At 67.7% G+C, this 40,906-nt stretch carries 47 protein-coding genes and 5 pseudogenes; 11 read left to right on the top strand and 41 right to left on the bottom strand.

What is annotated here, in order from left to right:
- The 3 genes and pseudogenes from ACFWDI_RS10945 to ACFWDI_RS10955 form a co-directional block, all read left to right on the top strand.
- Nucleotides 1-261: pseudogene (locus tag ACFWDI_RS10945) on the top strand (ATP-dependent helicase); the annotation flags it as partial.
- A 59-nt stretch (nt 262-320) separates the two neighbouring features.
- Entirely contained in the window at nt 321-719 is a 399-nt protein-coding gene (locus ACFWDI_RS10950; protein WP_327327777.1) for a CBS domain-containing protein, read from the top strand.
- A 54-nt stretch (nt 720-773) separates the two neighbouring features.
- The gene (locus tag ACFWDI_RS10955) at nt 774-1,082 is read left to right on the top strand and encodes an SCO5918 family protein (RefSeq protein ID WP_385302914.1); all 309 of its coding nucleotides are present in this window, start codon (nt 774-776) and stop codon (nt 1,080-1,082) included.
- 92 nt (nt 1,083-1,174) lie between these two features.
- Here ACFWDI_RS10955 and ACFWDI_RS10960 read toward each other — a convergent pair whose 3' ends face one another.
- Both ACFWDI_RS10960 and ACFWDI_RS10965 read right to left on the bottom strand, forming a co-directional pair.
- Complete coding sequence (locus ACFWDI_RS10960) at nt 1,175-1,732, bottom strand: hypothetical protein (protein WP_385302915.1); 558 nt, start codon at nt 1,730-1,732, stop codon at nt 1,175-1,177.
- A gap of 206 nt (nt 1,733-1,938) precedes the next feature.
- Nucleotides 1,939-3,417: a glutamate--cysteine ligase gene (locus ACFWDI_RS10965; protein WP_385302917.1), complete on the bottom strand. Its 1,479-nt coding sequence runs from the start codon at nt 3,415-3,417 to the stop codon at nt 1,939-1,941.
- 242 nt (nt 3,418-3,659) lie between these two features.
- Here ACFWDI_RS10965 and ACFWDI_RS10970 point away from each other — a divergent pair, with 242 nt between their 5' ends.
- On the top strand, nt 3,660-4,604 hold the full coding sequence (locus ACFWDI_RS10970) for a DUF5996 family protein (protein ID WP_385302920.1): 945 nt from the start codon (nt 3,660-3,662) through the stop codon (nt 4,602-4,604).
- A gap of 66 nt (nt 4,605-4,670) precedes the next feature.
- Here the strand turns inward: ACFWDI_RS10970 and ACFWDI_RS10975 are convergent, their stop codons facing one another.
- Nucleotides 4,671-5,030 carry a UBP-type zinc finger domain-containing protein gene (locus tag ACFWDI_RS10975; protein ID WP_385302922.1) on the bottom strand — a complete coding sequence of 120 codons (360 nt, stop codon included), beginning with the start codon at nt 5,028-5,030 and terminating at the stop codon, nt 4,671-4,673.
- A 244-nt stretch (nt 5,031-5,274) separates the two neighbouring features.
- Nucleotides 5,275-6,666 (bottom strand): DUF1996 domain-containing protein, encoded by a 1,392-nt coding sequence (locus ACFWDI_RS10980; RefSeq protein WP_385302924.1) that lies wholly within the window; start codon nt 6,664-6,666, stop codon nt 5,275-5,277.
- Nucleotides 6,667-7,009: 343 nt separating this feature from the next.
- Between ACFWDI_RS10980 and ACFWDI_RS10985 the strand changes: the two genes are divergently transcribed.
- Nucleotides 7,010-7,468 carry a hypothetical protein gene (locus ACFWDI_RS10985; RefSeq protein WP_385302926.1) on the top strand — a complete coding sequence of 153 codons (459 nt, stop codon included), beginning with the start codon at nt 7,010-7,012 and terminating at the stop codon, nt 7,466-7,468.
- 110 nt (nt 7,469-7,578) lie between these two features.
- Here the strand turns inward: ACFWDI_RS10985 and ACFWDI_RS10990 are convergent, their stop codons facing one another.
- Together ACFWDI_RS10990 and ACFWDI_RS10995 are read right to left on the bottom strand one after the other, a co-directional pair.
- Entirely contained in the window at nt 7,579-8,085 is a 507-nt protein-coding gene (locus ACFWDI_RS10990; RefSeq protein ID WP_385302927.1) for a GNAT family N-acetyltransferase, read from the bottom strand.
- A 417-nt stretch (nt 8,086-8,502) separates the two neighbouring features.
- A complete protein-coding gene (locus ACFWDI_RS10995) occupies nt 8,503-8,868 on the bottom strand; it encodes a MerR family transcriptional regulator (RefSeq protein WP_385302928.1) in 366 nt (121 codons plus the stop codon).
- 91 nt (nt 8,869-8,959) lie between these two features.
- Here ACFWDI_RS10995 and ACFWDI_RS11000 point away from each other — a divergent pair, with 91 nt between their 5' ends.
- A complete protein-coding gene (locus ACFWDI_RS11000; protein ID WP_385302929.1) occupies nt 8,960-9,451 on the top strand; it encodes a hypothetical protein in 492 nt (163 codons plus the stop codon).
- 196 nt (nt 9,452-9,647) lie between these two features.
- Here the strand turns inward: ACFWDI_RS11000 and ACFWDI_RS11005 are convergent.
- The 7 genes and pseudogenes from ACFWDI_RS11005 to ACFWDI_RS11035 all read right to left on the bottom strand — a co-directional run.
- Nucleotides 9,648-10,218 (bottom strand): annotated as a pseudogene (locus ACFWDI_RS11005) (transcriptional regulator).
- Between the two features lie 3 nt (nt 10,219-10,221).
- Nucleotides 10,222-11,504 (bottom strand): annotated as a pseudogene (locus tag ACFWDI_RS11010) (helix-turn-helix domain-containing protein).
- Nucleotides 11,501-11,854 (bottom strand): helix-turn-helix domain-containing protein, encoded by a 354-nt coding sequence (locus ACFWDI_RS11015; RefSeq protein ID WP_385302931.1) that lies wholly within the window; start codon nt 11,852-11,854, stop codon nt 11,501-11,503. The pseudogene ACFWDI_RS11010 and the gene ACFWDI_RS11015 overlap by 4 nt, the downstream one beginning before the upstream one ends.
- Nucleotides 11,855-11,913: 59 nt before the next feature.
- Nucleotides 11,914-12,240, bottom strand: coding sequence for a hypothetical protein (locus ACFWDI_RS11020; protein ID WP_385303260.1), 327 nt, complete (start codon nt 12,238-12,240; stop codon nt 11,914-11,916).
- Between the two features lie 41 nt (nt 12,241-12,281).
- Nucleotides 12,282-12,476 (bottom strand): annotated as a pseudogene (locus ACFWDI_RS11025) (hypothetical protein); the annotation flags it as partial.
- A gap of 66 nt (nt 12,477-12,542) precedes the next feature.
- Complete coding sequence (locus tag ACFWDI_RS11030) at nt 12,543-13,466, bottom strand: glutamate ABC transporter substrate-binding protein (RefSeq protein WP_385302933.1); 924 nt, start codon at nt 13,464-13,466, stop codon at nt 12,543-12,545.
- Between the two features lie 108 nt (nt 13,467-13,574).
- A pseudogene (locus tag ACFWDI_RS11035) lies at nt 13,575-13,691 on the bottom strand (amino acid ABC transporter ATP-binding protein); the annotation flags it as partial.
- Nucleotides 13,692-13,988: 297 nt separating this feature from the next.
- Here ACFWDI_RS11035 and ACFWDI_RS11040 point away from each other — a divergent pair.
- Nucleotides 13,989-15,212, top strand: a complete 1,224-nt coding sequence (locus ACFWDI_RS11040; protein ID WP_385302934.1) for a 4-hydroxybenzoate 3-monooxygenase — start codon at nt 13,989-13,991, stop codon at nt 15,210-15,212.
- A gap of 55 nt (nt 15,213-15,267) precedes the next feature.
- Here ACFWDI_RS11040 and ACFWDI_RS11045 read toward each other — a convergent pair whose 3' ends face one another.
- On the bottom strand, nt 15,268-17,112 hold the full coding sequence (locus ACFWDI_RS11045; protein WP_385302935.1) for a transketolase: 1,845 nt from the start codon (nt 17,110-17,112) through the stop codon (nt 15,268-15,270).
- A 473-nt stretch (nt 17,113-17,585) separates the two neighbouring features.
- Between ACFWDI_RS11045 and ACFWDI_RS11050 the strand changes: the two genes are divergently transcribed.
- Nucleotides 17,586-18,404, top strand: a complete 819-nt coding sequence (locus ACFWDI_RS11050) for a VOC family protein (RefSeq protein ID WP_385302937.1) — start codon at nt 17,586-17,588, stop codon at nt 18,402-18,404.
- Nucleotides 18,405-18,545: 141 nt separating this feature from the next.
- On the opposite strand, the gene ACFWDI_RS11055 is transcribed toward ACFWDI_RS11050, so the two are convergent.
- From ACFWDI_RS11055 to ACFWDI_RS11120, 14 genes are all read right to left on the bottom strand, one after another.
- The gene (locus tag ACFWDI_RS11055; protein ID WP_385302939.1) at nt 18,546-18,923 is read right to left on the bottom strand and encodes a DUF2795 domain-containing protein; all 378 of its coding nucleotides are present in this window, start codon (nt 18,921-18,923) and stop codon (nt 18,546-18,548) included.
- 274 nt (nt 18,924-19,197) lie between these two features.
- Complete coding sequence (locus tag ACFWDI_RS11060; protein WP_385302941.1) at nt 19,198-20,433, bottom strand: aromatic acid exporter family protein; 1,236 nt, start codon at nt 20,431-20,433, stop codon at nt 19,198-19,200.
- A 64-nt stretch (nt 20,434-20,497) separates the two neighbouring features.
- Nucleotides 20,498-20,746, bottom strand: coding sequence for a DUF5133 domain-containing protein (locus ACFWDI_RS11065; RefSeq protein WP_327327762.1), 249 nt, complete (start codon nt 20,744-20,746; stop codon nt 20,498-20,500).
- Nucleotides 20,747-20,898: 152 nt separating this feature from the next.
- On the bottom strand, nt 20,899-21,564 hold the full coding sequence (locus ACFWDI_RS11070; protein WP_385302943.1) for an HAD family hydrolase: 666 nt from the start codon (nt 21,562-21,564) through the stop codon (nt 20,899-20,901).
- A 210-nt stretch (nt 21,565-21,774) separates the two neighbouring features.
- Nucleotides 21,775-22,053, bottom strand: a complete 279-nt coding sequence (locus ACFWDI_RS11075) for a gas vesicle protein K (RefSeq protein ID WP_385302946.1) — start codon at nt 22,051-22,053, stop codon at nt 21,775-21,777.
- Nucleotides 22,050-22,247, bottom strand: a complete 198-nt coding sequence (locus tag ACFWDI_RS11080) for a gas vesicle protein (RefSeq protein WP_327327759.1) — start codon at nt 22,245-22,247, stop codon at nt 22,050-22,052. Before ACFWDI_RS11080 ends, ACFWDI_RS11075 begins: the two co-directional genes overlap by 4 nt.
- Nucleotides 22,244-23,011 carry a GvpL/GvpF family gas vesicle protein gene (locus tag ACFWDI_RS11085; protein WP_385302947.1) on the bottom strand — a complete coding sequence of 256 codons (768 nt, stop codon included), beginning with the start codon at nt 23,009-23,011 and terminating at the stop codon, nt 22,244-22,246. The genes ACFWDI_RS11080 and ACFWDI_RS11085 overlap by 4 nt, the downstream gene beginning before the upstream one ends.
- Nucleotides 23,008-23,346 (bottom strand): gas vesicle protein, encoded by a 339-nt coding sequence (locus tag ACFWDI_RS11090; RefSeq protein WP_385302949.1) that lies wholly within the window; start codon nt 23,344-23,346, stop codon nt 23,008-23,010. Before ACFWDI_RS11090 ends, ACFWDI_RS11085 begins: the two co-directional genes overlap by 4 nt.
- Entirely contained in the window at nt 23,343-24,341 is a 999-nt protein-coding gene (locus tag ACFWDI_RS11095) for an SRPBCC family protein (protein WP_385302950.1), read from the bottom strand. The genes ACFWDI_RS11090 and ACFWDI_RS11095 overlap by 4 nt, the downstream gene beginning before the upstream one ends.
- Nucleotides 24,334-24,909, bottom strand: coding sequence for a DNA primase (locus ACFWDI_RS11100; protein ID WP_385302952.1), 576 nt, complete (start codon nt 24,907-24,909; stop codon nt 24,334-24,336). Before ACFWDI_RS11100 ends, ACFWDI_RS11095 begins: the two co-directional genes overlap by 8 nt.
- The gene (locus ACFWDI_RS11105) at nt 24,906-25,151 is read right to left on the bottom strand and encodes a gas vesicle protein GvpG (protein WP_385302953.1); all 246 of its coding nucleotides are present in this window, start codon (nt 25,149-25,151) and stop codon (nt 24,906-24,908) included. The genes ACFWDI_RS11100 and ACFWDI_RS11105 overlap by 4 nt, the downstream gene beginning before the upstream one ends.
- Nucleotides 25,152-25,154: 3 nt before the next feature.
- A complete protein-coding gene (locus tag ACFWDI_RS11110) occupies nt 25,155-25,871 on the bottom strand; it encodes a GvpL/GvpF family gas vesicle protein (protein WP_385302955.1) in 717 nt (238 codons plus the stop codon).
- Complete coding sequence (locus tag ACFWDI_RS11115; RefSeq protein ID WP_362691364.1) at nt 25,868-26,296, bottom strand: gas vesicle structural protein GvpA; 429 nt, start codon at nt 26,294-26,296, stop codon at nt 25,868-25,870. The genes ACFWDI_RS11110 and ACFWDI_RS11115 overlap by 4 nt, the downstream gene beginning before the upstream one ends.
- A 50-nt stretch (nt 26,297-26,346) precedes the next feature.
- Complete coding sequence (locus tag ACFWDI_RS11120; RefSeq protein WP_385302956.1) at nt 26,347-26,655, bottom strand: gas vesicle protein; 309 nt, start codon at nt 26,653-26,655, stop codon at nt 26,347-26,349.
- Between the two features lie 150 nt (nt 26,656-26,805).
- Between ACFWDI_RS11120 and ACFWDI_RS11125 the strand changes: the two genes are divergently transcribed.
- From ACFWDI_RS11125 to ACFWDI_RS11135, 3 genes are all read left to right on the top strand, one after another.
- A complete protein-coding gene (locus ACFWDI_RS11125) occupies nt 26,806-27,012 on the top strand; it encodes a hypothetical protein (protein ID WP_385302958.1) in 207 nt (68 codons plus the stop codon).
- Between the two features lie 49 nt (nt 27,013-27,061).
- Nucleotides 27,062-28,087, top strand: coding sequence for a PHP domain-containing protein (locus ACFWDI_RS11130; protein WP_385302959.1), 1,026 nt, complete (start codon nt 27,062-27,064; stop codon nt 28,085-28,087).
- 461 nt (nt 28,088-28,548) lie between these two features.
- Nucleotides 28,549-29,361: a VOC family protein gene (locus ACFWDI_RS11135; protein ID WP_385302960.1), complete on the top strand. Its 813-nt coding sequence runs from the start codon at nt 28,549-28,551 to the stop codon at nt 29,359-29,361.
- A 151-nt stretch (nt 29,362-29,512) separates the two neighbouring features.
- Here ACFWDI_RS11135 and ACFWDI_RS11140 read toward each other — a convergent pair whose 3' ends face one another.
- The 13 genes from ACFWDI_RS11140 to ACFWDI_RS11200 all read right to left on the bottom strand — a co-directional run.
- Complete coding sequence (locus tag ACFWDI_RS11140) at nt 29,513-30,934, bottom strand: cytochrome P450 (RefSeq protein ID WP_385302962.1); 1,422 nt, start codon at nt 30,932-30,934, stop codon at nt 29,513-29,515.
- A 3-nt stretch (nt 30,935-30,937) separates the two neighbouring features.
- Entirely contained in the window at nt 30,938-32,299 is a 1,362-nt protein-coding gene (locus tag ACFWDI_RS11145; RefSeq protein WP_385302964.1) for a terpene synthase family protein, read from the bottom strand.
- Nucleotides 32,256-35,018, bottom strand: coding sequence for an ATP-binding protein (locus ACFWDI_RS11150; protein ID WP_385302965.1), 2,763 nt, complete (start codon nt 35,016-35,018; stop codon nt 32,256-32,258). The genes ACFWDI_RS11145 and ACFWDI_RS11150 overlap by 44 nt, the downstream gene beginning before the upstream one ends.
- Nucleotides 35,019-35,232: 214 nt before the next feature.
- Entirely contained in the window at nt 35,233-35,499 is a 267-nt protein-coding gene (locus ACFWDI_RS11155) for a DUF4235 domain-containing protein (protein WP_385302966.1), read from the bottom strand.
- Entirely contained in the window at nt 35,499-35,927 is a 429-nt protein-coding gene (locus tag ACFWDI_RS11160) for a DUF3618 domain-containing protein (protein WP_385302967.1), read from the bottom strand. The genes ACFWDI_RS11155 and ACFWDI_RS11160 overlap by 1 nt, the downstream gene beginning before the upstream one ends.
- Nucleotides 35,924-36,343 (bottom strand): phage holin family protein, encoded by a 420-nt coding sequence (locus tag ACFWDI_RS11165; RefSeq protein ID WP_385302968.1) that lies wholly within the window; start codon nt 36,341-36,343, stop codon nt 35,924-35,926. The genes ACFWDI_RS11160 and ACFWDI_RS11165 overlap by 4 nt, the downstream gene beginning before the upstream one ends.
- A gap of 150 nt (nt 36,344-36,493) precedes the next feature.
- Nucleotides 36,494-37,576 carry a YihY/virulence factor BrkB family protein gene (locus tag ACFWDI_RS11170; protein WP_385303262.1) on the bottom strand — a complete coding sequence of 361 codons (1,083 nt, stop codon included), beginning with the start codon at nt 37,574-37,576 and terminating at the stop codon, nt 36,494-36,496.
- Between the two features lie 322 nt (nt 37,577-37,898).
- Nucleotides 37,899-38,177 (bottom strand): gas vesicle protein K, encoded by a 279-nt coding sequence (locus tag ACFWDI_RS11175; RefSeq protein ID WP_385302969.1) that lies wholly within the window; start codon nt 38,175-38,177, stop codon nt 37,899-37,901.
- Entirely contained in the window at nt 38,174-38,401 is a 228-nt protein-coding gene (locus ACFWDI_RS11180) for a gas vesicle protein (RefSeq protein WP_327327740.1), read from the bottom strand. The genes ACFWDI_RS11175 and ACFWDI_RS11180 overlap by 4 nt, the downstream gene beginning before the upstream one ends.
- A gap of 3 nt (nt 38,402-38,404) precedes the next feature.
- Entirely contained in the window at nt 38,405-39,202 is a 798-nt protein-coding gene (locus ACFWDI_RS11185) for a GvpL/GvpF family gas vesicle protein (protein ID WP_385302971.1), read from the bottom strand.
- On the bottom strand, nt 39,199-39,561 hold the full coding sequence (locus ACFWDI_RS11190) for a gas vesicle protein (RefSeq protein ID WP_385302973.1): 363 nt from the start codon (nt 39,559-39,561) through the stop codon (nt 39,199-39,201). Before ACFWDI_RS11190 ends, ACFWDI_RS11185 begins: the two co-directional genes overlap by 4 nt.
- A complete protein-coding gene (locus tag ACFWDI_RS11195) occupies nt 39,548-40,582 on the bottom strand; it encodes an SRPBCC family protein (protein WP_385302975.1) in 1,035 nt (344 codons plus the stop codon). The genes ACFWDI_RS11190 and ACFWDI_RS11195 overlap by 14 nt, the downstream gene beginning before the upstream one ends.
- Nucleotides 40,583-40,588: 6 nt before the next feature.
- Nucleotides 40,589-40,906: hypothetical protein (locus ACFWDI_RS11200; RefSeq protein WP_385302977.1), on the bottom strand; the 318-nt coding region annotated here is incomplete at its 5' end.

Below are 40,906 nucleotides of genomic sequence, written 5' to 3' on the forward strand. Positions count from 1 at the left end.
CTCATGGCAGACGCCGGCATCACCCCGCACACCACCCACGTCCGCTCCGGCGAAGCCGAACTCAGCCGCATCACCGGCGCCCAGCCCCCCTCCGGTGTACCTGTCACCATCACCGCACCCGTGGCGGAGCGAGCGAAGCGCGGCGCCTCGTCGTCCCGCAGCCGGCGCAGCCGCCCCGCCCAGACCCGCCGCTCCCCCGCTGCATCCCAGGGGCGGACGGGCACCTCACAACGCCAGTCCTCGTTCAGAAGCGCCGCATGAAATCACAGCCCTGGCAGTCGCACTCGGCCCATTGATCCACCGAACACGAAAGGTGTCCCTTGACGCTGATTCTCACGCAGCCACGGCAGACGGCCCGCATCGAGCTGACTGCCGCCGACGCCATGACCACACCTGGACCGCAGGTCGGCGATGACATGATCGTCGACGTCGCCCTGTCCGTCCTCATCGGCGCCGGCGTGGGGCACCTGATCGTCCGCGGTGAGGACGATCGCTGTGCCGGTCTGGTCTCACGGGCCCAGCTCACGGCGTACCGCAGTGGCTCCTGGTACGCGGAGGACACGCGGTTGCGGGACATCGTCCACGACCGGGGACCGTTCACTCTGTCCGAAACGTCGCTGACCGAAGCGGAATACGCCATGCGGGCCCGAGAACTCGGCGCCTCGCCCGTGGTCGACGAGGACGGGTACATCCTCGGCGTCCTCGCCCTCGCACACTGATCTCCCCGGCCGGCCGGCCGTGTCCGCTCTTCCCTCCAACCCTGTTGAGGCACTATGCGCTGCGTCATCGCCCGCTTCCCCTTCGACCTGGTCAAGAGTGACGTGCAGCAATCGATGAAGGGCATCAAGCCCGAACCCGTCACGGGTGAGTCCGTGACCATCGGCCGCCGCACGTTCCCCGTCAAGCAGGTGGGCGAAGTGATCACGGGACAGGATCGCCGCGATTTCACCGCCGGTGAAGTAACCAGGGCTCTCACCCGCCTCGGCTTCACCTGCCACACGGCCCCCGCGCTCGTCCATCCACCCGTCCTCACCCCGCTGCAAACGGCCTCCGCACAGCTCGGGGCAACGGCGCACATATGACTGAGACCGGATAGCGCTGAGGGCTCCGACCGGACACCGCTCGGAGCCCTCTTCTCGCCGGCCTCAACGACGGCTTCGTCCGGACAGCACGCTCAGTGGCCCGCGAGGAGCTTCACGCCCACGACCCCTACGCCGATCGCAGTGTCCAAGAGGCCTGAAGTGAGCGCGCTCAGCGGCCCGTTGCCCATCCGCAGGCCGGTCCGCCAGCCCCACAGGAACATGGACGCCACTTCCACCCCGGCGCTGGTCAACAGCGCGGTGCCCAGATCCATCGCGCCCAGCGCCGACATGCCGATCAGCGCCAGTGGCCCCACGGCGCTCAGCAGCAACGGACTGGAGACATGCAACCCCGTCCGGATTTCTGCCCGGCTCGCGCCGCGCCCGGTCACGGCACGGTGCGCCTGCTCGTCGGCGACCAGCGTGGCCAGCCATACCCCGAGCGCTGTCACCGCCACGGTGAGCGCCGCCTCGGTGTGATCGGACTCCTCTGCCTCGGCAAGGGTCACCACGACGGCGGCCAGGGTGATGGTCGCGTAGATCCGCTCCTTCAGCCGTGCGGCCGCGGTGTCGCCGGCGCGGGCGGCGGTGGCGGGGGTGGCGGCGTTCTGCTGGGGGGCGACCGGTCGCGGTTTCGGGTCCGGTGTCGTCATGCCGACCCGGATTCGGGCACGCTGACAGCAGCGTCGGCCAGGATCAGGGTCATGCGCGCGCCCTTCCGCCGTGAAGCCACGTGCCCGAAGTACCGATTCAGTGACAAACGGTAGCCGATCGGACACGACACAGACGTGTCCACGAGCGTGCCGGTGTCGGGCACGGGTGCGTGTGCGGTGCCGTCGGCCCGCGAGGCCTCAGCGGATCACTCGACCGGCCAGGTATGTGCAGGTGCGTTGAGGTGCATGTAGTCGATGTACTGCTGTGTCATCCGCCGCAACGCTTCATGGCGCCCCACGTGGGTGGAGTCGTCGATGTGGTGGAACATCTCCTGCTGCCACACCGCGCCGTTGCGGCCGGTGACGCACCGCTGTTCGATGATCCCCAGCAGCGGTTCCCGCCACGCCGCATCCATGCCCCAGCGCTCCAGCCCCTGGTGCGCCAGCGGAAGAAGACGCCGCAGCACCAGTTCGGACACCGGCACCTCGCCCATCCCGGGCCAGTACAGACGCGCGTCCATCCCCCGCCGCGCCGCGGCGTGCAAGTTGTCCTCGGCTGCCGAGAAAGACATCCGCGACCAGACCGGCCGTTCCTCGTCGACCAGGCCGCGCGTCAGCCCGTAGTAGAAGGCGCCATTCGCGAGGACATCGGCAACCGTGGGGCCGGCGGGGAGCACCCTGTTCTCCACCCGCAAATGCGGTCTGTCGTGGGCGACGGCGTAGACCGGGCGGTTCCAGCGGTAGATCGTGCCGTTCTGCAGAGTCAGCTCGGCCAGTTCAGGCGTGTCTCCGCCGTCCAGTGTCTCCTTCGGGTCCTCGTCGTCGCACAAGGGCAGCAGGGCGGGGAAGTAGCGCAGGTTCTCTTCGAAAAGATCGAAGACGCTGTTGATCCACCGCTCTCCGAACCACACCCGGGGTCTCACCCCCTGCACCTTGATCTCTTCCGACCGAGTGTCGGTGGCCTGCTCGAAGAGCGGGATACGCGTCTCGTGCCAGAGCTCCTTGCCGAAGAGGAACGGCGAGTTCGCAGCCAGGGCTACCTGCACCCCCGCGATCGCCTGCGCCGCGTTCCAGTAGTCCGCGAAATCGTCCGGCGAGACCTGTAGATGGAACTGGGTACTCGTGCATGCCGCCTCGGGCGTGATGGTGTCCGCGTACGTCCGCAACCGGTCCACCCCGTCCACCTCGATCCGCAGATCCTCACCCCGAGCCGCGAACACCTGCTCGTTCAGCAGCTGGTACCGCGGGTCCTCCGACAGTCCCTCCTCGCTCACATCCGACTGCCGAAGCGTCGGCAGGATTCCCACCATGATCAGATGCGCGCCGACGTCCGCAGCCCGCTCCTCTGCGTGGTTGAGGGCGTCCCGGATCTCCTTCTCCCACGCATCGGGACCACCGGCCGTCAGGGTCCGCGGCGGGATGTTGATCTCCAGATTGAACCGTCCCAGCTCAGTCGCCCAGGCCGCATCCGCGATCGCCTCGAGCACCTCGGTGTTACGCATGGCCGGCTCGCCGCTCGCGTCCACCAGATTCAGCTCGATCTCCAGACCCACCTGCGGCCGCTCGAACTCGAATCGTGCCTCACGCAGCATCTGCGCGAACGCGTCGAGGCACTCCTGCATCTTGATCCGGTAACGGCGGCGGTCCTCACGGGTGAACACCATCGCCGGAACATCTCGACCCATCGGCCCTCCCGAGTCCCCTCGGCAGACACCCCCGCTCCGCTCCAAGCGTCCCACTCCCCCGCCGCCCGGACCAGCCAAGACGGGCCCGTGGGCCACCCGTATGCCCCGTGACGTGCACCGTGACCGCACGCAGGGCTGCGGACACCAGCAGTCCCCCTACGCGACGAGGTGCCGTACCTGTCGAGCCATGGTCATCATGGAATTGCCCGGCCGCAGGAGCGCGGGGCAGGAAGGGGAACGCGATGGAGCTGTTCCCGCCAATGCCGCTCGCGGAGTGGCAGGAAACCAAAGAAACGCTGCACCGATTCGCGCAAGTCGTCGGCAAGATCCGTCTCGCCGCGAGCGCCCGGCGCAACCACTGGTGGAACGTTCCGTTCCATCTCACCGGACGCGGCGTCACCACACGTCCGATGCGAGAGGTCGACGGCCATACGGTTTTCACGATCGACTTCGACTTCGTCGACCATCAACTGGTCCTCGCGACCTTGGACGGCAGAGCAACGTCCGTCCCGCTCCTCGGCCAGTCGGTGGCGTCCTTCCACAACAGCACCCTTGAGGCTCTGGCCGCGCTGGGCATCCGGGTGAGCATCAACATTCCCCGGCCGTTCGACCTGCCCGATGCCGATCGGCCGTTCGCCGAGGACACTGAGCATGCGGCCTACGATCCCGTGCTCGCCAACCGCTACTGGCAGGTACTCAGCCAGGTGGCATTGGTGCTGGAGGAATTCGCAGCCGGCTTTTCGGGAAAGGTCAGCCCCGTACACCATTTCTGGCACACCTTCGACATCGCCCACAGCCGGTTCTCCGGGGGTCACATGGACCAGCCGCCGCAGGTCGATCCCGTATCACGGGAGGCGTACTCCCGGGAGCTGATCAGCTTCGGATTCTGGTTCGGTGACGATGCCTTCGCCGCGCCCGCCTTCTACTCCTACACCGCCCCCGAGCCTGCGGAACTGACCGGGGAGCCGCTCACGCCCGCTACGGCACATTGGGTTGCTCGCAATGCCGGCCACCTGGCCGTGCTGCCGTACGACTCGGCCCGCGCCGAGAGCGATCCTCGCGCCGTTGTGCTCGCCTTCTACGAAAGCGCGTACCAGGCCGGAGCCCGACGCGCCGGCTGGGACATCGCCGGCTTCGCCGCACCGGGCGGTATTACGGACCCTCAACTGCCGGTCCCACGTCCGTGAAGGCCTGGGCGGGACTGCTCGGGGGTCCTCGAAGCACCGCAGTGTCCGGCGCCCTCAACAGCAACGTCAGCGCAGGTGTTGCTGCCAGTCCGCGGGGACCTTGCCCTGCGGGCCCGGGGTCGGCTGGGAGGCCGGGTGCGAGGTGGGCGGGAGCAGCTGCGGACCGTCGTAGTACTGATCGGTCTCAGTGTTCCAGAACCAGTTCTCTCCCGGCTCGAAGCTGGTCAGGAAGGGGTGCCCCGCCTGGCGTGCATGCTTCGTACCGTGTTGCGAGGGGGATGAATCGCAGCATCCAATGTGCCCGCACGCGGCGCAGCGCCGCAGGTGGAACCACCATCCCGGTCCGTCGCCTGCCTGGCAGTCCGCGCAGCCGTCGCCGCTCGGAGCCGCTGTTGGATCGATGCCTGGAATCCGGTCGTGTGCCATGTGACATGCCTCTCTGGTGAGGCTGAGCAGGCGTCCTTGGGGACCTGTTCCGCGTGCTGAGGTCAGCAACCTGCCTTGTTGCATCGTAACCGGCCAGGCAGCTGTGAGCGCTTCCATCGCCGCTGCCACGCACGACGCCCGGCCATTCAACGGTCCCGCACAGGTTCTCAGCAGCGCTGTGCCGGACTCCCGCACCACGGTGGACCCGGCACGGCGTGACATCCGCCGTGCCGGGTCCCGGGCGTCAGCCGCACCTACGGCCGCTGTTGATGCAGCCCACTGCCTTCCTCATCAGTGATGCGGACATCACGTTGATGAAGTCACCGTGGTCCGTCACCGGCTTGTGCAACTGCTCGGGGAAGCTGTCGACGGCGAACAACGAGCCGGGCGCAATCTTGTACGTGATCCGCTGGACCAGCTGAGGGATGGCCCGGAATCCCTGGGGGCAGGCGCCGTTGGCGCCGGCGAAGGCCACATGCGTGCGGTGATTCGCGCTGTCGGTGTTACTGCCGTCCCAGCAGCTCTGGAATTTGAACGTACGCACCACGTTGCTGCCCCGCGGGCACAGCGGGTACTTGTCCTTCAGCTGCCGGTTCTCGAAGCCGGTGCAGCTCCAGGAGGCGTTCGCGTTGGTTGTTCCGTTGGTGAACGCCTTGGCATCGCCGGTGATGATGCGCAGGAACGTGGGCATCGCGGTGACCTTGCTGACAGGGCTCCCGCGGAAGGTGAGTTGCACCGAAGCCGGCTGGAGAATGCGTCCGACGTTGCCGTCCTTCCCCCCACCGGGGAGGTTGGCGTCGCCCTCGTTCTTTCCGTTGCGCAGTCGCAGGACCGGCCAGTAGTGGGTGGAGCGGTCACCGTTGGTGCACGTCGTGCCGGCGGCGGCGAGGTCGTCATTGGTGGCGAAGGCGTCGGTCTCAAGATTCCCGACATAGTCGTGCATGTGGTGGGCACCGTTGCTCACACCCGGAGCGACGATGACGTTGTCGGGGTTGAAGTGCTTGTTCTCGTTGCGCCCGCAGCGCGACTGGAACGTACCGCGGGAGGCGTTCGACTGCAGACGGGGATTGGCGGCATTGGGTCGTACCTTGCGAATGTCCACGAAGTCCGACCTTTGGGGACCGGTCTGCGCCGGGCTGCCGACGGCCGGAGCGGAGGCACCCGCAGCAGGGGGGTTCGCAGCTGCATCGACGGAGGGCGACGCGGAGGCGGAAGCGGGGGCCACCTCGTCCCGCTTGACCGTGCAGGACGCCAGCGAGTCCAGTTGCTCCGGCCGGTTCGACACCCGGTCGATCTCGGCGGCGATACGGTCCAGTGTGAGGCGGCGCTGGGTCGACAGCGGGTCCAGCACTCGCGTGCGCACCCACCCCTGGTCAGCCTTCCCGCCGGCCGCGGCGAGCTGCCCATAGGCATCCGCGACCTGACTGTCCAGCTGCGCCAGCTCGTTGTCCACGGTGGGCCGCGCCTGCTGCGGCACCTGCGACAAACGGACGGCGACGTCCGGACAATTGATGGTCATCGCAGCCGCCGCGGCCCACTGCGGGCGCGCGGATCCCCGCGCGGCCTCGGCGTTGTTGTCGGTCATCAGGAGAGCTCCGCCCCCCACCGCCATTGCTGCCACCGCGGCGACCGTCATGCCGATCCATCTGGACCGCTTGTGTCTCTGCCCGTACCTCACAGGCCCGCCCCTCTTTGGTTGCCATGTCACACCGGGGACTTCATGCCCCTCGGCCGAGTCGGACCGTGCCGTGCCCTCACCCGCTCGGGCGCAAGACACAGCACAGCGCAGTGAGATACGGAAACCAGGGCTGTTCTACTCAGTACGAGAAAAAGAAGTCACCGCCCGCGGCTCTCGCGGATTGACGCCCCCTGCCACTGAGCTGGGCCCCGCGTGGATCCCTGTCATCCCATCGTGCCGCCGCAGGTCAGGCCCTTCGCCCGACGGCCTCGCGCGGATACTACGCGGCTACAGGGCCTGGATGCATGCCTTGGCGACGAGCACATCCTGTTCGGCCGTACCACCGGAGACACCCATTGCTCCATTCGATGCCATAAGCCGGCCCGCCCGGTTGCGAGACCTCGCCCAGGGCAGCGCTGGGCATGCGGAACAGCTCCGCGACCTGTACACGGACTGGGATGCCGTAGCTGCCGAGGCAGTGGAGCGGCTGCGCATGGATGCCGTCCACACGCCCGGCGACCGTCGCCTGGCCGACCTGGTCGGCGAACTCTCCTTCCAGGACGACGACTTCTGCCGCTTGTGGGGCAGTCACGGCGTCCGCTCCGCGAGCACTGGACGCAAGTGTTTCCGTCACCCGCGCGTCGGACCTCTCGAACTGGACTGGCAGGCCATGGCGCACCGCACCCCGTGGCACCCCGTCTCACGACGCGCTCCGCTTCCTCGCCGGATGGACCGACAGTCTCCGGGCATCGGCCACTGACGAGCCCGAGCCCGAGCACGCGCACGGCCTGTGACTCCCGGTGGGGATCCGGAACGGCCGCCGCACGTGGAACTGCGGTACCGCACCGGCCCTCGAAGACCTTGACTCGGTTACAGGGCGGCACCTTCACGGACTTCACTCAGGTTCCGTGCGTAGGAAAGTCCTGCGCGTCCGCCCAGCAGGACCTCTCCAGTGGGTTCGAATCCTGTACGGGCCAGCACGGCTCGCGAACCCGCGTTGTCGAGTGTCGTCGAGGCCCGCAGCGAGGTCAGACCGTACTCCGCAGCGGCAAGGGCGCATATCTGACGGACGGCGGTCGTAGCCAGGCCTTGACGGGCGGCCTTCTCGGCGATCCGGTACCCGAGCTCGGCAGAACCGTCCGCCACATCGATCAGGTTGACCCGCCCCAGTATCTCGCCACCGCTGCCCACCAGTACGTGGAAGAAGTGCAGCCCAGCGGCCTGCTCGGCGAGCAAGTCGCTGTGCCGTGCGTCGAAATGGGTGAAGTAGTCGTCGCCACGATCCGGAATCGAGGCAGCGAAGTAGGCCCGATTCTCCTGCTCGAACGCGAGCAGGGCTGGGGCGTGATCGAGGCGAAGAAGTTGAAGTTCGGTCATGGGAGAACATTACGCATCCCGGCACCTGGGGACGGATCTGTCCAGCTGAGAGGTGCTTCAAGTGGGCTCGTGAGCAATGCGGTTGATGTCGCCGGAAGTGTGGGGGCGGCGGTGGGCCGGTCAGCCCGCCCCTGCCTGCGGCTTTGTGTACAGCTCCTCAACGCCCCGCTGGGTTTCACGGAGCCGGCCCGGGAAGGTGTCCCGAGTGGCAACCGTCAGCGTCAGGGGCGTAGATGAGCCAGTAGCCCGCCCCCGGCCGGGAGGTAGGGACGAGTCTTCTGAGCGAGCGGTATGGCAATGGCCGCAGGTGCTGATCACGCTCGGGATCCCACTGAACCTGCTCAGACAGGTCACCAGTGGTGATGGCGCTTCTTGAATCGCTACCCCTGCCGGGCCGCGACGCTCTCAACCTCGTAGTCAGCCGGGTTGGCCGACCGCCCGCAATGGGCATCCAGTGCCGACACGCGTGGCGAGTTCGGCCCGCAGGATGGTGAGTTCGGCCATGCGTGCGTCGATGACCTGGATCTTCTCCTCGAGCAGCGCGGACAACGCCTCCGCGGCGTCCGGCGCCTCGCTCAGTTCCTCGCCGTGCCGCGCGATCTCCGCCAGAGAGAATCCGAGGGTCTGCGCAGTCCGGACATACTCCAGCCAGGCCACTGCCTCGGGCGGGAAGTCACGGTAGCCATTGGCCAGGCGCCGGCCTGTGACGAGGCCGACCTTCTCGTAGAACCGGATGGTGTCCCTGGTCATGCCCGCCTGCGCGGCCAACTCTCCGATACGCATGACCCTCCGTCGGATGATGGGCTTGACCTTGGAGCGTACTCCACTGTTTACCGTGAGGCGTCGCTGTCGTGAGACCACCAGGAGCCTCATTGTGATCCGCCTCTTCGCCCCCGCACGCCCCACCTATCTTCGCGTCGTACGCGCGAGCGCCTGGTACGACCTCGTCGTCACGGCGGGATTCGCGACGCCGTGGACGTACGCGCTGGTGCACGACGCGCTGTCATCGTTGGGCAACACACTCGGGCTGGGCGTCATGCCCGAACTCGACCCGATGCAGACCCTGTACGCGAATCTGATGGGTTCGGTCGTGGTCGTCTGGGCCGTCCTGCGTATCGTCAGGCCGCTGCCGGTGCACGGACTGCTCGACGGCATCGCGCGCACACTGTTCGCGGCATGGCAGGCGTACGCGCTCGCCCACGGCGCCCCGCAGCTGCTGTGGCTGTTCTTCAGCGTGGAGGTGGCGTTCGGCCTCGTCCAGCTTGTGCCGTGGTGGCGGAACCGGCACACGAACCTGTTGGACCACGAAGCCGGCTCGACCGATGGGCACCCGCTCAGCACTGCGAGTCAGCGAGGCCCGGCTTGAGGCACATGCATCGGCGGCCCTCACACGTGCTCCTGCTCGATGACTGCGCCGATGGACTACCGGTGAACCGGCTCGTCACTGGGACCCGACCAGGAGACCCATGTCATTCGATCACCCTGCCAGGCAGGGGGAAATCGGTTGTGGCGAGCCGCGGTCGGGCCGATGCCAGGCCCACCACTCATCTGAGGCGGCGCTGTCAGGCAGCGAACCCGATGTTGGTGACGTACTCGTACTGGCCCCATTGCGAGCCGAGGTCGACGATCTGGTCGATCCAGGCGTCGTCCAGAGCTTGGTCGTCGTTCGCGGCCCAGGCCTCGACGATGCGGTCCCAGTGCCGGACATTGAGGGTGCGGCACTCCACCACGCGCTGGTGCGGGCGGGGGACTTGCGACTGGTTGAGCGGGTGCAGTTCGACCCGGGTGCCGCCGCGGGGCGTTCAAGCGGCCGAGGAGGTAGCGGGCCACGTTCTGCCGTCGCACCGTGTGGTAGGCGGTGTCGATGCGCTCGAGGTTCTTGCGGGACGGGCTGCGTTTGCCGTCCAGCCAGGCCTTGAGGGTGCGGTCGGTGACAGCGAGGCCCGCGTCGCGGGCGGCCTGGCGGGCGTGGTCGGAGCGGGTGAGGTAGTGCAGGCGGGCCATCAGGCCCCGCTTGGCGGTGACGGGGGTGGCGATGTACCCGGCCAGGGCGTCGAGCCGGCGGGCCACGGCCTCGTGGCCCTTGATGCCGCGAGCACCGAACTTGCCGAACTCGATGTTGCGCTCGGGCATCCGCTAATCCTCCCCCACGTCAGTGCCGCTGTCGTCGGCTGCCACCGAATCGAACGCGGTGCCGGCGGTGTAGTGGTCCTTGACCTTGACCTCGGTAACGCCGCGGCCCTCGGCAAAGACACTCTGCCAGTCGCCGATGACATGGAGCTCATCGGTGCCCATGGCCCGTACGACGGTGAGGCCCTCCTCGTGAGCCTTCAGAGCTTTCATCCACAGGTTGGCGAAGGCCTGGGAGCGGATCAGGTGCATCCAGTCCGGGCGGTACAGCTCCCGGTTGTAGTTCGACTCCCCCATCGTCGAGACGAATTTGGAGTACATGGCCTTCACATACTCCAGGGTTACGTCGTCACCGTCGGCGATGGCCTGGTCGCGGGCATCCTTGAGCGTGTTGCGGAACTTCTCCAGCAGGTTCTCGGTGGCGCCGGAGGTGTAGGACTCGTGGATCTCCGGCGGGTCGCACAGCCCGTACCTCGGGCCCGCCAGGCGCAGCAGCAGGCGTAGCGTCGGCTCGGTGACCCACAGGGGGCCCGGCTCGTCGCGGTTGCCGATCGGGTTGGGCAGCACGTCCTCGTGCTCCCAGTCGGGCGGCGTGATCAGGTGGACGCCGGCCCGGCGCCGGTCGTGCTCGGAGCCGGTGGAATGCTCGAGCTGCCCGATGGGCAGATGTGTTTTCAGGGCGGACAGATAGGCACCGTTGATGTCGAGCGCGGTGACCTCGTGGCGCCCGGGCGGGAGATCGATCCGCGGCCACTTGGGGCGGGCCTCCCAGATGTCGTCGGCGCCTTTCGATGTTTTCTTCCGCAGGATGTCCGGGATCCAGGGGTGGGCGATGATGTCGTAACGCGCGCCTTTGCGCGTCTCGTCCAGCAGGACCATCGCGTCCGGGATCGCCCGCTTGAGCAACGCAGCGGCAGCGGAGACGGGAGGCGGTCGACGTCGTCGGGCTCCGCACCTGGCGTGCTGGTGTCGGCCGTCTCCTGTGCCGCAGGTACCTCTTCCGGCAGGTCGGGCCGGTCCGCCACCGCGGCCGTCGCTTCGTTCTGGGCATTCAGTTTCGCCTGCGCGCCCTGCAGGAAGTAGGCGTACTTCTCACGGATTTCGCCGCCGGGATCGCGGCCCGCTTCCCAGCCGCCGACCGTCGACGGGCTCACCCCCAGCACGCCCGCGACCTGAGTACGTGACAGTCTCAACCCCTCCCGCAGGGCGCGCCGTTCCTCGGCGGGCGGCAGCTGCACCTCCTGCCGGACCGAGGCCAGCAGGGCGTCGATGGACTCGAAATCGGTCATCGTCCGGCCTCATCGTGCGAGAACGTCGGCCTGCCCAGCCGCGCTCCCGGAACCGGTCGCGCTGCAGCAGTCTCCGTCCCGCGCCCTGCGCGTGCGCCGCGACGCCGGTCGGCCGGCACCAGCTCACAGGCCCGGGTCGGACCGGCCAGCAGATCCAGCACGGGAAGCCCGAAGTGAGCGGCGAGCCTGTCGCAGTCGTCCAGCGTCCAGGCGGTACGGCCCGCCTGACGACGCGACACCTGGGTCTGCGTCAGCCCAAGAGAGCCGGCCAACTCGCTCTGCGAGTCCCCCGTGGCTTGCATCAACGCCGCCACCGTCAACTGCAGCGCCTCTCTCAGGGACATCGGCATACGCGAATACTAGCAACTTCAAGCATAGAAGGTCTTGAGAATGCATAAATCGCATGCGTTCAGTCCGAACGAAGTACGCAAACCTCGGGGCGGCCACTCACGATCTCCGGGGCAGCCCGGCGCGCCGGTTGGCGCCATTTCTGTTGGACAGTCCTGTAGTCGGTCACGACGATCCCCTCCTGCTGCAGGAGTTCGCCGGCCTCCGGCGATGTCAGGAACTCGTAGTCGGTCCGGCGCACGCGCCAACCGCCGGGCTCGATCGCTTGCGACTCTTCGTTGCCCAGGCCGGGATGCACCGCCCACTCGCTGAGACCGGCCTGCAGGTCGCGCAGCAACTCGGCGTATCGGGCCGACTTCCCGTCGATGCCGAGAGCGAAGCTGTCCAGGAATACGTACTGGCGATCCCCTTCTCGATCGAGTCGATGACCGCGACGTTGATCGCGTGGTACATCCCGAAGTCGTCGCCATTGACGATGAGCACCCGGGCACCGGGAGGGAAACCCAGCAGTTCACTCGACTGAACCGAGGGCGCGGCGGCGGCGGGCTCGAAGGCATGTCCATCCATGCCCGCAGTGTGGACTCCCGACGACCACTCGCTCCCGGGAACTATGCGCCCGGGCATGATCTCCACGCCGCCGACCGTTGCCGTGTCGTGCCGTCGAGGTGCCGATGGGCACCGTCGGAGGCGTCAGTAGCGCTCGACCGTCGACGCCCCACCGTATTCGGAGCCGGACAGACCAAGCGTCGCGTCGTAGGCGTTCTTGTGATCGCCATTGCTGTCGTGCGCCTCGATGGCGTCCGAAACCGCTTCGCGCAGCGCCTTGTCATCCTTGTTCATGCCGACGCCGTAGGGCTCCTCGGTGAACGGGCTGCCGACGACCCTCAGCTTGTCCGGGCGCTGGGCGGCGTAGCCCATGAGGATGGCGTCGTCCGTGGTGACGGCATCGACCTCTTTGCCGATCAGTTTCTCGACGCACTCGTTGTACTTGGACGTCTCGACGGTCTTGGTGTTGTACTCGGGCTTCTTGATCTCCCGGAGCGCGGTAGAGCCCTTGACCGAGCAGACCGTCTTGCCCTGCAGAGAAAACGGCCCACTGATCGTCCTGTCGTCCTTGCGGACCAGAAGGTCGGCGCCCGCCGTGTAGTACGGGCCGGCGAATCCCACTCGCTTCTTGCGCTCGTCGTTGATCGTGTACGTGCCGATGTACAGGTCGACCTCGCCGTTGGAGATGGCGGCCTCGCGGTTCTTGGTGTCGACCGTTTTGAACTCGATCATTTCAGGGGAGAACCCGAGGTCGGCGGCGACCATCTTCGCGATCTCGATGTCGAAGCCGGACCGCTTGCCGTTCGCGTCCTGGAAGCCGAGGTACGGCTGGTCGTTCTTGGCACCGATGACGAGCTTGCCCGCCCTCTGGGCCTTCCGCAGGGTCGGGGAGTCGAATTTGACGTCCTTGGCGACCTCGTACGTGGGCAGCCTCGGCTTGTCCCAGCCGCCCGAGCTGGCGCTGGGCTTGTCAGCGGCATCGCCGGACTGGCCATCACAGGCGGTTGCAGTGAGGGCGACCGCAAGCACAGCGATCGCCGCGGCTGCGGCGGACGTGCAGGGCTTCATGGTGAAACATCCTTATATCAACAGGTTCGGCAGATTCGGCGGTTGGAGACAGGGGCGTCGCCACACGGAGTCACGCGTCAGGGGTGCAGGATCCTCGCAGGAGGTCCATGCTCGGTCGCTGCGCGGGCTGTCGCGGAACTCATGCGGTGAGGCCGCTTCGACGATCTTCCCGTCGGCAACGAACACGACCCGTTTCGCGGCGGATCATGCGAAGCCCATCTCGTACCGAAGGCCAGGCCGACGACAGCGCGCAGCCGGGCCCGCTGCTCGCTCTCCGGGGCAGCGACTTCCCGCCGATCCAAACCAGGCCGACCCGCAGCAAGGACGGCGCCCCCGGCCACCGAAGTGCCCGTCATTCGGCTCTTTGCTCCGTCCTCGTCGTTGGGCAGGACAATAGGGACAGGGCTGTCTCGCCGTCACTAGATCTGAGCAAAACTTGAGCATCACGGTCCGGCTACGTATACCTCCAGTTCGTGCGCGGTGAGCGGACCCTTGTTGACGGATCACCGTCATAATGCTCGGATGACTGCCGCCTCCTCCCCTTCCTCTTCTGCGTCGGTACAGCGCGCCCGCGTCGTCATCGTGGGCGCAGGACCCGCCGGTCTCACAGTCGCCAACATCCTGCGAGCCGCCTCCGTCGACTGCGTACTGCTGGAAACGGAGAGCAGAGAGTTCATCGAACAGCGGCCCCGCGCGGGCTTCATGGAGGAGTGGGCGGTACGCGCCCTTGAACAGCGCGGGCTGGCCAACCGGCTGCTGGAACACGCACAGACCCACAGCGAGTGCGAATTCCGTTTCGCGGGTGAGCGCCACCGGTTCCGGTACGGCGAGCTGTCCGGACACCGTCATTTCGTCTACCCGCAGCCACTGTTGGTGACAGATCTGGTGCGCGAGTACGCGGACGACGGGGGCGGCGACGTCCGCTTCGGCGTACGCGATGTGGGACTGCACGCCATCGACACAGATCGGCCGTCGGTGTCCTATACGGACCCGGAGACGGGCGAGCGCCGACGCATCGACTGCGATGTCATCGCGGGCTGCGACGGCGCACGCGGCGTGACGCGCACCTGCTTGCCGCCGGAACACACCACCGTCGCCCGGCATGAGTACGGTGTCGGCTGGCTGGCTCTTCTCGCGGAGGCGCCGCCGTCCTCCGACTGTGTCGTCTTCGGCATCCATCCGCGCGGCTTCGCCGCCCATATGGCTCGCAGCCCCCAGGTCACCCGCTACTACCTCGAGTGCCCGCCCGGCGACGACCCGGAGAACTGGCCGCACGAGCGGGTGTGGTCCGAGCTCCGCGACCGGCTGTCGGCGGATGGGGCCCGGCCGCTCGCCGAGGGCCGTCTGATCGAGAAGCGGGTGCTGGACATGCACAACTACGTCGTGGAGCCGATGGCATACGGACGGCTGTATCTGGCCGGCGACTCGGCCCACCTTGCGGCACCGATCGCCGCGAAAGGCATGAATCTCGCGCTGCACGATGCGCTGCTGCTCGGCGACGCGCTCGTCGCGTACTGCGGCAAGGGCGACGACAGCGGTCTGAGCGACTACTCGGCGGCCTGTCTGCGGCGCGTGTGGCAGTACGAGGAGTTCTCGCAGTGGCTCTCCGACCTGCTGCACGGAGCCTCGTCCGGCGACCCCTTCCGGGCGGGCTCCGCGGCTGCCCGGCTGCGACGGATCCTCGGCTCGCCCGCCGCCGCGGCCGCTTTCGCCGAGTTGTACATCGGCAAGGACATCGATTACTGACCTGGACCGGCGGCTGGGCCGGCTGCCTCTCGTACTCGAAATCGCCACAGCTGACTCAGCGCACCACAGCTTCTTCCACCAGCAGCCGTACGGCGGCCGCGATCGACTCCGCGTCGATTCCGGACGCGTGCAATTGCTCCTCCGGCTCAGCCGATGCGGGCATGTTCTGGACGGCGAGCCGTACCAGTCGCGGTACCGGGCGGCCGTCCGAGAAGACTCCCGCCACCGCGTCGCCGAGGCCGCCCTCGGGGCGGTGGTCCTCCACCGTCAGCAAACAGCCGGTCTCGTCGGCCGCCTTCTGGAGCGTCTGCGCATCGACGGGCTTGACGGAGTAGAGGTCGACGACGCGCACGCCGATGTTCTCCCGGTCCAGCAGCTCGGCTGCCGCGAGCGCCTCATGGACCGTCACTCCGGCGGCGACGACGGTGACACGGTCCCGCTCCCCCGAGCGGAGCACCTTGGAACCGCCCACCGGGAACTCCTCGTCCGGACCGTAGACGACCGGCATCTCGCCCCTGCTGGTGCGCAGATAGCTCACATTCGGCAGGTCGGCCATGGCCTCGACGAGCCGGGCCGTCTGGTTGCCGTCGCACGGGTAGAGCACCGTGCTGCCGTGCACGGCACGGAACATCGCCAGGTCCTCGAGACCCATCTGGGACGGCCCGTCCTGGCCGATCGCGACCCCCGCGTGCGAGCCGACGAGATTGATCGAGGCGCGGCTGACGGCTGCCATGCGTACGAAGTCATGGGCGCGGGTCAGGAACGCCGCGAACGAGGAGGCGTACGGGACGTATCCCCGTGCCTGCATCCCCACAGCCGCCGCGACGAGCTGCTGCTCGGCGATGTAACACTCGAAGAAGCGGCTCGGGTGTGCCTTCGCGAAGTATTCGGTACGCGTCGAGTCGCTGACCTCCCCGTCGAGCGCGACGATGTCCCCGCGCACCGAGCCGAGTGCGGCGAGCGCCTGTCCGTACGCCGTACGGGTGGCGACCGAGTCGCCGATGTCGAAGCGCGGCATCGGAAGGTGCACGCCGCGGGCGCCGTGCAGCACCCGTCCCGCGGGCGGGGACTGGACCTCCACCCGGATGAAGCGCGGCCCGCCGAGTTCCTCGATGGCCGCGTCCGCGTCCGGCAGCGGTTTGCCGTGCATGCCCTCCCGGTCCTCGACGGTGGAGACGCCGCGTCCCTTGTGGGTCCGGGCGATGACCGCGGTGGGCCGCCGGAAGGTGGAGCGGGCTTCCGCCAGCGCCGCATCGACGGCGGCGACATCGTGCCCGTCGATCTCGATGGTGTGCCAGCCGAAGGCTTCCAGCCGCCGCGCGTAGGCGTCGAGGTCCCACTCGTGGCGGGTGGGCCCGCGCTGGCCGAGCCGGTTCACATCGATGAGCAGCGTCAGATTGTCGAGACGCTCGTACGCCGCGTGCTCGACGGCCTCCCACACGGACCCCTCGGCCATCTCGCTGTCGCCCGACAGCACCCACACCCGGTAGGGGATCTGGTCGAGTTTCTTGCCCGCCAGCGCCATGCCGACGCCGATCGGCAGACCCTGCCCGAGGGACCCGGTGGCTACGTCCACCCAGGGCAGCCGGGGCGTCGGATGCCCTTCGAGGCGGCTGTCGAGACGCCGGAAGGTGAGGAGCTCCTCGTCGTCGACGACGCCCGCCGCCCGGTAGAGGGCGTACAGGAGCGGCGACGCATGCCCCTTGGAGAAGATCAGCCGGTCGTTGCCGGGGTGCTCCGGCCGGTCGAAGTCGTAGCGCAGATGGTTGGCCAGCAGGACGCCGGCCAGGTCCGCGGCGGACATGGAGGACGTCGGATGCCCGGAGCCGGCCGCGTCCGCGGCGCGGACGGCATCCACGCGCAACTGCTGGCCCAGTTCCGTCAGTAGTTCGGTTCGCATGTCACTCCTCCTCGACGGTGGGATCCGGGACCCAGGACCCGGGCGAATCCGTACCGGGACCGCCATGCGCGGGGCCCGTCATGCGTTGGCAGGGGAAAACGAGGGCTACGGGCGGGGACCGCCGTCCCCGCCAGGAGCTGATGATTCCTCCCTATTTATCCCATGGCCGCTCGGTCGATTCGTCGAGTCCCCTGCCCGGACACAGCCAAACCTGCCGTTCCACGTCGAGGCATGGGGCGGGCGACTTCGGGTCCGCCGGGTCAGCGTGCATCTCGCTGTCGCAGAGATCGACGGGTCGCCCGCGCGCGTCGTGACCTGCAGGCTCGTGAGGCATCCGGCGCGCAGGAGGCGGAGCGGGCGCGCCCTCGCGGCTCGCGAGTACCTCGCCCCCGGGGCACGATGAGGAACGAACCCGATTTCCCCTTTACTCCCCGTGACGCGCTGAGAACCATTCGACCGGGACACCGAGTGTGATGGACAAGGAAACGAGAGCGGCCAAGTCCGCAGCAGCTGCAACCTCGAGCGCCGCCGCTTTCGGCGCGCCCTGCTGGGTCAGTCTCATGGCCCGTGACCTGGAGGCTGCCCAGGATTTCTACGGAGCGGTCCTGGGGTGGCGCTTTCGCAAGGGCAGACTGGGCGACCAGTTCAGCGTCGCCTTCCACCAGAGCACACCGGTCGCCGGCATCGGGGCCCTGGCACCTCAACTGCAGATCGCCGTCGCGTGGACTCCGTACTTCGCCGTCACCGACACGGATGAGGCAGCAGCACGTATCCGGGAGCGCAGCGGCACGGTCGCGGTCGGTCCGCTCACCTTCTCGCTGGGGCGCGGAGCCCTGGCCGCCGACCGGGACGGCGCCGTTTTCGGCATCTGGGACGGCGAGCTCATCCCCGACTGGCACAGCTGGCGCAAGCGCACGCCCACCTGGCTGAGGCTGCGGACCCGGAACGCATTCGAGGCCGCCATCTTCTACGGCGAAGTACTCGAGTGGGAGTGCGAGCGCCCTGGCTGCTGCGAGGTCAGCTACGAGGAGGACGAGGTCGTCCTGCACAGCGACGGGCACGTTCTCGCGCGCCTCAGCTCGGGGGCGGAGGAAGCCGTGCCGGATCCCATGATCCAGCCCCGCTGGCACATCCACTTCCCGGTCAAGGACGTGGACGCCACCGCCGATGCTGCCGTCAAGAACGGCGGCTTTGTGCTGGTCCGGCGATCCACACCCCATGGACCTGAGACGACGCTGTGCGATGCCGACGGCGCCCTTTTCACGGTCACCAGCCGTCAGTTCCTCGAGTGACGTTCCCCGACTGATCTGCGCCACGTGCGCATGGTCGCCGAAGCGCCACGCCAGCACGGGCGGCCCCCACTCCGGGGCCGCCCGCACACGCTCACCGGCCGGCGTCCGGCCGGCAAGCGCCGCCTTGCGCCCTGACAGCAGCTACGACCGGCGCGACACGGCGTCCACGATTTCCCGCGCGCTGCCGTACGCCCCGTCCGCCGGCAGGCCGTTCACCAGATCGATCAATCGGTCCGGGGCGTGGCGCTCGCTCAGAATGTGCACCAGGTCCCGGCGCTTCGCCGGGAAAGCCGCGCGGCCCAGGTGACGGGCCAGCTCAACCCTCAAGTGTTCATCGGCTCCCAGCGAGCCCACCGCAGGCACCGGGCCCGACGCGATGTCCGGGTCGTCATCGGCGCCCGGCTCCGGGTCGTGCCACTCCTCTACCCGAGTGGGGTGTCCTGAACGGAGCAGTCCCTGCAATTCGTGCTTCATCTCGTCGTCCTTGCGGACGCTGAGGCGGTCGCTGCCTCGCTGCATGTCTCCTCCTCGCTCATGCGGACTGTGCACGTACCCGATCCGTCCTCCCCGACACAGGTAATGGAGGAGCGGGATGCACAGTTCCAGCATGCGACTCCGGTGCAGCACGTTTCCATGCGGTTCAGCCGGGCACGTGCGCCTCCCCGAACACTGGACGCCGCGCAGCAGGCGAAGGCATGGATGAATCCGGTGCGCGTACCGGGCCGGTCCGCGACGCCCACGACCCGCTCGTTCGTTCGTTCGTTCGTTCGTTCGTTCGAGGTGATGGTCCCGGTCAACGGGCCGCGCTGCGCCTCGATCGCTTGTCGCGCACCCATCGGCGTACGGCGGCGAGCTGAGGGTGCCGTTCGCGCTGTTCGCGTGCGCTGCGGTCCAGCTCTTCCATCAGGCGCTTGGAGCGATGGGCGATGTCCAGCTCTGCCAGGATCCGGTCGATCTCCGTGAGCAGCGCGCCAAGAAGCTGCCAGTGGCGCGGGTGCCGCTGAACGCCCTCAAGCAGCAGCTCCGCCGCCCTCTCGCGGGCCGCGGCGGCCGCGGCGAGCTCGCCGGCCAGCCGGGACTCCGCCGCATCGGCGCTCTCGCTCACCTGCGTGGTCACCAGTACGGCGAAGCTGACGAGGGCGTCGGCGACGTGGGCCAGCAGTTCCTCGAGGGCGACCCCCTCCTCCGGCGGGAACAGATCTTCCTCACCGCGCGCCTTGGCGAGGTCGGTCATCGTGCGAGCAAGTACCCGCAGAACCACCGCACAGATCTCCAGGGTGTCGAGCCCGGTGCGCAGCACCACTCGGCGCAGCAGTCCTTCCTTCACCCGCGGATTCAACCGAAGGCTGTCCTCCGCCTGGCGCAGCGCCGCGTCGACGTCGGCAATGTCGTGGTCGAGGCGGCGTGCTTCATGAAGCCGCGCGGCGGCTCGCTCCACGGTGGTGTGGCTGCTCAGTTCCTCCCCGATGCGCAGAAGCAGCCGGCGCATCCGCCGGGCCAGGTCCTGGATGGAATCACCGGCCGGCCCCACCCAGACGGGAGGCGCGAGCAGAACGTTGAACAGGAGGCCCACCCCCGCGCCGATCAGTGTCTCCAGCACACGGTCCCATGCGGTGTACGCAACCCGGCTCACGCCGAGCACGAGCATCGCGCTGATCGCGACCTCCGGGACGAACTCACCGACCCGCACCAGGCGCCCCACGACCAGGGAAGCCAGGATGATCAGTCCCAGGCTCCACCACGTCAGGCCGACGAGAGCGCTGAAGCCGCTGGCGATCAGAACACCGGCGATCACGGAGTTCACTCGGCGGATGCCGGTGGTGAGAGTGGAGTAGAGAGTCACCTGGACTACGAGGAGCGCGGTGAGGGGAGCGGTGAGAGGAGCGGGTTCGCTGGTCAGCCACAGAGCAGCGACGTAGGCGAGAGTCGCGGCCGCCGTCGAACGCAGCGTCTGGACGACGGTGGCTTCTCTGCGCCGGCTGACGAACTCGACAATCGGCTCTCTTACTGGATTAAGAAGATCAGGCACCCCTTGGTCCTTCCCGCGCTCGAGCGGGCCAGACGTAGTCCAGGTGTCCGGCCCGCCGCCGCGGTCAGTGTTTCCCCGGCGCCGCGCGTTTCTCGGCGGGCCCGTGCTTCGGCCGGCCTCGCGCGACGTAGCGTTCCGCAGCGAGCACGGCTTCTCTGGCCGTGCGCTCTCCCATCAGTACACACAGGGTGTAGGCGGTGTCCTCGAAGCGCATGCGCGCTTCACCGTCGTGGGGGGCAGCCAGATAGCGGTGCTCATGGGCCCGGTAGCGGGCCATCAGTCCGGCGATGACAGCGAGGTCAGGCATCAACATCAGTGCCCTCCTTGAGTGAAAGCACCAGCGGGGTGCGCACCCAGCGGTCAGTCCGGGCCAGTGTTACCCGGGGCAGCGACAACCGCCATTCGCGTGACTACCCTCAGTGAAAACCCCAGGTCAGAGCCGGAGCTGGACTCGCTCAGGATTCGCTACTGGAGCTGCGCGAGGGGGCTGCCTTCGAGCTGCTCCAGGAGAGCAGCAGGACCCTCGTAGACCGCTGACGCGCCGGCTTCCTCGAGCTCGGCGCGGGAGATGCCTCCGCAGAGAAGACCCAGGCACGTCACATGTGCCTGGGTCGCGGCCTCCATGTCCCACCGTGAGTCGCCGACGAACACCGCGCGCTCGGCGGGCGCCCCGGCCAGTTTCAGGGCATGCTCAACCGGATCGGGAGCGGGCTTTCCCCTCTCCACGTCGTCGGCACTGGCCGTCGCGCTGATGGCGTCGTCGGCGTCGATGGCCCGTCGCAGCGCGGTGAGTTCCGCGCCCCCGGCGGAGGTGACCAGGACGACCGTCCAGCCACGGTCGGCCAGGGCCCGCAGCAGGTCCCCTGCCTTCTCCTGCGGCGGCAGCCGGTCGGAGTACGTCCCGTACAGCGCCTTGTGCGCCTTGCTGATGACGTCGTCCCGGCCGGTGTCCCGGCCCTCCCCGAGCAGATGCGCGATCAGGTCACCGCTGGGCAGTCCGAGCGCCCGATGAATGTCGTGCATCGCCACCCGGTGCCCGGCCTGCCGGAAGGCTTCCCACCACGCCGTCACATGGAGGTGATTGGTGTCGGCAAGTGTGCCGTCGACGTCGAAGAGAGCCGCACGTTCCATAGGGCAGGTTCCTTCTACCGGTATCCGGTCGTGCCGCACGTCCGGACGGGTGAATGTGGAGTTCAGTCCGCGACGGGGGCCCCGGACGCTGCAGTCCGCGACGAGCGCTCGGATGCTCTCGATGCGGCAATGCCTGATCTCAAACCTCTATCAGGCATTGACAACTGTCGCCGTCCGAAAGGCACGGCCATGCTCCGGACTCCGCTCCCATCACCTGGGGAGCAGCGGCCCCAGCGGCCCCAGGTCGATATTGAGGTCTTCGGGCTCGAGTCCGAACTTCTCCCTCAGGACGTCCATCCGGTCCTCCAACAGCATCAGAGTGAGCCCGATCCGCTCCTCCTGGTCCTCCGTCAGGTCCCCCAGGTCCACGCGGCGCAGTGCCTGCCGCTCCATGAGCTGGCGCAGCAGCTCCACCACCGTCAGAACCAGCTTCGCCAGATCGCGTTCGACAGTGTCGGGGTCCAGGTCGACCCTGCGCCTGCCGCTCATCCGGGCTCCTCCCAAGGGGATGCGACCCGGGCGTTCACCGAGCTGACCAGTGCCTTGAGGTCGATGCGTACGAGATCGACGTCGGCTATCCGCAGGGTGACGTCGCCTGCGATCACGACACCGCCCGCGAGCAGTCTGTCTAGCAGGTCGACCAGCGCGATTTCGCGATGGGCCAGCGGCGCGGGGGCAGTCATCGGTCTCCCACCTCGCCCGTGAAGGAGTACGGGGCCCACGGGCCGGTCAGCTCAACCCGTATGCCCGGCTCGTGCGGTCGCAGCTCGTCCAGGTTCTCGACGAAGACCGCGCTCTCCTCGCGCGGAACGAGATAGGCCGCGTTGAGGACATTGTGGCCGGCTGCATCGGAGAGCTGTGCCTGCTGCGGGCGGTGCAGCCTCTCCGCCTCCGCATGACGGGACAGCTTCTCGTGGAGTCGCCGCGACACCGCGTCGGCGCGCTCCCATATTCCTTCGTCGGCACGGCGCTCCTGGAGACGCCTGCGCAGGTAGTCGCGGCCGGTCGATGCAGGGGCGGCGGGGGCGGGGGACGCTGCTGCGGGTTCCGGCGTTTCCGCGTACACCTTGACGCCCCATTCGACGCGCCCGTCGAGCCTCTCCAAGGTGCGGACGAACCGGTCGTGGCCCGAGTCGAGCAGTCGTCGCACGCCGTCTTCGTCCCGGCATACGGTGGCGAGCCGCAGCGGCAGCGGACAGCTCAGCGACGTGAGCGCCGCGATCACGGCCTGGTGGGCGTGGGCGGTCTCGGTCAACCAGTCGAGTTCCTCGAGATGGGCGCGGAGCGGGATCTCGTTGAAGTCGTCGGCGGACACCGCGGATACGACGGCGACCAGGTCGCCGTGGTGCAGTACGTACGGCCGCGTGTCCGCGACCCCGCGGAGATCTGCGGCCAATGGCCCGTCGAACGGGTGGGTCACGGCGTACACATAGCGCAGCTCATTCATGCCGACTCCTTGCGCTCCTCACTGGTTCGATGAGCCGATTCCAGTTCCGCGATGCGGCGCTGCAATCGCTCGTTCTCCTCGGCCAGTTCGCGGCGGCGGGCACCGGAGGAGAGCGCCGGGTCGTCCTCCCACCAGTCGATCCCCATGTCCTTGGCCTTGTCGACGGAGGCGACGATCAGGCGGAGTTTGATCGTCAGCAGCTCGATGTCCAGAAGGTTGATGCGGATGTCTCCGGCGATGACGATTCCCTTGTCGAGCACGCGCTCCAGGATGTCGGCGAGATTCGCGCCGCCGGAACCGCCGTAGGGGTCTGGGAGCCTGCTTGCGGTGGTCATCGGCGCCCGCGGTTTCCGGTCCCGGCGTACTCGGCCTCGTCCTCATCCAGGCCCTGGTCCTCGTCGTCGTCCTCGTCCTCGTCCTCGTCCTCGTATTCGTACTCGTCTTCCGGTTCTTCCGCCGCTTCGTCGTCCTCGTACACGATCTGCTCGTCCCGCTCGTCCTGCTCATCCGCTGCGGCGTCATCGTCGCGGCGCACCACTTCGCCGTCCCGGATCTCGCCGCGCCACCCGTCTTCTGCCTCACCGCGCATCGAAATATGGCGGGCGAAGTTCTTGAGGTCGAGACGGGCGCGCCGGCCCTGGGCGCGCCAGAGGTTGCCTGTCCTCTCGAACAGCCCCTTGGGGTAGTACTCCAGGACAAGCAGCACCCGGGTCAGGTTCTCGCCCAGTGGATGGAAGGTGACGACACCGCTCACACTTCCCTTGGCTCCCTGCGACGTCCACTGGATACGGGTGTCCGGTATCTGCTCGGTGACGTGGGCCTGCCAGCTACGGCTCGACCAGAAGACCTTCAACTGCCAGTCCGATGTGGCGTCGTCGGCGATGCTCACGCTCTTGACGCCCCTGGTGAACGTGGAGAAGTCCTGGAAGAGTGACCACTGGTCGTAGGCCTCGCGCACCGGGACTCCGACATCGACGGACTCCATGATGACAACGGGCTTACTCCCTCCCCTGGCCTTCTTCCGCTTTCCGCCGAAGCCCTTGAGGGTCTGGGTGACATTTTCCTTGATCCGCGAGGCCCCCAGTTCGACTGCACTGCGGAGCGGGCCCTTGCCCTGGGCGGCCTTGCGGCCGCCTTCCACAGCCAGCTTGGCGAGGCCGGGGCTGCGGCCCTCCGCGATGTCGTTGAGCTTGACCGTGGTACGGCCCAGGGTTCGGCCGACCGAAGTCATCTTCTGCTGGGCCTGCACGGCCAGATAACTCAGCAGCTCCTCTTTCAGTTTCTGGGCAGCGGGGTTGTCTGCGCTCAGCAGGCTCGGTTTCTCAGCCATGGCTCCGGCCTCCCCTCGAGGTGGCCTTCTTGGCAGCCGCCTTCTTCGTGGTGCGCCGGCCGGTTCCGGTCGCCTTCTTGGCCGGGCTCCTGCGCGTGGGCGTCGCTTTCTGCGCCGTCTTCTGCGCCGTCTTCTTCGTCCGCTTTCCCGACGTGGCTCGTTCCTGCGGCTCCTTCTCCTCGTCCTCCTCCAGGTCCTCATCGCCCTCGGCATCGTCCTCACCGAGCACGTCGGAGACAGCGCCGTCGATTCGGTCCTGCGCATTCAACGTCCGCTCGTGCAAGCGGTCGGCGATCCCTTCGAGCTGACGGTTGACCAGCGCCCCGGTGGCCGCCCTGCCCACCCCGCGCAGGTCCTCGCGCAGTTGGTCGCCCATCTCCTTGAACTGCGGGTTTTTCCGCAGCTGTTGACTGACGAGGTCACCGAGCGCCCTCGGGTTCAACTGCAGCCGCTTGCCGGCCACCATCGTGCCGATGGCGAACGCCAGCTTCGCCTTTCTCGTGCGCCCGAGCACATACCCGGCGCCCACGGCGAGTCCCATCACCAGCCGGTTGTTCAGCTTGTTCATTGCTTCTGCTCCCTGTTCTGCATGATCTGCAGCCGCTCCAGGAGTTCGTCCTCGCGGCGGTCGAACTCGGCCTCGTCGATATCGCCCGCATCAAGTTGCTCCGCGAGACGGGCAAGTTCGGCCTGGATGGCCGACGGGTCGTAGTACTGCCGTTCCGCCTCGTCCACCACCTGTTGCAGCACCCAGAGGGTGCCGCGCACGGGTGCGACGGGCAGCAGCAACAGCTCTCCGAGCAGCCCCATCCCTCACTCCACGAAGCTGTACGGAGGGAGGGGTCCGGTCACGGTCAGTGCCAGGTGCGGCTGTTGCCGACGCAGCTCGTCGACGGCATTCAGGAAGTCGGCACCGCGCTCGCGGATCACGAGGAAGGAGAGATTCATCAGCCATCCGGTGCTCTGCGGCCCGGCGCTCACCTCCTCGGCCGATCCTTCGAGCGTCGCCCGCACCAGATCGGCGTCCCGGGTCTCGCGCAGCTGCACGGCGGCCGCAATGCGCTCGCCGAGCTGCATCTTCTGCTCGTGCGAGGCGCCCTGGGCGGTCCGGCCTGCCTCGGCCATGGCCCGTAGCCCGGGATCGTCGGCGAGCACCCGGTGCAGGACAGCCTCTTCGTCGTGCGTGGCCTTGACGTTGTACTCGGTCTTGCCGTCGAGTGCGCTCAGCCGGTCGAGATAGTGGTCCTCACGTTCCGCGAGCACGGCTGTCAGTGTCTCGTCGTCCGGCGAGATGCCACCGAAGCGCAGGGGCAGTACGGTGCCCTCCTCGCCCGCTTCGCGCAGCACGTTCTGGTGCGCCAACAAGTCGCGCCGCTTGGGCTTCAGGTCTTCGGGTGCATCGCTGACGAGAGCCACGAGCCTGCCCTGCCTCAGGATGCGTACAGGCCGCGGCGGGTCGCCCACTCCGGTCGCCAGTTCCGGGAGGCTCGGGTGCGAACTCCGTGCGATGCCGTAGACATACGTACTCACTCCGTCTCCTCCTTCTTGCTGCGGGACGTCGTGCGCCTGGTGCGCGGCCTGGATTCGGCCTTCTCCTTCTCGTCGTCACGGCCCTGCCGGAACGAGTCCGAGATCTTCTCCGCGGCACCTTCCAGCACGCCCTTGGACTTACCGCGCGCTCCGGACTCCGTGATCTCGCCGACCAGATCGGGCAGACCCGGGTCCTTGCGCGGCCCGGCCTCGAGGTCGAGCCGGTTGCATGCCTCCGCGAAACGCAGATACGTGTCGACGCTGGCGACCACGATCCGGACATCGATCTTCAGGATCTCGATTCCTACGAGAGAGACCCGCACGAAAGCGTCAATGACGAGCCCACGGTCGAGTACGAGTTCCAGGACGTCGTAGAGGCCACTGCTGCCTCCGCCCCTGCTCTGCTGTGCCGGCACAACGGTCATCGATACCAGTCCTCCTTTGTCGGTTTTCGGTCGACTGCGCGGCGGACCTGTTATGTGGGGTCGGCCCTGCCGCGCTCGTAGCGGCGAACGCGTCGGTAGCCGGTCAGCTCGCCCTGGGCGTCGAGGGTCACCTCGTACGTCGCGAGGAGGCTTGTCGTCGTGGGGACGCGGGCCAGTTCGAGCACCTCGACCTCCAGCGACCAGCCGTCCTCCGTCTGGACGAACGACGAGACCGATTCGGCCTCCATGCCGGTGAGCTCCGTCAACTGGCCACGCGCCTGCCGCAGCAGCTCCATCGGGCCCGGCCTGTCCGCCGCACTCTCGTTCTTCTTCGGTGTGTTCTCTGATGAATTCGCCATGGCTCCTCCTTTCTGCGGGTAACACGAACGCGCGATTTCAAACACCAACATGCGAGGAGCGGCGTCGAGTTGGTCATTCCGGACATGTGCGGAGGTTTGCCGAGACAGGAGGGGGAACCCGGAGAGGAGTTCCCAGGAAAGGACAGGGCCATGGAGCTCATCGCCGTGCTCGTTCCGATAGCGATGCTGGGCATCGTCCTCGCGCTCGGCCGCTATGAAGAACTGCTGCTGCCGCCCCACGAAGAGGCAAACGTCGAGTACGCGACCGGCCGCCACATGCAGCCGCTCGGCGTGCCCTCGCTTCCGGAAGGCGCGACAGTGGAAGGAGCAGCCGGCGGCCGCCCGGGTCGCGGGTAGTGCCCCGCGCCCGGCTCCGCGGTCGCCGTCGCGGTGCGAAGGAGCTGAGATGCACCCTGTGGAGGCGCTGGAACGGATCGCGTTTCTGCTGGAGCGCTCCCTCGCGGAGACCTACCGGGTCCGCGCCTTTCGCACCGCCTCCGCCGTGCTGGCTCAGATGTCCGACGCCGAAATCCGCCGACGCGCGGAGGAGGGGTCACTCGAAGCCGTCAAGGGCATCGGCCCAAAGACAGCGGGTGTCGTACGGGAGGCGCTGGCCGGGGACGTACCGCGCTACCTTCAGCGACTGGAGGACGAGGCGTCCAAGCCGCTTGCCGAGGGCGGGACCAAGCTGTGTTCCCTGCTGCGCGGCGACTGCCATCTGCATTCGGACTGGTCGGACGGCGGCAGCCCCATCGAGGCGATGGGGCGGGCGGCGATCGCGCTGGGCCACGAGTGGGCCGCCCTCACCGATCACTCTCCCCGGCTGACCGTCGCGAGTGGGCTGTCCGCCGAGCGGCTGCGTGAGCAGTTGGAGGTAGTGGCGGAGCTCAACAGTCAGTGGTCCCCCTTCCGGCTGCTGACCGGCATCGAGTGCGACATCCTGTCGGACGGCTCGCTCGACCAGGAGCCGGAGCTGCTGGATCAGCTGGATCTCGTGGTCGTCTCGGTCCATTCCGAGCTGCGTATGGAGTCGGCGGCCATGACACGGCGCCTGGTCAAGGCTGTTCAGAACCCCTTGGCCGATGTGTTGGGCCACTGCACGGGCCGACTGGTCGCCGGCAAAAAACGGCCCGAGTCGCAGTTCGACGCGGACGAGGTCTTCGCGGCCTGCGCGGCCCACGGCACGGCCGTGGAGATCAACAGCAGGCCCGAGCGACGGGATCCCCCCAAGCGCCTGCTGCGCCAAGCGGTGGCTGCCGGAACCTGCTTCGCCATCGACACGGACGCACATGCCCCGGGGCAGCTCGACTGGCAGATCATCGGCTGCGCCCGGGCCGAGGAGTGCGAGGTGCCCGCGGAACGAGTGATCAACACCTGGAGGGCGGCGGACCTGCTCGACTGGACCGAATCCCGCGTGCGCCCGGCCTCCTGACCCGAAGCCGTTCGACTACCTGCTTCGACTACGTGCGGGCCGGTGCTCGACGCGGGCATACGGATCGGATCCCAGCCCTCGACACCGGTAGCGCTGTGGGGAGTTCCGGCGGGTTTGGACTCCGGTGAGCCGCGCCGGCGAAGACGGTCTCGGCCGACGACGGGCTCACCGAGCTCGGCGCCGGTCGAGCGCCGGACCTCACGTCACCCCCGACGACCATGTCGGTCGTGCCGTTCAGTCGATGCGGGAACACTCTCCGTCGCGGCTGTACGCAGTCGAAGGCAGGACCGCGGCCGGCGTCGTTTCGCTGGGCGGCCTGTCGATCGAGCGCGGCCCGCCCGCCCGGAGAGACATCCGCGACTCCGCTCCCAATAAGTGACCGCGCGGACACTGCGCGCGAGCGAAACGAGACAGAGTTATTCTGCCCGTGATGCCCCTTTTCGACCGGGACGCTGAGTGCGATGGACAAGGAACCGACACGGGCCGCGTTCAACAGGACGTCGAGCCACGATGTCTACGGCGCGCCCTGCTGGATCACTCTGCTGGCGCGCGACCTGTCACAAGCGCAGGCCTTCTACGGCGCGGTACTCGGATGGCAATTCCGGCGCGCCAAACTCGGGGACCAGTTCAGTATCGCCATGCTCGAGGGCATGCCGGTTGCCGGCCTCGGCACACCCGACCCCGCTCTGCGGGCACCGGCCGGCTGGACGCCGTATTTCGCGGTCGCCGACGCGGACGAGACCGCGGCGCGGATACTGGAGCGCTGCGCCACGGTCGCAGTGGGCCCGCTGACCTTTCCCGTCGGCCGTGGCGCGCTGGCCGCGGACCGGGACGGAGCCGTCTTCGGCATCTGGGAAGGACAACTCGTCTCGGACTGGCTGAGCTGGCGCAAGAACGCGCCGGCCTGGCTGCGTCTGCGGACACGGGACGCGTTCGATGCCGCGATCTTCTACGGGCAGGTCCTCGACTGGGCATGCGAACGGCCCGGCTGCTGCGAGGTCGAGTACGAGAAGGAAGAAGTCGTACTGCGCCACGACGGGCACATCGTGGCCCGCCTGAGCTCCGGTGCGGTCGAAACCGCACCGGACCCCATGATCCGGCCGCGCTGGCACGTCCACTTCCCCGTCGCCGATGTGACCGCCACTGCCGAGGCGGTACGCCGTAACGGAGGCATGGTTCTCAGACAGCGCGACACTCCCGATGGCCAGGCAGCGACCGTGTGCGACACCGAGGGCGCCCCCTTCACGGTCACCAGCCGCACATTCCCCGACTGAGCCACCACCGTGCCCACCGCGCCCACCGCGCCGACTCCTGGCGGCGGCCATCGCGGCGAGGAAGGGCTGCGCGAGCATGGCCAGGGTGATGTGCCGGACGCAGCCCGAGGTGCCTTCGTTGCCCGGTTGGTGACGCTCCCGCAGGTCGATGTCAGGGATTCGTGCGCCCCGAACCTGCCCCGAAACGTCGCGGTTGGGGCAGCATGCAGAGGGGACCGGTGCCCAGGGCCGCTTCCGGCTTCGGCCGGATTGTCGTTCCGGGCACGGGCCGGAGCTGCCAGCGCGTGCTGATGGCGGCGAGAGCGAGGGTCGCCTCGGCCAGGCCGAAGGCGTCACCGATGCATTTGCGGCTGCCGGCGCCGAAAGGCACCATCGCGCCATGCGGCACTGACGCTGCCCGTTCAGGAATCCAGCGATCGGGGTCGAAGCGAGCGGGATCGGGGAAGAGATCGGGATTGCGGCCGAGGACGTAGGGGCTGTACAGGACGATCGCGCCCGGCTTCAGCTGCTCCCCGGCGAGTTCAGTCCGGACGGTGGCTGTCCGGCTGAGCAGCCAGGCCGGCGGGTAGAGACGAAGGGTTTCGGTGACGACGCGTCGGGCGTAGTCCAGGGCGGGCAGGTCGGCGAAGGCCGGCAGTCGTCCAGCGAGGATGCGGTCGGCTTCGTCGTGCAACTGCTTCTCGACCTCGGGGTGTCGGCTCAGCAAGTGGAGGGCCCATGCCAGGACGCTCGCGGTGGTCTCGGTGCCGGCGATCAGCAGGGTCATGACCTGGTCGCGGATGTCGTCATCGGTGAAGCCCTCACCGCTCTCCTCGTCCCGGGCGCCGACCAGGATCGACAGCAGGTCTCCGTTGTCCGCCCCCGAGCGCCGGCAGCCCTGGATCGTCTCGTCGATGACCGCACGCAGCCTCCTGCGTGCCTCCTTGAAGCGCCTGTTCTCCGGGGTGGGAAGTCTCTCCAGGAGACCGACCGGCGAGGTCATCCGCCGGTAGATGCCCCGGAGGATGACGGGGAGACAATGCTGTACGTCGGCAACGGCACGACCTCCGATCGTGGTGGAGAACATTGTGCGCGTGGTGACCCGGACCGTCAGCGCATGCAGCGCGGCGCCGAGGTCGATGGCACGGCCTTCCTCCCATGAGCCGAGCATGGACTCGATCTCTTCGCACATCACTGCGGCGTACGACGCCGTGCGGCTGGAGTGAAAGGCAGGCTGCACCAGCCGGCGCTGCAACCGGTGCTCCGCCCAGGCCGAGGTGAACAGGCCGTTTCCCACGAGGGGTCGGACCTTGTCGAACAGCGGGCCGCCCTTGTCGTAGGTGCGCGGGTCCAGCAGCACCTGCCGTACGAGCTCGGGGCGGCAGGCCAGGTAGGCGCGCTGGGGGCCAAGACGGATCTCGACCAGGTCACCGTGCGCGGGCAGGGCAGCCAGGAACTCCAGCGGACGGCGCCGCAGAGGGATCGCATGGCCGAGAACGGGGAGCCGGCCCGGAGCGTTGCCTTTCGTCGGCGGCACAGCCATGCCGGTTGTCGACAGGCGTGTGCTCGGCCGTATGCGTGCAGTCCCTGCCACTCTTCAACTCCTCGTCATGCACGGTGTCGCTGCCCGCGACCCGCTGCTCTCAACATTGGTATCGGTATCGGTGTTGGGCCGTGCCCGGAATCGGGTGACGGGTGCCGTGAGGCTGATCCAGCCCGAGGTGGAGCCGTCCCAGACATAGCCGTCGCCGAAGTAGCGAGGCGTGAGGTACTCGAACTCCGCACTGCCACCGATCAGGTGGTCCAGGCCGTTCAGATAGGCACGGATGTCCGCGCGCGTTCCGTGCGGACCGTTCAACATCCGGTCCCGAGCCACGATGTAGGCCTTCTCGTGATGATCGACCAGCCCATGAAGCCGGTCGACGCACTGCTGCAGACCCAGTCCCCCACGCTCGGTCAGCACGCGAACCACCGTCATCTTGTCGCCCTGAGCGTGCTCCTTGCGCCACGAGAGCAGGTCGTTGACGATGATCATCTGCCGCATACAGTGCGTGTGCACGTCCGCGAGCAGCCGATCGAGTCCGGTCATGTCGACGCCCGCCGCATATTCGGTCATCAACCGGATGAAGTCGCAGCCGAAACTTTCCAGACGCACGGTCATACAGGTCTCGTAGTCCGGCACCCGCTCCGTCAGCTTGAACCGGATCTCGGTGACGCACCCACGCAGAAACGCTTCGAGAGCACCGGCGAACCGTCGGATCTGACCGGGAGAGAGCCCAGGGCTGATACGACGCCACAGCTCCTTGCCCGCTACGCCGTAGGGAAAGTCCTCTCTCCCACCGCCGTCACCGTGGAAGTCGTCCATGATCTCGGCGAACACATCGCGGGCACTGGCCTCATCGGCTCCCAGCGCCGAACGGTCCGAGGCGAAGCTGTCGATGACGGTGACGTACTGGTACCAGTCCGCGACATCGAGCGCACGCTGCTCATCCGCGTACGGCACGGTCAGTGGCCCGTACAGTCCGTTGCGTTGGCGTAGGTAGCACAGCAGGTCTTCCTCGCTCGCGAAGCAGTCGCCGAGCCGGCTGCGCACCCAGCCGTTCGACCGGAACTCGATCTGCGTTGCCTTGGGGTGGTAGGCAACCGGCAGCAGGCGAGGCAGCTCGGGCAGGAAGAATTCGGTCATGACGTCCTCACGGAAGCGGAAGGCGTGGGCGAGTTGACGCAAAGTTTCGACGGCCGCCTCCGCGAAAGGGGCGAGCAAGTCAGGGCGGGGATCAGGTGCTCCCCCGTCCGTTCGCCCTGGATGCTTCACCTCTCGACGCATAGGGAAACCGACGATGCTGCCCCTGGCGCACCATGCCCCCACGATGTGGTGCACGGCACGGCGCGCGCGAGCTACCGTGCGCCGTTGACTACGCGGATGGTGCTCCGCTAAGCGGCTCGTGCCGCACCACATCCAAGCGGCGAGGCCTCAGCCCCGCCGCGACCAGCTCGTCGCGCGCCCGTGCCGCAACACCCCCGGCCCCGCACTGACCGGCCAGATCCACACCACGGTACAGAGGCTCGGCCGCTTGCGAGAGAAGTCCGGCACGGCGCAGAGCGGTGCCGAGCTCGACCAGAGCGCCCGCGAGTTCGTACGACGACGGCGACAACTCCAGCGTAGTGACGGCACGCCGCAGCAGAGCAATTCCCTCGGGCCCGTCCGTCACCCGGGCGAGCACAGACAGCGCCTTCCCCACTGCCGTGGCCGTACCGAAGCGCTCGGCGCGGCGCAGTGCCTCCTGCGCCAGATCCAGCGCCCGCCCGGCATCCATCGTCCGGGTAGCCAGCGCGAGTTGGGGCAGCCACGGGCACCAGGCCGGATTACGCATTCCACGCAGGTCGAGGCGGCGGCCCACCGCGGACAGCTCTTCAGCGGCCTCCTTGTCCATGCCCCGGGCCAACAGCAGTTCGCCGTGGACAGTCTCGGCGTCGGGAAGCGTCACGGCCGACGGGAACGGTTTGCCGAACCGGCGGGCGACCGCCAACTCCTGGGCAGCCGCGGTCTCTCCGCGGGCCATCAGGATTTCGATCAAGGTGGCCATCGCGTACCACTGCGCGTGAATGCCCGCGGGCCCCAGGCGGTCCGCGAGTTGCAGCCCGGCGCGTACAAAGTCCTCGGCGTCGGTGAGCTGACCTTTCCAGAACCGGATGTAACCGAGCAGGCTGTAACCGAGCGAGAGATGCACCCCGCGCCAGCCCTGCTGTTCGTACTCCGCGATGGCTCCCGCGTACAGATGCTCCGCCCGGTCCGGGCGGTCGCAGTACAGGAAGGTGAGGGCCACCAGCGACGGGACTTCGAAGCCCCACCGCTCGTCCGTCCAGCTCATCCCGCCGGAACCCAGCGCCCGCTCCGCGAACTCCACCGCGGTAGCCGCCGGTTCGCCGCGCACCATCGCATCCCATGCGCGCAACCCGTAGAGGTAGCGCTCGGTCTGGCTCTCGCCGGACAGCCGCTGCGTGAGGTGGCTGAGCCGACGGGACAGAGCCGGGGCTTCCCGGTCGTCGGAGGTGAACGCGGACATCCTGAAGTGCTCCATGAGCATGCGAAGGCGTTCTCGCGAGTCCGTGGCCGTACGGAATTCCTCCATCGCCAGGTCCGCCGCCTCCGTGAGCCGGTCGCAATGCGACAGCGCCCGCCCGAGACGGATCACGATGCTCTGCCGCAGTGCCGGCTGCAGATCCGGCTCCTCCAGCGCAGCCCGCAAATGGTTGACCGTCACGGCCGGATCGTGCAGGAGCGCCGGGGAACCGAGTTCGTGCAGCACCGTGGCCCGCAGTCCCGCGGGCGGAGGCTCGCGCAGGGCGCGGCTCAGGCAGCGCCGGGCAGCGTCGGGAGCACCGCGGCGCACATACTCCCGGGCCGCGTCGCGTAGCTGCTCCGCCACCCGGACATCCCCCTCCGGCTGTGTCTCCAGCAGATGTCGAGCCGCCGCAGCCGGACCCTTGCCCGCCTCCACGAGCTCCCAGGCCGCCTTGCCGTGCAGTGCCACCCGCATCGCGGGCGGGATGGCCCGATAGACCGCCGTCGCGATCAGCGGATGGACGAACTCCGGCTTCATGCCGTACGTCAGAATGCGCTCGGTCCGCAGCGTATCCGTCGCTTGCGCGGCCTCGGCCGGTCCCTGCGCCGCCAGCGCCGCAGCCATGCTGAAGGTCGCCTCCGAGCCAAGGACGGCCACAGCCCAGGCCAGCCGCACGGCGAGCGTGCCCAGCTGCTCCAGCCGGTCCACCAGGCCGCCGCCCCTGGTCTCGGCAGCAAGGTCCCGCAACGCGCAGGCGTTCTCCCTCCCGGGGACCAGCTGACCGTCGCGTACCTTCGCCGCCAGCTCGACCGTCTCGAAGGGATTGCCGCCGGTGACCAGCCAGGCTTCACGACAGAAGTCGTCGTCGGCCTCGGTGCCCAGCGCCTCGCGCATCAGATGGGCGACCGCGGCCGGCGTCAACGGCGCCAGGTCGAGCGGACCCACCCGGTTCCGCTCGACCATGTCGCTGAACGTCGTGGCTTCATCGGGCAATTCCTCCGCGCGGTACGCGACGACCAGAAGTACGGGCAGTTCCTCGACCCGTACGGCAAAGGAGGTCAGCCACGCCAGGGACTCCGCGTCCGCCCAGTGCGCATCGTCGACGACCAGGACCAGTGGGCCGCGCTGTACCGACACATGCGTGACCACCCAATCCAGACCGTCCCGCACACCTTGCGGATCCGGTACCACGCCCTCCACGGCGGGACTCAAGCCGACACAAGGGCCCACGATGCCGTACCAGTCGCCCAGCAGCTCCCGGCGCTCGCTCTCGGAGTACGAGGCAAGCAGCGGCTGGAGCAACTGCCGCACCACATGGAAGGCCAGACTTCGCTCCTGCTCGCCGCCCTTCGCGAAGAGCCCGGTGCACTCCCGCTCCGGCGCAAGGCGACGCACCTCCTCCAAGAGGGTCGTCTTGCCCGCTCCGGCCGGTCCTGTGAAGGCCAGCAAGCCACCGCGCCGTGCTGAGGGGATCACCGCACCCGTCGTCGATCGGCCGCTCACGGCGTCCAACGCCGCCTTGACGATGACCAGTTCGGCATCTCGCTCAAGAGCTCTCGGCACGATCCGCATGTCCCGCTCGCGCTGCTCCTCGTCCGGTGCTGGACCCACGGCTCGCTGCGTGTCCGACCAATCCGTGGCCACCCGTTCCCCTCCTGGCACGACGAGCATGCACGTCGGCGACCCCGCCCTTGACGTAGCGTATCCCCCAAATCACCGTCAGCGAGAGGGCGGCGGCGCAGATACATCCTCATGAGTGGACACGCCATGGCGATGTCCCGCTCCTCCGGCGCATTGGCACTCCGCGGATGCGGTGGTGTGGGGGTCAGCCGGGCCAGGTTCCGGTCAGGCGGTGCACGGCGCCGGCGCCGGCGCGGTCGACCGCCGCCTTGACCGTGGCAAAGATCGCACCCTGCAGGCCGGCGGCGATCAGAACTTCCCGCCAGCTGCGATCTCTGTCGGTGGCGTCGGGAGCAGCCTCGTCGTGGCCGGTGGCCTTCCATACCTGCTTGAAGACCGCGCCGGCGAGAGCACCGCTCGTGGCGCCCAGCACCAGGCCGACCGGCTTGTAGGCAACCTTGGACGCTTTCATCAGCTCTTCCTCCTGCGGCGGGCGAGGACGACGACGGCCAGGGCGGCTGCACCGGCGATGAGCAGATTGCGGTTGCCGCGCACGACCTGCGCCGTCCGGGCGACCTTGTCGGCAACCGGCTCCGGGGTGTTGTCCTGGATCTTCTCTCCGAAGACGTGGGCGGTCTCGGCCAGATGCTGCTTGGCGTACGCGGCCTTGTCGCGTACCGCCTCCGGAGTCTTGTCCTGCGCAACGTGGAGGGCGTGGGCTGTCTTGTCCTGCACCTGGCTCTTGACCCTCGCCGCCTTCTGCTGTGCCTGGGCCTTGACGTCGGCCTTGGCGGCCAGCGCCTCGACTGTCCGACCGAGTTCCTCGCGGGTTCCCTGCGCCTGCTCGCGCAGTGCTTCAGTGGTGCGTGTGGAGTCGTTGTTCCGGGACTTGTCCGTCATCGGTGTGCCCTCTCCTTGATCTCGGCGACGTCGTCCTTGACGCCCTCGATGGCTTGCTCGGGGCTGGGCGGGGCGGCCAGGCTGATCTGCTTCCTGCCCACGGCGGCGAGCACGCCGGCCACCGCGAGGAGGACGGCGGTCACGGCCAGTGCCGAGATCCACAGCGGCCAGATCAGGTCCAGAGCCACGATCGCGGTGGCCGCAAGGGCCTGTAGGGCGATGAAACCGATCACGCCGGCTCCGCCGTACAGGCCGCCACCCCTCCCGAACCGTTTGCCCTTTTGCCGCATCTCCGCCTGCGCCAGACGCAGCTCCTGCCGCATCAGCCGGGATATCTGCTCCGATGCCTGCTTGACCAGGTCGCTCACGGATTCCCCGGAGTCGTGGCGCGGCGGGTGGTCCAGTGACCTGTTCATCGTCGTGACCCTCCGTTCGGTTCGTGCACGGCTTGATCTCCACGGCGAGTACCCGAGCCCGGTCGGCCCATTCGGCCGACCACCGCCTCGACTGAGGCAGTCGCAGCAGGGTGCGGAGCAGCGGCCGGGTGCGTGGTGAATGCGGGCGGGTCAGCGGTCGCCCATCTCCTTGCGTTCCTCATCGGTCCACGTGCGGGTGTCCCGCGGCTCCACGTAGGGCTCTTCCTCCTTGGGGTGGCCGCCGATGATCGCGCGTTCGCGGACCATCTCCGCGTCGAATTCCAGGCCGAGCAGGATCGCCAGATTCGTGACCCACAACCAGACCAGGAAGATGATCACTCCGGCCAAGGTCCCGTAGGTCTTGTTGTAGGAGGCGAAGTTCCCCACGTACAACGCAAAGCCCGCCGAGGCGATCATCCAGATCACCAGAGCCAGAAAACTCCCCGGAGTGATCCACTTGAATCCGCGGCCCTTGGCGTTCGGTGACGCCCAGTACAGGATCGCGATCATGATGGTGACCAGCACCACCAGGACGGGCCACTTGGCGATCGACCACACCGTCAGCGCCGTGTCCCCGATCCCCAGCGCCGTACCGACCTCCCGGGCCACACCGCCGGTGAACACCACCATCAACGCACTGACGCAGGCAAGGGTCATCAGCACCAGGGTGACGCCCAGCCGGACCGGCAGCACCTTCCACACCGGGCGGCCCTCAGGCACGTCATAGACAGCATTGGAACTGCGAATGAACGCCGCCACGTACCCCGACGCCGACCACAGCGCGACCAGCAGGCCGACAATCGCCACCACCGAACCGGTGCCACCGTTGCCCTGGAGCTGTTCGATCGCATTCGAGACGACATCCCGCGCGGGGCCGGGGGTCATCTTCTTGATGTTGTCCAGAACCCTTTTGGTCGCCGACTCACCGGCGATGCCGAGCAGCGAGACAAGGACCAGCAGCGCGGGGAAGAGCGCCAGCACCCCGTAGTAGGTCAGCGCCGCTGCACGGTCAGCCAGCTCATCGTCCTTGAACTCCGCCACCGTCCGCTTCAGCACCGACCGCCACGACTTTTTCTGCAGCGCTGTCGGATCATCCGGAGCGTCACGCTCCACCTGCGGATCCGGCCCTGGCCGGCCGCCGTCCGGCTCCGAATCCGTCCCACGAGCCTCACGCCGGTGCTCGCCGTCCTGCCGACGTTGCTCATCCCGCTTGGCCTGCCACATTGGTGCCATACCGTGCGGGTGACCGCAAAACACTGTCCTGAAACTGGCGCCTGGTGGATTGTCCCTGGCGCCTGGGCGCGTGGCCCCCCGGAGGGCGCCCACAGGGTGCTGACATGACAGCGTCACTTCGCCTGGAGAGGTCACTCCCGACAACGTTCTTGCCGCATGCCGCTTGGCGGTCCGCCCCGACCAGGAGCGTTTCGTGGCCCGGTGGGCGAGGACGAGCTCGTCGGCGAGCTGGATCCGACCGGGGCCTGAGCGCACCGGCCCGTAGCCCCGGCATGATCCACCGGAAACACCCTCGACGAAGCAGGACCGCGTAGGCGCGAATTCAGCTGCGCGGAAGAAGGGTACCGAGTGGTCCGAGGTCGAGGTTGAGGTCTTCGGGACGCAGCCCGTGCTGGTCGCAGAGTTCGGTCATGCGTTGCTCGAGCAGCATGAGTGTCGTACCGATCTCGTCGACCTGTTCGTCAGTGAGATCGCCCAGTTCAACACGGCGAATCGCCTGACGTTCCATCAACTGTCTGAGGAGCTCCACCACGGTCAGAACAAGCGCGACGAGATCATGTCCCATCTGGTCCCGGTCCAGGTCGAGTCGACCGGCCGTCATAGGGGGCCTCCATCCGCCCAGGGTGCGGGAACTCGCTCGTTGACGGACGACAGCAGTGCGTGCAGGGACAGCCGCACCAGTGGAACGTCGGCGATCGCGATGACCAAATCACCGCTGATGACCACGCCAGTGGCCAGAAGACGGTCCAGGAGGTCGACGAGCGGAACTCCGATGGGGCCCGACAGGGGCTCCGGAGCATCCCAGGGCACCACCTCGTGCGTCATGGCTTACACCTCGCCGACGAAGGAGTACGGCACCCAGGGCCCTGAAACTTCGATCTGCGCCCCGGTCCGCTGCCGCAGCGCCTGGGCCAGGCGGCCGAGTTCATGAACCCGGTGCTCGGCCACCAGGTAGGTGGCGTTGAGGATCTGAATACGCCGATTGCCCGCCGGCTCTTGCGCGTGGGACCGTAGCCGACGGAACGCGGTTGCAAGGGTCCGGAGTTCGGCATCCACTTCGTCCGCGATGCGCAACGTCTCTTCTTGGTGGCGTTCGCGCCGTTGCTGAATACCTCGCTTGCGATCCAGGTAGGCAAGTCCGGCACCGGGGGCCGGGGAGGCGGACACAGCAGGAGGGGTGGTGGGGCGCGCGGTGTCCGTCGGGGTGCTGGGGGCGTACACCTTCACTCCCCATTCGGCGTGATTCGCAATGCGTTTCAGAACAGCGTGGAAACGGTCCGCTTCGCTCGTCAGAGCTTTCCGTGCGCTCGCGTCGCTGAGGTACAGAGTGGCCAGCGGAAGGGGAATCGTAGGGCCGCCGACGGAAACGGCGGAAACCACTTCATGGTGAGCGCGTGCACATCGCTCGAGCTCATCGCGGTCCGAGAGGCGTTCCTGCCAAGCCTCGTCGATGAAGTCAGCGGCGGGCACGTGCTGGACGACAGCGGTGAGCGTCCCGAACGGCAGACTTCGCACGGGCGCTTCGCCCGAGAGGCCGGGCAGCCCCGTCACCGTGGCCGGCTCCAGGCTCCGGCAGACAGCGAAGACGTAGGTGGCGACGGCGGAGTCGGGGACCTGCTCCTTCATGTGCCTCGTTTCTCCTTGGTCCGTTGCAGGGACGAGGTGTCGTCGTACCCCTTAGATTCCAGCGCCTCCAGGCGATCACGCAGCTGGCGATTCTCGTCCTGCAAGGCACTGCGGGACGCGCGGGAGCTCAGTGCCGGGTCCGTCTCCCACCAGTCGATGCCGGCCTTCTTCGCCGTGTCCACGGATGCCACGAACAGACGGAGCCGGATGGTCAGGAGCTCGATGTCGAGAAGGTCGATCTTGATGTCACCGGCAATGACGATCCCCTTGTCGAGGACGCGCTCAAGAATGTCGGCGAGGTTGGTGCTCTGGGGCCCGGCGACGGGATGGGAGCCTTGTCTGAAGTCAACGTCGGTCACGTGGCCGCCTCATTCCTCTCTCCTCGTCGTCAGGTTCCTCTTCCTCTTCCTCTTCCTCCTCTTCCTCCCACTCACCGTCCTCGTCTCCCTCGTCTCCCTCGTCTCCCTCGTCTCCCTCGTCGTCTTCCTCGTCTCCCTCGTCGTCTTCCTCGTCTCCCTCGTCTCCCTCCGAGTCCTCGGCCTCTTCATCTGCTGCTTCTTCGTCCTCCATGGCCTCTTCATGGGACACGACAACCTCGCCGTCACGGATTTCGCCGCGCCAGCCTTCGGGCTCCTCGTCGGTGAGGGTGACGTACCGCTGGAAGTGTTTGAAGTCCAGTCGCAACCGGCGACCCTGCGCGCGCCACAGGTTGCCGGTCTTCTCGAAAAACCCGGATGGGTAGTACTCCACGACCAGGACGATGCGGGTCAGAGTCGGCCCCAGCTCATGAAAACTGACGGCTCCGCGGGTGGTGCCCTTGGCACCCTCGGACGTCCATACGATGCGGTCGTCGGGAATCTGCTCTTGTACGGTCGCTTTAAAGCTCCGTGAGGAAGGCCCGACCTTGACCTTCCAGTCACTGGACATCTCGTCCTCCATCGAGACGTCATGGACCCCCTTGGTGAAACTGCTGAACTGGTCGTACTGCGTCCAGTGGTCGTAGGCCGTGCGTAGGGGCACTCCTACATCAAGGACCTCGATGATATTCATCGACTTGCCGCTGCCCGCCTTGCCCTTCCGCTTGCCTCCACCAAGGGCTTCTTTGGCTTTGTCCACGACGTTGTCCTTGACGCCTTTTGCCTTCTCGGTGACAAAGGCTTTCAGCGGTGACTCTCCCTGCAGGACGGAGCCGACCGCAGGCATGAGGGATCCGCCGTTCTCGGCGACATCGGTGAGCCGATCTGTAACATCGGTGAGCTTGTCGCCTGCCTTCTCAGCAAGTTGCCCCATCTGTGCGTTGAGGAAGTTCGACAGCTCTTCGCGGAGACGGTCGATACCCGACTCTTCTGCCTCGGGCTCGTCTCTTTTCGTCCTGGCCATGGTTGGCTACCTCCGGCGATCGGCGCGGTTGGTTGTCTTCTTGGCGGCGCGCCGCGACGACGTCGTCTTCTTGGCCGCGCTCTTCTTGGCCGGAGCGGTCTTCTTCGCCGCGCTCTTCTTGGCCGGAGCCGTCTTCTTCGCCGCGGCCTTCTTGGCCGGAGCGGTCTTCTTCGCCGCGCTCTTCTTGGCCGGAGCGGTCTTCTTCGCCGCGCTCTTCTTGGCCGGAGCGGTCTTCTTCGCCGCGCTCTTCTTGGCCGGAGCCGTCTTCTTCGCCGCGCTCTTCTTGGCCGGAGCCGTCTTCTTCGCCGCGCTCTTCTTGGCCGG

Origin of the sequence: Streptomyces sp. NPDC060064, from assembly GCF_042736455.1 — a bacterium.
In the GTDB taxonomy this organism is placed as follows: domain Bacteria; phylum Actinomycetota; class Actinomycetes; order Streptomycetales; family Streptomycetaceae; genus Streptomyces.

Excerpts from the sequence above, each read along its gene's own strand:
- ACFWDI_RS11135 (WP_385302960.1), top strand. The coding sequence starts at position 28,549 with ATGGACAAGGAACCGACACGGGCCGCGTTCAACAGGACGTCGAGCCAC.
- ACFWDI_RS10995 (WP_385302928.1), bottom strand. The coding sequence starts at position 8,868 with ATGCGTATCGGAGAGTTGGCCGCGCAGGCGGGCATGACCAGGGACACC.
- ACFWDI_RS11170 (WP_385303262.1), bottom strand. The coding sequence starts at position 37,576 with ATGGCACCAATGTGGCAGGCCAAGCGGGATGAGCAACGTCGGCAGGAC.
- ACFWDI_RS10960 (WP_385302915.1), bottom strand. The coding sequence starts at position 1,732 with ATGACGACACCGGACCCGAAACCGCGACCGGTCGCCCCCCAGCAGAAC.
- ACFWDI_RS10955 (WP_385302914.1), top strand. The coding sequence starts at position 774 with ATGCGCTGCGTCATCGCCCGCTTCCCCTTCGACCTGGTCAAGAGTGAC.
- ACFWDI_RS11180 (WP_327327740.1), bottom strand. The coding sequence starts at position 38,401 with ATGACGCACGAGGTGGTGCCCTGGGATGCTCCGGAGCCCCTGTCGGGC.
- ACFWDI_RS11050 (WP_385302937.1), top strand. The coding sequence starts at position 17,586 with ATGGACAAGGAAACGAGAGCGGCCAAGTCCGCAGCAGCTGCAACCTCG.
- ACFWDI_RS11085 (WP_385302947.1), bottom strand. The coding sequence starts at position 23,011 with ATGAATGAGCTGCGCTATGTGTACGCCGTGACCCACCCGTTCGACGGG.
- ACFWDI_RS10965 (WP_385302917.1), bottom strand. The coding sequence starts at position 3,417 with ATGGGTCGAGATGTTCCGGCGATGGTGTTCACCCGTGAGGACCGCCGC.
- ACFWDI_RS11155 (WP_385302966.1), bottom strand. The coding sequence starts at position 35,499 with ATGAAAGCGTCCAAGGTTGCCTACAAGCCGGTCGGCCTGGTGCTGGGC.
- ACFWDI_RS11105 (WP_385302953.1), bottom strand. The coding sequence starts at position 25,151 with ATGGGGCTGCTCGGAGAGCTGTTGCTGCTGCCCGTCGCACCCGTGCGC.
- ACFWDI_RS10985 (WP_385302926.1), top strand. The coding sequence starts at position 7,010 with ATGCATGCCTTGGCGACGAGCACATCCTGTTCGGCCGTACCACCGGAG.
- ACFWDI_RS11185 (WP_385302971.1), bottom strand. The coding sequence starts at position 39,202 with ATGAAGGAGCAGGTCCCCGACTCCGCCGTCGCCACCTACGTCTTCGCT.
- ACFWDI_RS11055 (WP_385302939.1), bottom strand. The coding sequence starts at position 18,923 with ATGCAGCGAGGCAGCGACCGCCTCAGCGTCCGCAAGGACGACGAGATG.
- ACFWDI_RS10970 (WP_385302920.1), top strand. The coding sequence starts at position 3,660 with ATGGAGCTGTTCCCGCCAATGCCGCTCGCGGAGTGGCAGGAAACCAAA.
- ACFWDI_RS10975 (WP_385302922.1), bottom strand. The coding sequence starts at position 5,030 with ATGGCACACGACCGGATTCCAGGCATCGATCCAACAGCGGCTCCGAGC.
- ACFWDI_RS11070 (WP_385302943.1), bottom strand. The coding sequence starts at position 21,564 with ATGGAACGTGCGGCTCTCTTCGACGTCGACGGCACACTTGCCGACACC.
- ACFWDI_RS11130 (WP_385302959.1), top strand. The coding sequence starts at position 27,062 with ATGCACCCTGTGGAGGCGCTGGAACGGATCGCGTTTCTGCTGGAGCGC.
- ACFWDI_RS11145 (WP_385302964.1), bottom strand. The coding sequence starts at position 32,299 with ATGTGGTGCGGCACGAGCCGCTTAGCGGAGCACCATCCGCGTAGTCAA.
- ACFWDI_RS11100 (WP_385302952.1), bottom strand. The coding sequence starts at position 24,909 with ATGAACAAGCTGAACAACCGGCTGGTGATGGGACTCGCCGTGGGCGCC.
- ACFWDI_RS11040 (WP_385302934.1), top strand. The coding sequence starts at position 13,989 with ATGACTGCCGCCTCCTCCCCTTCCTCTTCTGCGTCGGTACAGCGCGCC.
- ACFWDI_RS11090 (WP_385302949.1), bottom strand. The coding sequence starts at position 23,346 with ATGACCACCGCAAGCAGGCTCCCAGACCCCTACGGCGGTTCCGGCGGC.
- ACFWDI_RS10980 (WP_385302924.1), bottom strand. The coding sequence starts at position 6,666 with ATGACGGTCGCCGCGGTGGCAGCAATGGCGGTGGGGGGCGGAGCTCTC.
- ACFWDI_RS11080 (WP_327327759.1), bottom strand. The coding sequence starts at position 22,247 with ATGACTGCCCCCGCGCCGCTGGCCCATCGCGAAATCGCGCTGGTCGAC.
- ACFWDI_RS11120 (WP_385302956.1), bottom strand. The coding sequence starts at position 26,655 with ATGGCGAATTCATCAGAGAACACACCGAAGAAGAACGAGAGTGCGGCG.
- ACFWDI_RS11065 (WP_327327762.1), bottom strand. The coding sequence starts at position 20,746 with ATGTTGATGCCTGACCTCGCTGTCATCGCCGGACTGATGGCCCGCTAC.
- ACFWDI_RS11045 (WP_385302935.1), bottom strand. The coding sequence starts at position 17,112 with ATGCGAACCGAACTACTGACGGAACTGGGCCAGCAGTTGCGCGTGGAT.
- ACFWDI_RS11125 (WP_385302958.1), top strand. The coding sequence starts at position 26,806 with ATGGAGCTCATCGCCGTGCTCGTTCCGATAGCGATGCTGGGCATCGTC.
- ACFWDI_RS10990 (WP_385302927.1), bottom strand. The coding sequence starts at position 8,085 with ATGACCGAACTTCAACTTCTTCGCCTCGATCACGCCCCAGCCCTGCTC.
- ACFWDI_RS11030 (WP_385302933.1), bottom strand. The coding sequence starts at position 13,466 with ATGAAGCCCTGCACGTCCGCCGCAGCCGCGGCGATCGCTGTGCTTGCG.
- ACFWDI_RS11015 (WP_385302931.1), bottom strand. The coding sequence starts at position 11,854 with ATGCCGATGTCCCTGAGAGAGGCGCTGCAGTTGACGGTGGCGGCGTTG.
- ACFWDI_RS11175 (WP_385302969.1), bottom strand. The coding sequence starts at position 38,177 with ATGACGGCCGGTCGACTCGACCTGGACCGGGACCAGATGGGACATGAT.
- ACFWDI_RS11095 (WP_385302950.1), bottom strand. The coding sequence starts at position 24,341 with ATGGCTGAGAAACCGAGCCTGCTGAGCGCAGACAACCCCGCTGCCCAG.
- ACFWDI_RS11075 (WP_385302946.1), bottom strand. The coding sequence starts at position 22,053 with ATGAGCGGCAGGCGCAGGGTCGACCTGGACCCCGACACTGTCGAACGC.
- ACFWDI_RS11195 (WP_385302975.1), bottom strand. The coding sequence starts at position 40,582 with ATGGCCAGGACGAAAAGAGACGAGCCCGAGGCAGAAGAGTCGGGTATC.
- ACFWDI_RS11165 (WP_385302968.1), bottom strand. The coding sequence starts at position 36,343 with ATGAACAGGTCACTGGACCACCCGCCGCGCCACGACTCCGGGGAATCC.
- ACFWDI_RS11160 (WP_385302967.1), bottom strand. The coding sequence starts at position 35,927 with ATGACGGACAAGTCCCGGAACAACGACTCCACACGCACCACTGAAGCA.
- ACFWDI_RS11115 (WP_362691364.1), bottom strand. The coding sequence starts at position 26,296 with ATGACCGTTGTGCCGGCACAGCAGAGCAGGGGCGGAGGCAGCAGTGGC.